At 59.8% G+C, this 49669-nt stretch carries 49 protein-coding genes and 2 pseudogenes (1 of these 51 running past the window's edge); 18 read left to right on the top strand and 33 right to left on the bottom strand.

Annotation, left to right across the window (positions count from 1 at the left end):
• Nucleotides 1-128: 128 nt before the first annotated feature.
• The 17 genes and pseudogenes from DCC24_RS07385 to DCC24_RS07305 form a co-directional block, all read right to left on the bottom strand.
• Nucleotides 129-326: pseudogene (locus DCC24_RS07385) on the bottom strand (DDE-type integrase/transposase/recombinase); the annotation flags it as partial.
• Nucleotides 327-602: 276 nt separating this feature from the next.
• A complete protein-coding gene (locus DCC24_RS07380; protein WP_110099274.1) occupies nucleotides 603-2522 on the bottom strand; it encodes a M13 family metallopeptidase in 1920 nt (639 codons plus the stop codon).
• Complete coding sequence (gene panC, locus DCC24_RS07375; RefSeq protein WP_110099273.1) at nucleotides 2515-3405, bottom strand: pantoate--beta-alanine ligase; 891 nt, start codon at nucleotides 3403-3405, stop codon at nucleotides 2515-2517. The genes DCC24_RS07380 and panC overlap by 8 nt, the downstream gene beginning before the upstream one ends.
• Nucleotides 3406-3443: 38 nt before the next feature.
• Complete coding sequence (locus tag DCC24_RS07370) at nucleotides 3444-4886, bottom strand: APC family permease (protein ID WP_110099272.1); 1443 nt, start codon at nucleotides 4884-4886, stop codon at nucleotides 3444-3446.
• A gap of 98 nt (nucleotides 4887-4984) precedes the next feature.
• A complete protein-coding gene (locus DCC24_RS07365; protein ID WP_110099271.1) occupies nucleotides 4985-5905 on the bottom strand; it encodes a Rossmann-like and DUF2520 domain-containing protein in 921 nt (306 codons plus the stop codon).
• Nucleotides 5902-7416 (bottom strand): PH domain-containing protein, encoded by a 1515-nt coding sequence (locus DCC24_RS07360; protein ID WP_158524628.1) that lies wholly within the window; start codon nucleotides 7414-7416, stop codon nucleotides 5902-5904. The genes DCC24_RS07365 and DCC24_RS07360 overlap by 4 nt, the downstream gene beginning before the upstream one ends.
• Nucleotides 7417-7468: 52 nt before the next feature.
• Complete coding sequence (locus tag DCC24_RS07355; RefSeq protein ID WP_110099269.1) at nucleotides 7469-8236, bottom strand: PH domain-containing protein; 768 nt, start codon at nucleotides 8234-8236, stop codon at nucleotides 7469-7471.
• Nucleotides 8237-8299: 63 nt separating this feature from the next.
• The gene (locus tag DCC24_RS07350) at nucleotides 8300-8806 is read right to left on the bottom strand and encodes a DUF3180 domain-containing protein (RefSeq protein ID WP_110099268.1); all 507 of its coding nucleotides are present in this window, start codon (nucleotides 8804-8806) and stop codon (nucleotides 8300-8302) included.
• On the bottom strand, nucleotides 8803-9285 hold the full coding sequence (folK, locus tag DCC24_RS07345; RefSeq protein WP_110099267.1) for a 2-amino-4-hydroxy-6-hydroxymethyldihydropteridine diphosphokinase: 483 nt from the start codon (nucleotides 9283-9285) through the stop codon (nucleotides 8803-8805). Before folK ends, DCC24_RS07350 begins: the two co-directional genes overlap by 4 nt.
• A complete protein-coding gene (gene folB / locus DCC24_RS07340; RefSeq protein ID WP_110099266.1) occupies nucleotides 9273-9665 on the bottom strand; it encodes a dihydroneopterin aldolase in 393 nt (130 codons plus the stop codon). Before folB ends, folK begins: the two co-directional genes overlap by 13 nt.
• Nucleotides 9662-10570, bottom strand: coding sequence for a dihydropteroate synthase (gene folP / locus DCC24_RS07335; protein WP_110099265.1), 909 nt, complete (start codon nucleotides 10568-10570; stop codon nucleotides 9662-9664). The genes folB and folP overlap by 4 nt, the downstream gene beginning before the upstream one ends.
• A gap of 28 nt (nucleotides 10571-10598) precedes the next feature.
• Nucleotides 10599-11159, bottom strand: coding sequence for a GTP cyclohydrolase I FolE (gene folE / locus DCC24_RS07330; RefSeq protein WP_110099264.1), 561 nt, complete (start codon nucleotides 11157-11159; stop codon nucleotides 10599-10601).
• Nucleotides 11159-13186 (bottom strand): ATP-dependent zinc metalloprotease FtsH, encoded by a 2028-nt coding sequence (gene ftsH, locus DCC24_RS07325; protein ID WP_199446247.1) that lies wholly within the window; start codon nucleotides 13184-13186, stop codon nucleotides 11159-11161. Before ftsH ends, folE begins: the two co-directional genes overlap by 1 nt.
• 130 nt (nucleotides 13187-13316) lie before the next feature.
• Nucleotides 13317-13868 (bottom strand): hypoxanthine phosphoribosyltransferase, encoded by a 552-nt coding sequence (hpt, locus tag DCC24_RS07320; protein ID WP_110099263.1) that lies wholly within the window; start codon nucleotides 13866-13868, stop codon nucleotides 13317-13319.
• A 1-nt stretch (nucleotide 13869) separates the two neighbouring features.
• The gene (gene tilS / locus DCC24_RS07315; RefSeq protein WP_233492022.1) at nucleotides 13870-14961 is read right to left on the bottom strand and encodes a tRNA lysidine(34) synthetase TilS; all 1092 of its coding nucleotides are present in this window, start codon (nucleotides 14959-14961) and stop codon (nucleotides 13870-13872) included.
• Nucleotides 14958-15935, bottom strand: coding sequence for a zinc-dependent metalloprotease (locus DCC24_RS07310; protein ID WP_158524627.1), 978 nt, complete (start codon nucleotides 15933-15935; stop codon nucleotides 14958-14960). The genes tilS and DCC24_RS07310 overlap by 4 nt, the downstream gene beginning before the upstream one ends.
• Nucleotides 15936-15972: 37 nt before the next feature.
• Entirely contained in the window at nucleotides 15973-17358 is a 1386-nt protein-coding gene (locus tag DCC24_RS07305; protein WP_110099261.1) for a D-alanyl-D-alanine carboxypeptidase/D-alanyl-D-alanine-endopeptidase, read from the bottom strand.
• A 103-nt stretch (nucleotides 17359-17461) separates the two neighbouring features.
• On the opposite strand from DCC24_RS07305, the gene DCC24_RS07300 reads away from it, so the two are divergent.
• A complete protein-coding gene (locus DCC24_RS07300; protein WP_110099260.1) occupies nucleotides 17462-17941 on the top strand; it encodes an inorganic diphosphatase in 480 nt (159 codons plus the stop codon).
• A 177-nt stretch (nucleotides 17942-18118) separates the two neighbouring features.
• Nucleotides 18119-18781 carry a hypothetical protein gene (locus DCC24_RS07295; RefSeq protein WP_110099259.1) on the top strand — a complete coding sequence of 221 codons (663 nt, stop codon included), beginning with the start codon at nucleotides 18119-18121 and terminating at the stop codon, nucleotides 18779-18781.
• On the opposite strand, the gene DCC24_RS07290 is transcribed toward DCC24_RS07295, so the two are convergent.
• A complete protein-coding gene (locus tag DCC24_RS07290; RefSeq protein ID WP_233492021.1) occupies nucleotides 18778-19578 on the bottom strand; it encodes an HAD family hydrolase in 801 nt (266 codons plus the stop codon). The two genes, DCC24_RS07295 and DCC24_RS07290, sit on opposite strands and share 4 nt — an antisense overlap.
• Before the next feature lie 77 nt (nucleotides 19579-19655).
• Entirely contained in the window at nucleotides 19656-20939 is a 1284-nt protein-coding gene (serS, locus tag DCC24_RS07285) for a serine--tRNA ligase (RefSeq protein ID WP_110099288.1), read from the bottom strand.
• 65 nt (nucleotides 20940-21004) lie between these two features.
• Here serS and DCC24_RS07280 point away from each other — a divergent pair, with 65 nt between their 5' ends.
• Complete coding sequence (locus tag DCC24_RS07280; RefSeq protein ID WP_158524626.1) at nucleotides 21005-22084, top strand: diacylglycerol kinase family protein; 1080 nt, start codon at nucleotides 21005-21007, stop codon at nucleotides 22082-22084.
• On the opposite strand, the gene pheA is transcribed toward DCC24_RS07280, so the two are convergent.
• The gene (pheA, locus tag DCC24_RS07275) at nucleotides 22064-22984 is read right to left on the bottom strand and encodes a prephenate dehydratase (protein WP_110099257.1); all 921 of its coding nucleotides are present in this window, start codon (nucleotides 22982-22984) and stop codon (nucleotides 22064-22066) included. The genes DCC24_RS07280 and pheA overlap by 21 nt on opposite strands.
• A 6-nt stretch (nucleotides 22985-22990) precedes the next feature.
• Entirely contained in the window at nucleotides 22991-23317 is a 327-nt protein-coding gene (locus tag DCC24_RS07270; protein WP_110099256.1) for a rhodanese-like domain-containing protein, read from the bottom strand.
• 44 nt (nucleotides 23318-23361) lie between these two features.
• Here DCC24_RS07270 and DCC24_RS07265 point away from each other — a divergent pair, with 44 nt between their 5' ends.
• Nucleotides 23362-24744, top strand: coding sequence for an amidase (locus DCC24_RS07265; RefSeq protein ID WP_110099255.1), 1383 nt, complete (start codon nucleotides 23362-23364; stop codon nucleotides 24742-24744).
• On the opposite strand, the gene DCC24_RS07260 is transcribed toward DCC24_RS07265, so the two are convergent.
• Together DCC24_RS07260 and DCC24_RS07255 are read right to left on the bottom strand one after the other, a co-directional pair.
• Nucleotides 24660-25055: a hypothetical protein gene (locus DCC24_RS07260; protein ID WP_110099254.1), complete on the bottom strand. Its 396-nt coding sequence runs from the start codon at nucleotides 25053-25055 to the stop codon at nucleotides 24660-24662. The two genes, DCC24_RS07265 and DCC24_RS07260, sit on opposite strands and share 85 nt — an antisense overlap.
• A gap of 2 nt (nucleotides 25056-25057) precedes the next feature.
• Nucleotides 25058-26452, bottom strand: a complete 1395-nt coding sequence (locus DCC24_RS07255) for an aldehyde dehydrogenase family protein (RefSeq protein ID WP_233492020.1) — start codon at nucleotides 26450-26452, stop codon at nucleotides 25058-25060.
• A 281-nt stretch (nucleotides 26453-26733) separates the two neighbouring features.
• On the opposite strand from DCC24_RS07255, the gene DCC24_RS07250 reads away from it, so the two are divergent.
• The 11 genes from DCC24_RS07250 (at nucleotide 26734) to DCC24_RS07200 (ending at nucleotide 37512) form a co-directional block, all read left to right on the top strand.
• Nucleotides 26734-27912: an ABC transporter substrate-binding protein gene (locus DCC24_RS07250; protein WP_158524625.1), complete on the top strand. Its 1179-nt coding sequence runs from the start codon at nucleotides 26734-26736 to the stop codon at nucleotides 27910-27912.
• Between the two features lie 37 nt (nucleotides 27913-27949).
• Nucleotides 27950-28816, top strand: a complete 867-nt coding sequence (locus tag DCC24_RS07245; RefSeq protein ID WP_110099251.1) for a branched-chain amino acid ABC transporter permease — start codon at nucleotides 27950-27952, stop codon at nucleotides 28814-28816.
• Nucleotides 28813-29832 carry a branched-chain amino acid ABC transporter permease gene (locus DCC24_RS07240; protein WP_110099250.1) on the top strand — a complete coding sequence of 340 codons (1020 nt, stop codon included), beginning with the start codon at nucleotides 28813-28815 and terminating at the stop codon, nucleotides 29830-29832. Before DCC24_RS07245 ends, DCC24_RS07240 begins: the two co-directional genes overlap by 4 nt.
• Nucleotides 29826-30626 carry an ABC transporter ATP-binding protein gene (locus tag DCC24_RS07235; protein ID WP_110099249.1) on the top strand — a complete coding sequence of 267 codons (801 nt, stop codon included), beginning with the start codon at nucleotides 29826-29828 and terminating at the stop codon, nucleotides 30624-30626. The genes DCC24_RS07240 and DCC24_RS07235 overlap by 7 nt, the downstream gene beginning before the upstream one ends.
• 6 nt (nucleotides 30627-30632) lie before the next feature.
• Nucleotides 30633-31340: an ABC transporter ATP-binding protein gene (locus DCC24_RS07230; protein WP_110099248.1), complete on the top strand. Its 708-nt coding sequence runs from the start codon at nucleotides 30633-30635 to the stop codon at nucleotides 31338-31340.
• A gap of 53 nt (nucleotides 31341-31393) precedes the next feature.
• On the top strand, nucleotides 31394-32266 hold the full coding sequence (locus DCC24_RS07225) for a hypothetical protein (RefSeq protein ID WP_146206302.1): 873 nt from the start codon (nucleotides 31394-31396) through the stop codon (nucleotides 32264-32266).
• Nucleotides 32267-32371: 105 nt separating this feature from the next.
• Nucleotides 32372-33376: an NADP-dependent oxidoreductase gene (locus DCC24_RS07220; RefSeq protein ID WP_199446246.1), complete on the top strand. Its 1005-nt coding sequence runs from the start codon at nucleotides 32372-32374 to the stop codon at nucleotides 33374-33376.
• Between the two features lie 24 nt (nucleotides 33377-33400).
• A complete protein-coding gene (locus tag DCC24_RS07215; RefSeq protein WP_110099246.1) occupies nucleotides 33401-34606 on the top strand; it encodes an acetyl-CoA C-acyltransferase in 1206 nt (401 codons plus the stop codon).
• On the top strand, nucleotides 34603-35421 hold the full coding sequence (locus DCC24_RS07210) for an enoyl-CoA hydratase-related protein (RefSeq protein ID WP_110099245.1): 819 nt from the start codon (nucleotides 34603-34605) through the stop codon (nucleotides 35419-35421). Before DCC24_RS07215 ends, DCC24_RS07210 begins: the two co-directional genes overlap by 4 nt.
• Entirely contained in the window at nucleotides 35421-36260 is an 840-nt protein-coding gene (locus tag DCC24_RS07205; protein ID WP_110099244.1) for an SDR family oxidoreductase, read from the top strand. The genes DCC24_RS07210 and DCC24_RS07205 overlap by 1 nt, the downstream gene beginning before the upstream one ends.
• Nucleotides 36261-36282: 22 nt before the next feature.
• Nucleotides 36283-37512 carry an acyl-CoA dehydrogenase family protein gene (locus DCC24_RS07200; RefSeq protein ID WP_110099243.1) on the top strand — a complete coding sequence of 410 codons (1230 nt, stop codon included), beginning with the start codon at nucleotides 36283-36285 and terminating at the stop codon, nucleotides 37510-37512.
• Between the two features lie 147 nt (nucleotides 37513-37659).
• Here the strand turns inward: DCC24_RS07200 and DCC24_RS07195 are convergent, their stop codons facing one another.
• The 4 genes from DCC24_RS07195 to DCC24_RS07180 all read right to left on the bottom strand — a co-directional run bounded on the left by DCC24_RS07195 (nucleotide 37660) and on the right by DCC24_RS07180 (nucleotide 42228).
• Complete coding sequence (locus tag DCC24_RS07195) at nucleotides 37660-38289, bottom strand: TetR/AcrR family transcriptional regulator (protein ID WP_110099242.1); 630 nt, start codon at nucleotides 38287-38289, stop codon at nucleotides 37660-37662.
• 72 nt (nucleotides 38290-38361) lie between these two features.
• Nucleotides 38362-39432, bottom strand: coding sequence for an acyl-CoA dehydrogenase family protein (locus DCC24_RS07190; RefSeq protein ID WP_110099241.1), 1071 nt, complete (start codon nucleotides 39430-39432; stop codon nucleotides 38362-38364).
• Nucleotides 39429-40604 (bottom strand): acyl-CoA dehydrogenase family protein, encoded by a 1176-nt coding sequence (locus DCC24_RS07185; RefSeq protein WP_110099240.1) that lies wholly within the window; start codon nucleotides 40602-40604, stop codon nucleotides 39429-39431. Before DCC24_RS07185 ends, DCC24_RS07190 begins: the two co-directional genes overlap by 4 nt.
• A 73-nt stretch (nucleotides 40605-40677) precedes the next feature.
• Entirely contained in the window at nucleotides 40678-42228 is a 1551-nt protein-coding gene (locus DCC24_RS07180) for a class I adenylate-forming enzyme family protein (protein ID WP_110099239.1), read from the bottom strand.
• A gap of 168 nt (nucleotides 42229-42396) precedes the next feature.
• Here DCC24_RS07180 and DCC24_RS07175 point away from each other — a divergent pair, with 168 nt between their 5' ends.
• Complete coding sequence (locus DCC24_RS07175) at nucleotides 42397-42861, top strand: MaoC family dehydratase (protein ID WP_110099238.1); 465 nt, start codon at nucleotides 42397-42399, stop codon at nucleotides 42859-42861.
• Here DCC24_RS07175 and DCC24_RS07170 read toward each other — a convergent pair.
• From DCC24_RS07170 to DCC24_RS07155, 4 genes are read right to left on the bottom strand one after another with little or no spacing between them, the layout of a single operon-like run.
• A complete protein-coding gene (locus DCC24_RS07170) occupies nucleotides 42849-43514 on the bottom strand; it encodes an HAD family phosphatase (RefSeq protein ID WP_199446245.1) in 666 nt (221 codons plus the stop codon). The genes DCC24_RS07175 and DCC24_RS07170 overlap by 13 nt on opposite strands.
• Nucleotides 43507-44268 (bottom strand): 3-oxoacyl-ACP reductase FabG, encoded by a 762-nt coding sequence (fabG, locus tag DCC24_RS07165; RefSeq protein ID WP_110099236.1) that lies wholly within the window; start codon nucleotides 44266-44268, stop codon nucleotides 43507-43509. Before fabG ends, DCC24_RS07170 begins: the two co-directional genes overlap by 8 nt.
• 54 nt (nucleotides 44269-44322) lie before the next feature.
• Nucleotides 44323-44844 carry a thioesterase family protein gene (locus tag DCC24_RS07160; RefSeq protein WP_110099235.1) on the bottom strand — a complete coding sequence of 174 codons (522 nt, stop codon included), beginning with the start codon at nucleotides 44842-44844 and terminating at the stop codon, nucleotides 44323-44325.
• Nucleotides 44841-45803 (bottom strand): NADPH:quinone oxidoreductase family protein, encoded by a 963-nt coding sequence (locus tag DCC24_RS07155; protein WP_110099234.1) that lies wholly within the window; start codon nucleotides 45801-45803, stop codon nucleotides 44841-44843. The genes DCC24_RS07160 and DCC24_RS07155 overlap by 4 nt, the downstream gene beginning before the upstream one ends.
• A gap of 85 nt (nucleotides 45804-45888) precedes the next feature.
• Between DCC24_RS07155 and DCC24_RS07150 the strand changes: the two genes are divergently transcribed.
• Nucleotides 45889-47117 (top strand): IS3 family transposase gene (locus DCC24_RS07150; RefSeq protein WP_110099233.1). Its coding sequence is split into 2 segments (ribosomal slippage): nucleotides 45889-46168 and nucleotides 46168-47117, totalling 1230 coding nucleotides; the frame shifts between segments, so codons are not numbered across the junction.
• A 1467-nt stretch (nucleotides 47118-48584) separates the two neighbouring features.
• Here DCC24_RS07150 and DCC24_RS12065 read toward each other — a convergent pair.
• Nucleotides 48585-48743 (bottom strand): hypothetical protein, encoded by a 159-nt coding sequence (locus DCC24_RS12065; RefSeq protein ID WP_158524624.1) that lies wholly within the window; start codon nucleotides 48741-48743, stop codon nucleotides 48585-48587.
• Between the two features lie 12 nt (nucleotides 48744-48755).
• Nucleotides 48756-48923 carry a hypothetical protein gene (locus tag DCC24_RS12060; RefSeq protein WP_158524623.1) on the bottom strand — a complete coding sequence of 56 codons (168 nt, stop codon included), beginning with the start codon at nucleotides 48921-48923 and terminating at the stop codon, nucleotides 48756-48758.
• A 213-nt stretch (nucleotides 48924-49136) separates the two neighbouring features.
• On the opposite strand from DCC24_RS12060, the pseudogene DCC24_RS07140 reads away from it, so the two are divergent.
• A pseudogene (locus DCC24_RS07140) lies at nucleotides 49137-49669 on the top strand (transposase); its annotated part runs 71 nt beyond the window's last position; the annotation flags it as partial.

The raw sequence follows: 49669 nt of genomic DNA, 5'->3' as shown, positions 1-49669 counted from the left end.
AAGGCGCCACTGGCCTTCAACTGCGCAACAACATCAGCCCCACCAGGCTGATCAACACGATCATCTGTCATGGTCATCATCATGTCCTCTCATCGATGACTCTGTACACAAACAATCTGACACCCTCACGAACCCCGATCCGCGTGCACCACCTTGGGAATCCCATAGACGCCAAACACGGTTTGCATAAATTCCTCCCCCAGACCAGCAGATTCGCGGGCATGAACGACACAGCCAACAATCATCCGAGAGAAGATATCCAGCATCACATAGGCGTCGTAGTAGATGCCCTTGACTGGGCCCGCCAACTTCGTGATGTCCCAGGTGATATGCCGACATCCGCCTATCTCGTGTTATGCCGAGGTGTGGGCTATGCCGATACCTGTGACAGATCGCCGGATTCATGCGGGTGTTGGGCAGAAACTATCGGCATAATCATTGGACCGTGTTGGACTTGTACTCCATTCATTTTGGAGATAAGGAGAGCCAATCATGGTGGTTATAGGAAAATCGAGCCGAGTACAGGTGTCCGGCCCGATGGAAGCATATGTTGCGGGTTTCGAAGCTGAGCTGAAGAGATTAGGATTCACTCATCTAGAGCACTACCAGATGCTCACGCGCTGGTCTTCGTCCAGCCACATCTGGTCACCGGGTTGCGTGCCGAAGGCACGGTGGAAGCTGTCGAGGTTTTTCGCCACCTGATTGCATCGGAACTCATTGGGTGAGTGGGGGTCGGCGCTGATCCGGGTGATCATCGATTCGGTCCGGGTCAGCTGCCGCCATACGGTGGCCCAGGCGGTGAAGAATTCTCGATCGATCTCTTCGGTGGTCTCACCCAGGTAGAGCTCTAACGCCTGGTGGGCGATCCCCAGTCCGCCCAGGTCGCCGATGTTTTCGCCCAGTGTCAGTTCGCCGTTGACATGGTAGTCGGGGGCTTCCGCGGGGCGTAGCTGGTTGTACTGATCGACCAGCTGGCGGGTGCGATCGTGGAAGGCTTCCCTATCGGCCTCGGTCCACCAGTCGTGCAGTGACCCGTCACCGGCGTAACGGGATCCCTGATCGTCAAATCCGTGGCCGATTTCGTGACCGATCACCGCACCAATGCCACCGAAGTTTTCGGCTGCCGAGGCCTGCGGGTCGAAGAACGGCGGTTGCAGGATGGCGGCGGGAAACACGATGGCGTTTTCCACCGGAGAGTAGTAGGCGTTGACCGTTTGCGGGGTCATGTGCCACTCCTCGGGGTCGGGTCCTTCCTCGATCTTGGCCAGGTCACGATCGAAGTGGAAGGCCGAGGCTGAACGCACCGAGCGCATCAGGTCGTCGTGGAAGACCTCCATGGCCGAGTAATCCTCCCACTTCACCGGGTAGCCGACCATCGGGTTGAACTGCTCAAGTTTTTCCAGAGCCCGCTGGCGAGTTTCGGAGCTCATCCAGTCCAGGGAGCTAATGGAGTTGCGGTAGGCCTTCAGCAGGGTGGCCACCAACTCGTCGATGGCTTCTTTATGACCGGCCGGGAAGTGTTTGGCCACATACAGCTGGGCGACATCTTCACCCACGGCACCGTTGACGAAGGAGACCGCACGCTTCCACCGGGCCTTGACCTCTTGGGTGCCGGCCAGCTTCCGGCCGTAGAAATCGAAGTCTTCATTCACCAGGTCGTCACTCAAATACGGCGCCGAAGAAGAGATGACTTGGAATTGGAGCCACAGTTTCCAGGTGTCCAGTGGCTCATCGTGGAGGAGCTGGTTGATGCCGGTGAGAAAGTCCGGTTGCCAGGCCACCACTTCGGAGAAGTCATCGGCACCCAGGGCGGCCAGATAGGTGTTGGCCAGTCCGAAAACCTCGGTCAGATCCTCCCGGGTGAGCAGGTTGTAACGTTTCACCGCATCGCGCACGGCCACCACATCCCAGTGGTAGCCGGCGATCTTTTTCTCCAGATCGACCACGGCCGCGGCTGCGTCGCCGGTTTGGAGGTTGTCTCCCCCGATTCCGGTCAGGGAGAACATCGCGGCAATGTGGTCCTGATAAGCCTGCAGGATCTCGGCGAATTTCTCATCGCGGTAATAGGACTCATCGGGAAGGCCGATCCCGCCCTGGATCAGGTGGAGCAACATCCGTTGCGGGTCCCCGGCGTCCTGCATCGACCCGGCCGCGATCAGCCCCGAGATGCCCTGGCGCTGCAGCTGGGCCGAGAGGGCCACAAACTCTTCGGGGGTGGAGACGTTTTCGATCTGGCCCAGTTCGCCGGCAATGGGTTCCAGCCCCCGGGCTTCAATGGCGTCGGTATCCATAAACGCCCGGTACAGCGCGGCGATGCGGGCGGTGGGTTGATCGGCGGGGAACCGGGTGGCACTGGTGTCCAGCTCGGCGTCTTTCAGGATCTCGTGCACGGCCTCTTCGGCCTCGTCGCGCAGTTCCATAAAGGCCCCGTAGGCACCCTGGTCGGCAGGGATCTCGTGGGTGTTCAGCCACGCACCATTGACGTGGCGGTAGAGGTCTTGGCGGGCGGATATCTCAGTCACGGGGTCTCCTTTGCGGGGGTTCTAACATCATGTTGTCGATCAAGCGCACCGGTGGCACCCAGGCGGCCACCAGGGCCAGGGCCGGGGTGGCCAGGGGTGCGGAGAGGTCTTCGAGGGGTTGTAGCGTGGCCGGGTCAACGACCTCGAGGTAGTCGAGGGTGACCTGTTCCTCGGCAGCCACTAACTCACGAGCGCGGTCTAGATCCAGGGGGTGACCAGCTTCGGCTTGCTCGCGCAAAAAATTCAGTCCCTGGGAGAGTCCGCGAGCGCGTTGGCGACCGGATTCATCCAGGCGTTGGTTGCGCGAGGACAGCGCCAACCCGGAGGGCGCCCGCACCAGATCCACGGGCACGATCTCGACCGGGATATTTAGTTCCTCGGACATCCGGGTGAGAATCGCTAGTTGTTGGGCGTCTTTGCGACCGAAATAGCTACGGAAGGCGGTGCCGGGCTCGGGGCGGAGGATATTCCACAGTTTGGTCACCACGGTGCAGACGCCGTCGAAGTGTCCCGGTCGGGAGGCACCTTCGAAAATCCGTCCCATCTCTCCGGCTGAGACGCTGACCATCGGTGGCAGGATCGGATACATCTCCTCCACCGACGGCGCAAACATCACATCGGCCCCGTAGCGGGTGACCAGTTCAGCGTCACCGGCTAGATCGCGGGGATAGTTCTGGTAGTCTTCATCCCGGTCAAACTGCAATGGGTTGACGAAGTTCGAGACCACTACCAGCTCGTTCTCGGCCCGGGCGCGTTCGAGCAAGGCTCCGTGGCCATCGTGCAACGCGCCCATAGTGGGCACCAGACCCACCGAGGCCACGCCGGTGATGGCGGCGCGAGCCTGGTCAATAGTCTTCACAACAGTGACACTCACGCCTACCATGCTAGTCGCGATTGAGATCGAGGTGTTCCAGCATGGACCTACCGGCTTGTGCGGTCACGGGCCAAGCTGACCAATTCAGCTTCAGCATTCGGGCCGGGTTTGATCCCTCCGGGTACTCGGACGAAGAAGACGAGACCGATCACCCACCAGATACCGAAGATCAGCCACGGTTGCCAGTCCAGTGCCGAGGGCATGCCAGGCAAGTAGACGGTGAACAGCGCGCCGGTGAGCACGATGGAGGTCCACCCAATGACTTCGCCTTTCCAGCCACGGCCGATGTTCAATGGCCGGTCCATGGTGGGTTCTTTCCTCCTTAAAGCCACGAAAATCACAGATACGAAGAAATAGGCGATGATGATTGAGGGCCCACCCGAGTCGACCAACCAGTTCAGCATGATTTCCCCGAAGAATGGCGCCAGGAGCGACAGTCCGCCAATAAAATACAATGCATTGGCGGGCGTCTGGTACTTCGGGTGCAACTTCCCAAACCACGCCGGCAGCATCCCTGTGCGCGATAGCGAGTACACCAAGCGTGAAGCACCCATCAGCAGCGAATTCCACGAGGTGAGGATTCCGGCGATACCTCCGGCGATCAGAATATTGGCCAGTATCTGGGAATTGAACAGGGTGCCAAAGGCGTCAGCGACGGCGATGTCTGCATGAACAAGATCGTTAACGTTCATGGCTGAGGAGGTGGTCAAGACCACCATGGCATACCACGCCGTTGCCATCAGCACGGAAATCACGACGAGCCAACCGATGCGCCGAGGTGGCACATTAACTTCTTCGGCGGTCTGCGGGATGACATCAAAGCCGATGAAAAGAAATGGCATCGCGATCAGAACTGCAAATATCCCTGCAATTCCAGGCGTAAATAGTGGTTCCATGTTTTCGGCAGATCCACGGGTGACCGACCCGAAGATCATCAGCACGCCCACGGCAATCAGAAAGATCACCGTGAAGTTCTGGGCGATAGAAGCCGGTTTAACTCCTCGCACGTTCAACCAGGTAATGATGATCGCAGCGACAACCCCTAGTAGCGCCCATGATAGATGTACTTTGTCACCGGCGACGTCCCACAAAGGAATCTGAGAGATCTCTGGGATTATATATGCGACGGTCCGGGGAAAGGCGACGGCTTCAAAGGCGACTACGGTCACATATCCTCCGGCAAGCGCCCAGGAAGCGATGAATGCCCAACGTGGACCTAGCGCACGCAAGGCATAATTGTGGATCCCACCGGCTTTAGGCATTGCGCTGGTTAGTTCAGAGTAGACAAGACCTACCACAGCCATAATGGCGCCACCGACCAGCACTGCGATGATGGCGCCCACGGTGCCGGCTTCGTTGATCCAGTCACCGGTCAGCACCACCCACCCGAAGCCGATCATGGCGCCGAAGCCCAGGGCTAACGCGTCAAGATTGGTCAGAGTTTTTGCCAGCGATACATCACCGGTTCGTTGCGAGCCCGATCCGGACATCATGCCTCTTTCAGATAAACAGCCTCCATGCTAATAGTGACCTATATTACACAGTTGCTCGAATATGTGTGACCGCATTCATATATTGAACGTCCTAGCTACCCCAAGATCTGCTGCAGTGCGGTGAAGGTCTCGGTGCTAATGGCCCCACGGGCGTGGGCACGGCGGGCAGTGGCCAGTGACAGTGAACGGTAGCTGGCCAGCACCTCAGCGAGCTCGGGGTGGGCTTCGGCGACGGCGCTCAGGGCGTTCACGTGGTCGGCTACGGTGCCCACGTCACCGCGGGCGACCGGGCCGGTGAGCGCCTGATCGCCAGAGCTCAGCGCATTATCCAGACTGGCGTTCATCAGTTGCCCCAGGACCGCCGAGGTGTCCTCGATGCCGATGGATTCCAGGATCTGGGCGGCTTCGGCGGTGAGGGTCACCAAGTGGTTGGAGGCGTGGGAGAGCGCGGCGTGGTAGGTGGCCCGGTGCTGTTCAGGCACCACCACCGGGGTGCCACCGAGTTCGGTCACCAAGGCTTGGGCAATCGGCAGGGTAATGGGATCGGCGGTGATGCCGAAGGCCGTGCGGTGCAGTCGGGCCAGATCCAGGCTGAGTCCGGTGAAGGTCATCGCCGGGTGGATCGCCATCGGGATCGCGCCCTGGCTTCTGATCGGCTCGAGGACCGCTAAGCCGTGACGGCCGGAGGTGTGGACCATCAGGTGTCCGGTTTGCACGTGGCCGGCGGTGACCAGCCCGGCGACCAGCTCCCCTAGCACGTCGTCGGGGACGGCCAAGAGCACCATTTCGGAACGGCGCAGAATATCGGGAATATCGAGGATGGGAACCTCGGGCAACAGTGATTCGGCGCGGGTTCGGGAGGCGTCGGAGACGGCGTGTACGCCGGTGATGGCATGGCCGAGGTCGCGCAGGGCTGTCCCGAGCACCGCACCGACTTTTCCGGCGCTGATCACCCCGATGCCGAGTCGGCCCGGTGCGCCCGCGCTGATCCCTGAGGCTGGCTCGTCGACGGTCACTGAGCGTTCTCCAGGGTTTTCTCGGCTTGGTCGGTGGCGTTGTCGAACCGTTGCAGTTCGGTGTCATCCATCCACCGGTCGCGGTCGGAGTAGCGTCGGGCGATGGCGGCCACGGATTCTTCGAAGTGGGCCAATTGCACCCCGACGGCCAGGTCCATATGCTTTAGGCCGACATCCACCGGCCCGGAGGCGGTCGGGAAGGAAACGGAGACCAGCGAGCACCACCGGGCGCGGATGCCCTGAGCCAGCGAGATGGACTGGATGCGGTCGTGCGGTAGCAGCGTGAGCGCGCGGTTGAATCGTCCGGAGCGAAGCAACAGCAGGGACGGGGTGATCGCGAAACCGTGCCGACGGAACTGGAAGGGCATCAGCCACCAGGAGCGGCGGGGCGCGTTGATGAAACCGCCACGGTTGCCCTTGGAGTCTTTCAAGCCCGCGATCACGACCTGGTCCATTCGATCAACACCGGGGTCCGGGGCCAGGATGGACAGTACCCGGAACACATCGTCCAGACTGCCGACCGGCAGCACCGTGGATTTGACCGAATCACCCGCGGCTAAACCGTAGCCGGCGATATTGATTTTCAACTCGTACCAGCCAAAGATGCGCCACAGTAGAGGTTGCCGGATCCCGACGGCATGCACACGCCCGGGAGGCACGGTCTGGTTGACGGTCTGGACCAGACCGTAGGTGATCTTCAGGCCGTTGACACCGCGCCACACCGTGTAGCCGTAGTAGGTGATGGCCGGAGCGATGCCACCGACCGCGGCGATAAACACGGACAGTGGCAGCAGACTGATCCCGATGACGGTAATGATCCCCAAGATCGCGGGGTCGGTACCGAAGATCACCAGCGCGACAATCATGGCGAGCGCATAGAGGACCACGACCGCGAGGGGGAAGACCAGCGATGCCATGAGCGACGATCCGAAGAGCCTAACGGTGCTGATCCGTAGCATCGGTACCAGATGTTCGTCGTCCAGCATCGGTGCCACCGGTTGACCGGGGTCTGCTGGTTGTCCGCTAGAGGGCTGTGCGGAAGGACTCGAGCCATGCTGGGCGCCAGAGGCTTTGCGCAGAATTTCAGAACGGAGTTGAGTGGCCTCGTCGTTCTTAATGAATTGCAGGGTCAGAGCCGTGGCATCACCATCGGCAGCCTCCACGGTCAACTCGGCCAGCCCGAAAATCCGCGCCAACAATGGTCGACGAATTTCGACAGCTTGAATGCGGTCGAGCCGCATTCGCCGGCGGGAGACAAAAAGCCACCCCTTGACTCGTTCTACCGCGTCATCGGTAATCCGAAACTTGTGGAACCGCCAGGACAGGTACGGGAAGATGATCAAGGCGGCGATCGCCAGCACGATGATCCCCAGGATGATGAATACACCACCCTCCATGTCGCCAACCGCCTGCAGGAACGTCAACATCTGCAAGCCGAGATTGACGATGATGAAGAAGAAAACCACCAGGATAATCGATCCGGCCGAGGCGATCGGTGTCAACGGGTGCATGCGACACCATGGTGGCTCGGCCCCCGACTGGTGCTGTTGCGACATGGCTACCTCACAATCCAGCCAGGCGGGCCTGGCCACGGGCGGTGAGTTCTTCGCGCAGTCGTTCTGCTTCCTCCAGGGGAACCCCCTCAAGGACGGAGCTCGAGGCCGCGGTGGTCAGGGTCAGGTCGCAAATGTTGAAGTGGCGTTGCAGTGGTCCACTGTTGATGTCCACGTACTGCAGGCGACCGTAGGGGACCGCCATCACCCGACGAATCCATAGTCCGCGCTTGGTCACCACATCGTCCTCACGTTCGGCGTAGCCAATGGCCCGCACCTGACGTGGGATCAGGAAAAACTTGACGATATAGAAGATCAGTACGCCGGCGGGAAGGACCCAGAACAGTGCGAACCAAGACCCGACGTCCTCGAATTCAGCGAGGACAAAGGTCGCCACCACCGCCATGGTCCCGGTAATCGCCAACCAGGCCAGCAGGGAAAAGATCGAGTGGATGTAGCGAACCGTGATCAGCTTGGATGAGACGGGAGTGAAGTCCACCCCGAAATCGAGTTTTTTCTGCCCGGATCGGTCAGCCCGGTCGGGGTCCGAGAATCTCGGTGGTGGGGATTGGGCGAGAACGTGAGCCACCGAGGATTTGGGCGCTTGGGCTACCGGCTGTTTTCGCGCAGGCGCGGGCTGCTGGCGCTGATCGTCGGGCGGGGGCGACGACTGGCCCCCAGGCCGGGGTGGGTACTGTTGGTAGTGTTCGGGCGAGGATGGCGGTGGCGTTTTCGGCCGTTGCGGTGGACGGGGCGGATACTGCTGACGATCAGCCATACTGGTCCGTTCTTTCCGTTCGGTTCTTGTCCGGTGGGTGCTTGCGGTCTAAGGGGGACAACATCAGGGCAGGTTACGACCGGCTTGAGGTAACCCGGGCGACCTCGGCGGAGGATCGGACCGGTCATCCGATTCATCATCGGGCGGAATCTTACACCATTGCTCGACGACGAGGCCGATCACCGTCACCGCTGCACCGGTGACCACCATCATCATGGCATCTACCGTGGTTTGAGAGCCAATACCGGCCGCGGGGATCCGATCGATGAGAATCCCGATGTGCCATCCAGCGATCACCATTCCGGTGTAGGCGGTGGCTTGGGCGAGCACCACAGTTCGGGCCGCTGCCAGCGGATTCATCCGGGCCGCCGGGGGTTTCTTCCGATCGCGCAACACGCGGATCCCGAGCACCATCAATAACGCCGCCACAGCGGTCAGGGTGATCACCGCGGCAATACCCAGCACCGGCACCGGTAGTCGGTAGGCGGTGGTGAGCAGAGTGCCGATCCAGCCGATCGCGGCAGCGATGACCAGGGTCAGCACCAATAGGCCGGGCCGGGTGGTCTTCATAGACGGTGCACCTCATCGGCATCGGTAGCAGCTTGGATCAGCTCGGTGATCGGTGTGCCATCCAGCGTGGCGTCGGGGTCGATCCAGCTCCAGGGCACCAGCACGAATCCGCGTTCGTGCGCGCGCGGGTGCGGTAGCGTCAGCTGAGGATCAGCGCGGTGTTGCTGATCGTAATCGATGACGTCAACGTCCAGGGTCCGTGGGCCCCAACGCACCTCGCGCCGGCGATGGGCGCGCGCTTCCAGATCGTGGCCAAAGGCCAATAACTCCTCGGCACTCAGTGTGGTGGTGATGATGAGGGTTTGGTTGAGAAAGTCGGGTTGTTCCACCGATCCGACCGGTGTGGTGCGCGCCAGTGGTGAGGCCTGCACCGTCAAGATCTGGGGATGGCCCTTCAGAGCCACGACGGCCTCAGCTAGCTGTCGCCGTGGATCGTGGAGGTTAGCCCCGAGCGAGAGCACCGCGGTTACTGGTTCCATGCCCGTCCACGCTCGATAGTGACGCTCACATCGGCAAAATCCGCCGGCACTGGAGCTTGCGGCTTGTGCACCGTGATCTTGACGTGTTCCACCAGTGGCTGTTCTTCCAGCAAGGTGCTGGCAATCTGCACACCGAGCGTTTCGATCAGGTCATAGGCCTGTCCGGAGATCAGTCGCTGGATCGTGGTGGCCACCTCGGCGTAGTCCACCGTGTAGTTGACCTCGTCGTAGGTGGCGGCCACCGACACATCCAGACTCAGCTCGGCGTCGACGATGAAAACCTGTCCGGCCTGTTTTTCAGAGTCCAAAACCCCGTGAAAACCGCGGCCACGCACCCCGGTGAGGGTGATCAGATCGTCGTGGTGTTTGTCTTCGCTCATCGAGCATCCGCCCAGGCGGTGGCGACCTTCACGGCGTCCAGATTAGTGGGCACATCGTGGACCCGCACCGCCCAGATCTTGCGCTGGGCGACCAAGGCCGTCACGGCGGCGGTGGCAATATCGCGCTCATCCACCGGACGTGGTTCGCCGTGGCGGTTAGCCAGTACAGTGCCCAAGAACCGTTTGCGGGAGGCGCCAACCAACACCGGATAACCCAGTTGCTCTATGGCCTCCAGCTGGCCCAAGAGCTCCCAGTTGTGCGCGCCCAGCTTGGCGAAGCCTAAGCCCGGATCGACGATCAGCTGGTCGTGGGAGACCCCGGCGTTGGTGAAGGCCTCGATGATCTGGCCCAACTCGGCCACGACCTCGGCAGTCAGGTCCTCATACTTTGCTGCATCGTCCATGGTGGTGGCATCCCCACGGTTGTGGGTGAGGATGTACTTGGCCCCGGTTTCGGCGATCAGGTGTGGCATCTCGGGATCGAAGTTCAGTCCGGAGACGTCGTTGATGATGATCTCGCCGTAGTCCATGGCCGCCCGCGCGGTGGCGGCGTGGCGAGTATCGACCGAGACCAGCACGCCGGCCTTGATCAGTGCCTCCACAACCGGCAGAATGCGCTGCTGTTCCTCCTCGGCGGAGACCTCTTGGCGCCCCGGCGCGGTGGATTCGCCACCGACGTCAACCAGGTCGGCACCGGCGTAGTGCATGCGCAACCCGTGATCGATCGCCGACTCCACGGAGAAGTGTTCGCCCCCATCGGAGAAGGAATTATCGGTCACGTTCAGAATTCCCATGACCAGGGTGCGGGAGGTGTCCAACTCGGAGAACGTGGCGCGGTGAACCTTGCGCACCACGCTGAGCGGTCCGGTGGAAGGCCCGGTTCCGGGCACGGCTGCCATACTCATGTTCGTCCTTTCAACGGTCTGCCGGTGGTTACTTTCGCAAGATCAAGCTCATGGCTTCGGAGCGAGTGGAAGCATCGCGCAATTGTCCGCGCACCGCTGAGGTGACGGTCATGGCTCCGGGGGATTTTACGCCCCGCATCGACATGCACAAATGCTCTGCTTCTACTACCACAATAGCCCCGCGCGGGTGCAGATGAGTCATCAGCGCTTCAACCAGCTGATCGGTCAGGCGTTCTTGGACCTGCGGGCGCCGGGCGTAAACATTGACCAGCCGGGCCAGCTTGGACAAACCGGTCACTTTGCCCGATTCCGAGGGGATATAACCGATATGGGCCTGACCGTGGAAGGGCAACAGGTGGTGTTCACAGGTGGAGTAGAAGGCGATGTCCTTGACCAGCACCATCTCGTCGTGGACCAGGTCGAAGGTCTTTTCCAGCACCTCGCCAGGTTCTTGGCCCAGTCCTCCGAACATTTCGGCGTAGCTACGTGCCACGCGCGCCGGGGTTTCCCGTAGCCCGTCGCGGTCGGGATCTTCGCCGATAGCTTCTAGGATCTCACGCACGGCGGCTTCAATGCGTGGCAGGTCCATTAGCACCCCTGCGGACTCTCGCCGGGGCTGTCATTCGGCAATCCGTCGCCAGGTTGGACCAACGGGTTGAGGGTATCGGAGTGCCGTTCCGGATCCTCACCGGCTTGTCGAGCGGCCTTCTTTTCGGCCTCAGTCTGGACCGGTGGAATATCGGAGACCGGACGATCTTCATTGAACAGCCACAGCGGACGCGGGTCGCGTTTGCGCACCGGTGCGAAGATTTCGTCCAACTCGGCTCGGTTCAGGGTCTCCCGGCTGAGCAACTGGGACGCTAACTCATCGAGCACGTCCCGGTTTTCGGTCAGAATCCAGTGGGCCTCGGCGTGTGCATTGTCTAATAGGCCACGGACCTCCTCATCAACCACCGAGGCCAGCTCATCGGAGTAATTGCGGTTGGGCTCTTGTTGGGCGTAGGCATCCTGGTTGGCCGAGCCCAGCTTCACAGTCCCGATCTTGGCCGACATGCCGTAGTCGGTGACCATTTTACGCGCGGTTTCGGTGGCCTTCTCAATGTCATTGGAGGCACCGGTGGAGGGGTCGTGGAAAATAATCTCTTCGGCCACCCGTCCACCCATGGCATAGGCCAGCTGGTCGAGTAGCTCGTTGCGGGTGACCGAGTACTTATCTTCTTCCGGGATCACCATGGTGTAGCCCAGCGCTTTTCCGCGCGGAAGGATGGTGACCTTAGTGACCGGGGCTGAGTTGCGCAATCCGGCCGCCACCAGCGCGTGCCCGCCCTCGTGGTAAGCGGTGACTTTGCGCTCGTGTTCTTTCATCAACCGGGTGCGTCGTTGCGGACCGGCCATCACGCGATCGACGGCCTCATCCAACGCGCGGTTGTCGATCAACTGCGCGTTAGAGCGGGCGGTGAGTAGCGCGGCCTCATTGAGCACATTGGCCAGATCCGCACCCGAGAAACCCGGGGTTTTCTGAGCCAGGGTCTTCAAGTCCACGTCGTCGGTCATCGGCTTGCCTTGGGCGTGGACGGTCAGGATCTTCAGCCGGCCTTCCAGATCGGGGGCCTCGATGGGAATCTGACGGTCGAAACGACCCGGACGCAACAACGCCTGGTCCAAGACGTCAGGACGGTTGGTCGCAGCGATCAGGATGACGTTGGTGTTGGCGTCGAAACCGTCCATTTCCACCAGTAGCTGATTCAGGGTCTGTTCGCGTTCGTCATTACCGCCACCGATACCGGCGCCACGGTGACGACCCACCGCATCGATCTCGTCGATAAAGACAATCGCCGGGGCGTGATTCTTGGCCTGTTCGAAGAGATCGCGCACGCGGGAGGCACCGACACCGACGAACATTTCCACGAAGTCCGAACCCGAAATCGAGTAGAACGGCGCTTCGGCCTCGCCGGCCACGGCCTTGGCAACCAGGGTTTTACCGGTCCCGGGAGGACCGTAGAGGAGTACACCCTTCGGAATCTTGGCACCCACCGCCTGGAACTTCGCTGGCTCGGTGAGGAATTCTTTGATCTCGTACAGCTCGTCGACTGCCTCGTCGATACCGGCGACGTCTTTGAAGGTCACCTGTGGCATGTCCTTGTCGACCATCTTGGCCTTGGACTTACCGAACTGCATGATCTTGCCGCCACCACCCTGCATGCGGGAGAGAATGAACCAGAACAACAGGGCAATAATGATGAACGGGATCAAGAAGCCCAACATGGACAGGAACCAGTTATTTTGCACCGGTTCGTCGGTGTAGTCCTCCACGTTGGACTCGGCAATGGTGTCCATGACCGTTTCAGCGCGGTCGGTGGAGTAAAAGAAGTAGACGTCAGTGCCGACGTCCTGACCTTCGTGCTCGTAGTTGTCACGCAGGGTCAGATCCACGCGGTGGTCGTTATCGGAGACTTTGGCTTGCTCTGCTTTATCGTCTTTGAGTAGCTGCACACCTTCGGAGGTATCCAGCTGGGTTTGGGTTCCAGAGGTCAGCACTGGAACCACGATTAACAGCATCAGCACAGCGAGCACGATCCAAATGATCGGGCCCTTGAAAATCTTTTTGACGTTCACTCAGTCTCCTTACCCCCGCGCGCAGAACGCGTACTCGCCCTAGCATATCGGCAACGTCAACTTGGGGTGGAGTTTGGTTGACACGCTTTCGCAACAAGTGGACAGCGACGCCAGGGGAATGACAGTCCCCTTAGGAGTACACGTGCGGAGCCAGCGTAGCCACCAGCTCGAGGTTGCGGTATTTCTCCGCGTAATCGAGCCCGTAGCCGACGACGAATTCATTGGGGATATCGGCGCCGACGTATTTAACGTCGATGTCGACCTTCAATGCATCCGGCTTGCGCAACAACGTGCAGATCTCCACCGACGCAGGGCCACGAGATTCCAGATTGGTGCGCAACCACGACAAGGTCAGCCCCGAGTCGATAATGTCTTCCACGATCAGCACGTGCCGACCCATCAGGTCGGTTTCCAGGTCCTTCAGGATTCGGACCACACCGGAAGATTTGGTGCCCGACCCATAGGAAGACACCGCCATGAAGTCCAGGGTGACGTGGGAGGTCATGGCTCGAGACAGGTCGGCCATCACCATAATCGCGCCCTTAAGTACGCCGACCATCAGCACGTCTTTATCGTGATAGTCCTCGTCGATCTGGGCTGCCAACCGCGCCACGGTGTCGCGCAATTGCTGTTTGTCCAGTAAGACGTGCAGGAGGTCATCCTCGATGTCTTCTACTTTCATCTCAACTCCGTGACGAGGGGACAGTGAACAGTTCTAGTGTGTCATATTCGCCGGGGTTTTGGCCTGGGTTCCGGCGCGCGGCCACCCCGCCTGCCAGCTGAATAGGCCCGGCCGAGGAACCTGGACGCGCCCGGGCTAGCTCCATCACCGCCAGCGTGCGCTCTCGAGACGGCCGTGTGCCGCCCAGTTCGGTGACCGCCTTGCCGATGACCCGGTGCCCCAGCGCGGCGGGAAGGTCTCGGACGGCCTGCAGTTCAAAGCGGATGGTTGCCTTGTGTCTCTGGGCCAGCATTCGGTAGCGCCGGTGTGCCTCAGCGTCCAAATACTCGGCGTCTTCGGCAGCAATGGCTGCGGTGGCCAGGAGCCCGGATCGCACCGTGGGACCCAGCTGTTCCAGCCCGGGTAGCACCTGGTGGCGGATCCGGGCACGTAGGATCCGCGGATCGGTGTTCATCGGATCCTGCCACGGCTCGATTCCTGCCCAGTGACAGATCTGTTCGGTCTCAGCCCGGGAAATCCCTAAGAAAGGGCGCACCACATGCAACGGGTGGTGTAACTCACCATAGGTGGTGGTTTCGGCGATACCGGCCAGCGAGCGCGGACCGGACCCGCGCACCAGGCCCAACAGGACTTGTTCGGCCTGATCATCGGCGGTGTGTCCCAGTGCCACAGCCTGGGCCCCGGTGGTGTGAGCACCCTGGGCAAAGGCTTCCAGGCGCCCCGCCCGAGCGGTGGCTTCCAGTCCCCCGGTTCCGGTTTCCGGCAGATCAAGGGCACGGGTGATCACTGGCTCGAGCCCGAGTCTGGTCGCGATCGTCGCCACCGCGGCAGCGACCTCGGCAGTGCCTGACTGAAGCTGGTGGTCGAGGCTGATCACCCCAAACCGTCGGGTGTGGTCTGCTCTGGTCTGGCACAGCGTCGCGACGACGAGTAAGGCCATGGAGTCGGCCCCACCCGAAACTCCCAGCAGCGTCAGTGACTGGGGACGGGTGAGTCGTTGCAATTGCGCCAGCCCTCGATGCAACGGTTCTGGCCACCGGCGGGCGGGCGGAAACGCGCCGGTCAACTGCGGCCGGGTCTGCCAGTGGTTCACAGGGCCTCAGTGCGGGCAATCCAGGCCGTAGCGTCGTGCAGTTCCGCCTCGGTGGGCATGTAGCGGGCGTCCGTGAATACGCGGTTGAATCCATCCATCCCGATCTGCGCGACCACCGCCTGCACGAATTGTTGACCGTTTCGATATTGCGCGGCTTTCGCGTCCATGCCAATGAGTTTGCGGAACAGGGCACCCAGCGGACCACCGGGCGGTTTGCGGTCGTTGAACCGGCGCCGAATGGTGTGCTTGGTGGGGACCAGACTGGTCGAGACGGCATCCATGACCACATTGGCGTGGCCTTCCAACAACGACATCACACCGTTGACCGTCGACATCTGCGCTTTGATGGCATCTCGGCCATTCAGGGCCTGATCGGGGTCGGTCATCATCACCAGCAATGAGGTGACGGCCTGTTGTAAGTACTCAGCCAGCCAGGGTGCTGCGGCAAATTGCACGCGGTGGGTTTGTTCGTGCAGGCACACCCAGAGGCGGAAGTCCACCGGATCGAGGTCGAGCTCGCCTCGGATCATCGCGGTATTCGGGGCCACCAACGCCAGCCGACCTCCCCCGGCCGGCCCGGGAACGAAGGGGTCATACTGACCCAGAATCCGGGTGGAGAGATAACCCAGCACGGTGCCGAGCTGCACCGAGGCGGTGGCCCGCGAGGCACCGGCAAAGATTCGGGAGGTGTAGAGCGGATTGCGAGCTTGGACGGCTTCGAACCCGGGACGGGTCATCTCCACCAGCCCGGTTGCCGTGGAGCGGGCCCAACCGGGGCGGTCCAACACCAGCACCTGCGAGTCATCCAGACCGCGCGCCACGTCCAACCCGGTGAGCTGTTGCACGGTCTCCACCGAGGCCGTAGCAGCCGCATGTAACCCGGCGACTTCGGCCCGGGCTTGCCGGGGTGAGACGCGCACTCCGGGCCTGGCAGTGGTGCGCGCGGTGGTCGCCGCCAGGTCTACGTCGATCATCTCCATAAGACCATCACAGCACACTCAGCTGAAAGAATCAGCAACCACAACTGGTCAGCGCGGTAGTCAGCTGGTCCAGATCGCTCCGGGCATCCAGGATGCCTCCACCGCCGATGTCTTGCGGCGAGATCAGCACAAAGTACACTGGCCGGCCATCTTGCGTGGTCGTGATTCCCGACAGGGTCACCGAGGCCGCTAGCGTCCCGGTTTTGGCCCGCACGGTGCCCGCGGTGGGCCGCTCGTCCATGCGGGTGGCCAACGTCCCGTCGGATCCGGCCACGGGTAGCCCCTCATCAATCGGGCTCAGTTCCGGGGTGGTCAGGATCGTTTCGACGATCTCCACCAGATCCGAGGCGGTGGTGAGATTATGTGACGACAGCCCGGAGGCATCAGCGATGGTGGTGTTGCTCAGACCGTGTTCGTCGACGGTCTCGGTGATCATCTGTTGGACACCGGTCACGTTGGGTTCAAAACCGCTGGCCATGGCAGCTTGCCGGGCCAAGACTTCCATGATTTGGTTATCGGATTCTTTGATGCCGTAGGCGAGTTGTTCGGCTACGGTGGCCGATTCCGCGCTGGCCAGTTCCTCACCGTCCACGGTCTCGGTGGTCACCGATTGATCGGCCAGGGTGACGGTGAGATCGGAGTCTTCTGGCAGCGCCTCGTCGAGGTGTTGCTGGAAGGTGCTGGCCACAAAACCAGCCGGATCGTGAACGCGATCGGTCCCGGAAGACTTGTGGGCCCGGGCACCGAAGGTGGCAATTGGGGTGACCTGGGAGATATTGCCCGAGGTCACCATGCCCTCTTCTTCCCAATCCGGGTGAAGCTGTTGATAGTCGGCCACCTCGACGGCTACCGTGTACTCCCCAGTGGCTTCTCGTGCCTCCAGAGCAGCCAAGGTGTCCTCGGCGAGGGTTTTCAACCCGGCTCGTCCCGCAACAGCCCGGTCATCCGAGTCCTCCACTCCCATCAGCGCGTCACCGCCGGCGTGGATGGTCAGCTGATGATCCGTAACGCTCACGGTGGTGGTGAAACGGTGTGCGGGGTCCAGGTGATCCAAAATGGCCACACCGCTGATGAGTTTCAGGGACGAGGCCGGCGTTCGGATGTCATCGGCGTGCCGGCTGTAGAGCTCGTCGCCGGTGTAGCCATCCACCACCATCATGGCGATGTCTGCTGAGCCGGTGCCGCCCAGCTGAGATTCCAACGCCTGCGGGTGGATGGCTGAGGTCTCCTCGACCTGTTGGAGATAGTCGGTGAAGGCTACCTCGGCGTGGTTCATCGTCTTTTGTGCGATGGTCAGTTTCGGAGCGCTCAATGCCGGGGTGGGAGTGATCAGGAGCCCGGAGGCCACCGCAACTGTGGTCAGGAAAGCCAACGGGGCCAGCGCGAAACCGCCCAACGCGAAAGATAATTTGGACATGCACGCTCCCCCGTTTTCTGTGGGCAGTAAAGTTTGATAAGCAGGAGATGAACCCGATTCCGGGTCATTGGACCTCTAGTAGTTTATAGGAGAACTCAGCGCCATGAACCACGATGTGACCGTCGAAATCCCCTCCGGTTCCCGGGTGAAATACGAGATCGATCATCAGACCGGTCGAATCCATTTGGACCGGTTGCTGTTCACCTCGATGCAGTACCCGACTCACTACGGCTATTTTGAAAACACCTTGGGCGAGGACGGCGATCCGCTGGACGCGTTGATCTATCTGCCCGATGTGGACTTGGTTCCCGGCGTGGTGGTCGAAGCCCGGCCGATCGGTATGTTCTCGATGACCGATGACGGCGGCGGCGACGATAAACTGTTGTGCGTCGTCGATGATCCACGCTTCGAGCACATTCAGGACATCAATGACGTCAGTGAGTGGCTGAAGTCAGAGATCGAGCACTTCTTCACCCACTACAAAGACCTGGAGCCAGGCAAGTGGGTCAAGGCTGATGGCTGGAAGGGCCGTGACGAAGCAGAGGCAGAATTGAAGGCCTCCATCGAGCGTTACCACGGTTAATCACCTCACGCCGAACGGTTCTTCCGACACAGCTTAAGAAGCCTCCCCCGTCAGAAAAAAAATGTTTATACTCTGGAGTTACCACTTATTGATGGTTTTCCAGAAGGATTTACCTCAATAAAGGTTCCAGCATTTATTTTTTGAACTTCCGGCTCTTAAAACAAGAACGGACCACACATGTACGTTGTATCGATCGCCGACCGACCGCGGGGCTCCGCCTCCTCGCACCTGGATTTGTTGGCTGAACGTGTGCGAAATCACACGCCCGCAGATCAGCCCGAGATGATCGTGATACAGCGAGACTCCGAACGCTTAACCACACTGTTGACCGATACCGACGCTGTGATTGACACGGCCTTGCACGCATTGCGCCTGGGTCAGCTCAGCGTCGGTATCGGGATTGGTCGTCTCGATTCCTCCGATCAAGAACACCTCGCCGGGCCAGGCCTGGATGCCTCCCGGCAGGCACTACTGGCGGCAGCCAAGCAGGGCCAGATCGCCCCGGTGCGAGTCCACGTCGCCCAGCCCAGCCTGAATTTCGACTCAGCTCGGTTTGCCGAGCATGCCCAGTCGGTCTTACAACTATTGGGGCACACCATTTCCCGGCGCTCCGTGGCCGAATGGGCCGTGATTGACATGATGACCCCGGGAATGCGAGGCCAGCAACGCGATGTTGCCGAGGCTCTGGGCATCACGGTGCAGGCTGTCTCGCAGGCGATTAAGCGCTCACTGTTTAAGAGTGAACACCAGGTGCGGGCAGCCATCGCCGCTCACCTAGAGGCCAGCTACGATCACCTCTACGATCACCACGCGCTGGCCGAGCACGGTCACCGGGTTTAGAGTAACGACTCCAAGACCAACGCCAGCCCGTCATCATTGACGTGTTCGGTGACTTCATTCGCGATCCGTTTGACCCGCTCGGGTGCCTGCCCCATGGCCACGCCGCGCTGCGCCCAGGCCAGCATCTCGGTGTCGTTGTACCCATCTCCGACAGCCACCGTCCGATCTTGGTCGATGCCCAGCTTCTCCCGGAGCGCTTCCAGACCGGAGGCTTTGGAGATGCCGGCGGCTGCCACATCCAACCAGGCGTTATAGCCCACCGAGTAGGCCACCGAGGTCAAGCCGATGGACTCGACAGCTTCACCAAATTCTTCGACCGAGGAGTCCTGAGAAAACACGACGAGACGCACCGCGGTGGCCTCACACAGTTCTTGGAAGCTCACGCCTCGGGCGCGGACACCAAAACTAAAGTCTTGGAACCGCTCAGTGGACAGAAACGCACCGGATTCGGTTTCGATCGCGAATTTGGCCGAGGGGATCCGGCGCTTGACTTGTCCCAACACCGGGGCAGGGTCGAACGTCTGCCGGTCAATGACCTGGTAGCCACGGTCAAACTCGGAGCCTAGCTGAAGGGTGACCCCACCGTTGGAGCACACCGAAAATCCGTCCGTGAGTCCAATGTTTTCAATAACCGGCAGAGTCGCGCCAAGAGATCGTCCCGTTGCGATCATCACGTGATGTCCGCGTGCGATCACCGCCTGCGCGGCCTCGCGGACTCGAGGAGACATATGCCCGTCGTGGTCGACCAACGTTCCATCAACATCCAGGCATACCATCTTCGCATCGGATTCGATCATGGATCCAGCTAACCATACCTTTCAAACTGCGGGTAAACAGCTGGAAACCAGCCCCGCCCGAGGGTTCAGGGCGCGGATTAGTCCGCAGCCAGCACCGGCAGTACGTCCAGGCCTAAATAGGGGCGCAACGCTTCGGGAACCGTCACTGAGCCGTCAGCGTTCTGGTGGTTCTCCAGGATGGCGACCAGCCAGCGCGTGGTAGCCAGGGTGCCATTAAGGGTGGCTGCTGTCTGCGTACCGGCCTTATTGCCCTCATCGTCAAACAACCGGTGCCGAACATTGAGTCGCCGGGCCTGATAGGTTGTGCAATTCGAGGTCGAAGTCAGCTCGCGGTAGGTCCCTTGGGTAGGGACCCAGGCTTCACAGTCGAATTTGCGGGCCGCCGAAGTGCCCAAATCGCCGGCAGCGGTATCGATGATGCGGTAGGGCACCTGGATTTTAGCCATCATCTCACGTTCCCAGTCCAGCAGGCGCTGGTGCTCCTCAGCGGCCTGATCCGGGGTGGTGTAAACGAACATTTCCAGTTTGTTGAACTGGTGAACCCGGATAATACCGCGGGTGTCCTTACCGGCGGCCCCGGCTTCGCGACGGTAGCAGGTCGACCATCCGGCGAAACGACGTGGCCCTGCGGACAGATCCAGAATCTCATCCCCGTAGTATCCGGCCAGCGACACTTCGGAGGTACCCACCAGGTAGAGGTCGTCGCGCTCCAACCGGTAAATCTCATCGTCGTGTTCAACGTCGAAACCGGTACCGTTCATGGTTTCGGGACGCACCAGAGTGGGAGTAATAATCGGGGTGAATCCTGCCTGAATCGCCTGGTCCAGTCCCATCTGCATCAGCGCAATTTCCAACCGGGCACCCACGCCGGTCAAGAAGTAGAACCGGGACCCCGAGACCTTGGCTCCCCGTTCCATATCGATCGCACCAATCAGCTCACCGATCTGCAAGTGATCTTTCGGCTCGAAGTCGAACTCGCGCGGGGTACCGACGGTCTCCAGGACCGCGAAGTTCTCTTCACCGCCGGAGGGGATACCCTCGCTAATCAGATTCGGGAAGACCGTGACGAGCCGGTTGAGCTGTTCGTCAGCGTCATTGGCGGCAGCTTCGGCCTGCTTGACCTGGGCTGCTAGTGATTTGACCTCATCGAGTAGGCGTTGCTTTTCCTCCCCGTGAGCGCCGGCGACTTTTTTACCGAACGCTTTTTGTTCAGCCCGCAACGACTCGAACCGTTGCAGAGCGTCTCGACGGTTTTGATCGGCAGCCAGGATGTCATCCACCAGGGATTGCTGGTCACCGCGAGCGCGCTGCGACGCTTTGTACAGATCGGGGTTCTCGGTGAGGTGTTTGACGTCAATCACGCTCACCAGGCTACCGTATTCTCGACGATGACCATGAGCCCTGCTCACCCCGTAGTATGGGCTTTATGCGACCAGCTCAGATCATCACCAGCATTGCCCTGGGCGTTGGGGCCATTGCACCGTTGGGGTGGGCCCTGAAATTGCGCAAGGATCTCCATGAGCGTGAGGAACACATCACCGCCCTCCTGAATCAATTGCAACGGGTGTACGAGCTACCGGAGGTCTCCACGGCGCTGCAAGTGCCCGGCCATATCGGAGTGGTGATGAATCCTCATAAGGAGGAGCTGGTCGAGGTGCTGGCAGCCGTACGTCATGCCGCCTACCTGTTAGGTGTGGAATCGGTCGAGCATTACCCCACCCAAGAAGACGACCCGGGCGTCCAGGCCAGCCGGGACGCCCTGAACGACGGCGCGTCCCTGGTCATCGCGGCCGGCGGTGACGGGACGGTGCGAGCGGTGGCCGAGGCGCTCGTGGACACTGAGGCCGATCTGGGCATTATCCCCGTGGGCACCGGAAACTTGCTGGCCCGGAATCTCAATCTGCCCTATAACGACATCGAACGGTGCGTCGGCCTGGCGTTGCAAGGCACCACTCGCGCGATCGACACGATCGACCTGACCGTGGAACGCACCGACGAATCGGTGCTGACCTCCACCTTCGTGGTGATCGCCGGGGCCGGCATCGACGCTGAGATCATGTCCGATACCCGTGACGGCATCAAACAGGCCGCCGGCTGGCTGGCCTATGGAGAGGCCGGGATGCGTAAGCTCCCGGGCAAACGCAAACCCATCTGGGTCTCGATTGATGATCAACCCGCCCGTCGATCCAAAGTACGCTCGGTGATGATTGCCAACTGTGGCATGCTCCAAGGTGGCATCCGCATGGTGCCACACGCCAGTATCTACGACGGGTTACTCGACGTAATGCTCCTGGCCCCGCGCAACCTATGGGACTGGGCCCGGGTGGCGCTGAACGCGATCTCCAAAAATCACGCGCCCTTGCGCGCCGTGGACACCATGCAGGGTCAAAAATGTGTGATCGAGTTGGCCGAGCCCATGATTTCCCAACAAGACGGCGACGCCACCGGCACCGCGCGCCGGATCACCGCCACGGTCAATCCCGGCTCATTGCGCGTCCGGTGCTAACAGCTGACGCACCCAGGCCTGACCTCGTTGATACGCCTCATCGCTGAAGTGCTCATCGATCTGGTAGTGGCGCCGATCCGCCCGCGGATATGATCCCAAGAATGTGATCTGCGGAAACATCCGGTACAGCGCAGCCAAACTGGCCCCCACGCGCTGATCGGCCAGGTGCCCCTCCAGGTCGATCGAGAAAAAGTACTGGCCCAACCCGGCCCCGGTGGGGCGGGACTCGATCCGGGAGAGGTTGATCCCGCGGGCGGAAAACTGTTCCAGAATCTGCATCAACGCACCCGGACGATCTTGTGGCAGTGGCACCACCAGCGTGGTTTTATCCGATCCGGTGGGCTTTCCCGGGCTACCCGGGCCGGAGACCACCACGAATCGAGTGACTGCACCCGGGGTGTCCTCAATGGCCGAGGCCAACACGTGCAGTCCTAGTTCCTGCGCCAAATGCGGGGCACACACCCCGGCCTGTCCGGGGTGTAGCGCCCGAGCTCCGGCCGCGGTGGACCCGGCCGGCACAAATTCCGCGTGCGGGATGGTCTGCTCAGCCCAGCCCCGCACCTGCGCCCAGGCGTGGGAGTGGGTGGTGACCTCCTGGACTGCTGACAGCTCGCGGGCGTCAGGGCTGACCAGTACGAAGGTGATCGGCACCAACACTTCACGGTAGATCTGCAAGGAACCGGCCGCGATCGAGTCCAGGGTGGCGCTGACCCCGCCCTCCACGGAGTTTTCGATCGGTACGACCGCGGCATCAACCTCGCCGCGGCGCACCATACTCAGGGCACTCATCACCGAACCGGCCGCCACGGCCTGATCGTCGTCGGTGATCACTTGCCGCAACGCGGCCTCGGTAAATGTGCCTTCCGGCCCCAGGAAGGCATAACGCTGTGCTGCGGTCATCGCTGGTTATTTCACCTGCGGTTCGGCATCGCCATCGGCTTCCATCGGCTTACCGGCTTCGAACCACGCGCCGTTACCCCCAGCGACATTGAAGGCCGTGTACCCCTGGGACTCCAGGTATTCGGCCGCCTTCGCCGACCGGCCCCCGGTCCGGCAGATCACGTAATAATCCTCGTCGGGGTCCAGCTGCTCCAAACGGACGGGTAGATCGCCCAGCGGTACGTGGATCGCACCGACCGGTCGCCCCACCTGGAATTCATAGTCCTCGCGCACGTCCAGGATGGTGGCATCATCGGGAACATCGTTGACACTAACGGTTTCGAAAAGACTCATGATCCTAGCCTACTGAGACGGCGGGATTCGTTACAGTAAGAGTCATGAACCATCTTTCCGCCGTGGAACTTCGCGATCAGTTGAGCGCATCAGCCGTCAGCGCCACCGAGGTGACCAAGTACTACCTGGAACAGATTCGCTCCCGCCCCGAACTGGGCGCGTTGAGCCACGTGAATGAAGACCTAGCCCGTGAACGTGCGGCCGCCCTCGACGAGCTACCGGTCGATCACCGCGCCGCCCTGCACGGGATCCCAACTGCCTTCAAGGACCTGGTGCGCGTGGCCGGAATGCCCACCCGGTTTGGCTCCCGGGTCTTTGCCGATGCCGTGTCCGAACCCAGCAATGACCCCTCAGCGGAGCTACTGACCGAAGCTGGCACCGTGCAAGTGGGCAAAACCACCGTCCCGGAGTTCGGGCTCTCGACGTATTCGGAGAACCTGATCGATCCCCCGGCGCGTAACCCTCGCGATATGGAAACCACCCCGACCGGATCCTCTGGCGGGGCCGCCGCTGCGGTGGCTGCCGGACTGTTGCCCCTGGCCCCCGGGACCGACGGCGGTGGTTCGATCCGCATCCCGGCCGCGGCCACCGGACTGGTCGGCCTGAAGCCCGGCCGTGGCACACTCAGCTGCGATGATCAGCGCGAGACGGTTACCAATCTCAGTGTCACCGGCCCGCTGGCACGTACCGCCGCCGATGCGGCACTACTGATGGATGCGTTCATGGATCCCACCTCCGTAGCACCGGGCCGGTACTTGCATGCCGTCCAGCAGGGTGCTGAAGGCCTAGCCCCGATGACGATCGGCGTGACGACCGCCTCCCCCTTCCACCCGGATCTGCAGATCTCCTTGGCCCGAGGCGCGGTCGAAGCCCTGACCCAAGCGGCCAGCATGCTCACCCAAGATCAGCACCTGGTCACCGAGCTGGATCTGATTTACTTTCCGGGCTACCACGAGAACTTCCAGATTGTGTGGACCTCCGGGCTACACCGGGCGCCGATGCCCACCACCGAAGGCCTGGACGATTTGGCCGAGTACTTCTTAACCAGTACCGCCAACCTCAGCGCCGACCAGGTTGCCGAGGCCGAAGGCAACCTGACCCAGTGGGCCCAGGACACCCGGGCTGAACTAGGACAAACCGATATTGTGCTCACCCCGGTGTTGGCCTTCCAGCCACCGAAAATTGGCGCTTTCCGCGAGCTGGACCCGCAGGCCAACTACGACTATCAGTGCCGGTTTACGCCCTATACCTCGATGATCAACGTCATGGGGCTGCCGGCCATTTCTATTCCGGTCACTGACCAGTGGTCTGTCCAGGCCATTGGTCGGCCCGGAACCGAAGCTCAGCTTTTGGCCCTGGCTGCCAGGATGGAGGTGCTCAACCCGAGCAACGCCACCAAGAATAAGCAACCCGACGAGGAACGTTGATCACCCTGGTGGGCTGAGGACCGATCTGCCTCCGTCTCCGAGCCCTGTGTCGGGGTATTGGCAATCACCGGATAATCCCCGGCCAGGGTTTCCTGCGGTGAACCATCACCCCACGGACCGGCCAGTGGTTGCTCCGCGTACGGGTTATCACCGAACGGGCTAGGTGTTTCCGCTATCTCGTCGTGAGCCTCATCCCACCTCGGCAGGCCCCGTTCGGCGGGCTGAGTCGGATCGTCGAGCCATTCGTTCGGCTCGGCGTCATGATCCTCCGGCTCTTCCGGCTGCTGGGAGGGGTACCACGACTTCGCCATGACTACAACACCCGCTTGGTGAGCTGTTTCTTCGCCCACCCGTAAGGCGGGTAGACCGCCTTGAGGGTATCGAGCTGATCGGTCTTGGACACCTCAGCCCGAAAATGCGTGAAGGTATCGAAACCGTATTTGCCGTGATAATTACCGATCCCCGAAGGACCCACACCGCCAAAAGGCAACCCCGGCACCGAGATCTGCAACAACGGTGCATCAAAACCCATCGACCCAGCAATCACCCGCTCTTCAAATTCCCGACGCACCCGAGCCCGATCGGTGAACAGATAGGCCGCCAACGGATGCGGACGCTCACCAATGAATGCCATAGCCTCATCGATATCCTTCACCGTCACAATGGGCAGAATCGGACCGAAGATCTCCTCGGCCATCACCGCGGTGTCCGGTGCAACGCGAGAGATCACCGTCGGCGCCAGATAACGCTCCTCGATCGCATATCCACCACCAGTAATCAGCTCCGCTCCCGCATCGAGAGTCTGCTGTAACATCTCAACCAATCGCTGAGTGTGTTCCGGAGAGATCAAACGACCATAATCCAACGAACTTTCCGGGCTGGACTCATAAAACTCGTCGATAACGTCAGGCAGTTCCGCTTCCAGCTTGTCCCGCATCTGATCACCCACAGCCAGCACATAGTCCGGAGCCACACAAGTTTGACCGGCATTGACGAACTTCCCCCAAGCCAGCCGTTTAGCAATGGTCGCCACCGGACCGTCGGAGACCACCGCCGGAGATTTACCACCCAGCTCCAGAGTCACCGGAGTTAGCTGTTGAGCGGCCGCCTCGTACACGATCCGTCCCACGCGCTCACCACCGGTATAAAAAATATGATCCCATTTCTCTGCCAACAGTGCCTGCACCACCTCGGCGCCACCCTGCACAACCGCTACCGCGGAAGGATCCACGTATTCGGGAATCAACCGGGCCAGCACGTCCGCGGTCGCCGGGGCCTTTTCGGAGGGCTTGAGCACCGCCGTGTTACCGGCCGAGACCGCGGCCACCAAGGGTGCCAACACGAGCTGGACGGGGTAGTTCCAGGGACCAATAATCAGCACCTGTCCCTTGGGTCGCGGTCGAATCGTGCCGGTGGCCGGTTGATACGCCAGCGGCATCCGCACCGATTCTGGCTCCATCCAATCACTGACGTGCAGAATTGCGTGGTCGACCTCATTTTTGATCACCGAAATCTCGGTCACCGTGGATTCAAAGGGCGCTTTGCCCAGATCGTGATACAGGGCTTGTTGCAGCTCCTGAGTGTGGTCGCGCACCAACGCTTTGATGCCTTTGAGCTGATCCAACCGGAACCGTCGACTATAGGCACGGCGAGAAGCAGTCACCTCTCGCATCTGACCCACCAGGGCCTGAACTTCCGAAACCTTCATGGCGCCCATCCTATCCATTAACCCTGTGAGATGACCGGAATCGGTGGAGAAATCGTTGAGTCACAACCGGTCACGACACATCGTCATGATTGTGATTGACATCACAGGAACGCCCTGGGTACGATCTTCTTTAACTTGACATCAAGTTCATGTTTATGACGTCATTCACGCCCGGCGTGACGGACGTCGGCCTCCATCCACTCTCACGAACAGGGTTATCAGCGATGTCGCTCTTCACGAATTCACAAAAGCGTCTTTCTCCTCGTCGGTTCAGTACCAAATTGAAATTCTTTGGTTTCACCGCGGCGAGCGCAATTGCCTTGACCGCATGCGGCGGAGAAGGCGATGGCTCGGAGACCATCGTCATCGGTTACTCGGGCCCGCTGTCCAGCGGTGCGGCGCTGTATGGTGAAAATGTTCAAGCCGGTCTTGAAATGGCTGTTGAGGAACTCAACGAACAAGGTGTCGAAATTGACGGCACCGAATACAGCGTCGAACTGCGCTCTCTGGACGACGAATATTCGCCGGCCACCGCAGCAACCAACGCTCAGCGTCTGGTGGAGCAAGACGGCGCGCCTGTCGTGGTCATTCCGCACGCCGGTGGCATTAACGCCGCCCAGGAGATCAACACCAGCCGTTCCGAGTTTTTGCTCGCTGCCTACAGCTCCGATCCACGGATCACTCAGCAGGACAACGAGCTCACCATGATGATCCCGGTTCCGTTCACGGCCTACGCAGAGCCTTTCACTAAACACTTCATGGATGACGGAGCCGAAACCCTTGGCCTGCTTGCTACCGCCAGTGAATATGGCCAGCAGTGGACCGACATGATCACCGAAACATGGGACGAAAATGGCGGTGAGGTGCTCAGCAACAACAACTTTGACTACGGTTCGGTGACAGACTTCTCCACCAACGTGTCCCAAGCCTTGGCGCAGGATCCGGATGTCCTGCTGGTCGGTGGACCGTCTCAGCCCACCGCGCTGGTGATTGAAGAAGCCCGCGAACAGGGTTATGAGGGCGGATTCCTGGTCATGGACCAAGCGAAGATTGAAGAAATGGAAACGTTCACCGACCCGGAGAATTTGCACAATCTACTCGCTGTCAACCCAACCCGTGAATATGACGAGCCCGGAACGGATGCTCTCGTCGACAAGTTTGCCGAGAAGGTCAACGACGAGCGGCCGATCAATGCCGAAGTCGCCCTGAACTACCAGGCTCTGGGCATCATCGTCACCGCCATGGAAGTCTCCGGTAGCACCGACGATCCGACCGCCATCCGGGAAGCGATCCCCGAAGCCCTTGACCAGGTTGACGATGCGTTCCGCGTTCAGGAATTCCCGTCCGATGTCACCCCTGAAGGAATGTCAGTGGCAGGTACTGGCCACGGCATCTACATCAACGAGGACGGCGAATACGAAAACTTTGAACTGGACTGGTCTGTTTACGACAACCAATAAACCGGCGCCCAGACCATCCCATTGAGCAGGAGCTTATATGGAACTTCTCGTCCAACAGCTATTCAACGGGCTAGCAACCGGTGGCGCCTATTGTTTGGCAGCAATCGGCCTCACGCTCGTCTTCGGTGTCTTGAAGATACCTAACCTGGCCCACGGATCCCTCTACATGTTGGGGGCTTACCTGACCTTCTTCTTCATGACCTCGGTCGGAGTTCACTATGTGCTAGCCATTATTTGCGCAGCAATCGTGATGGGACTCGTCGGCGTGGTCCTGGAGCGCATTGTCTTCCACCCACTCAGAGACTCCCCACATACCCATCACATGATCGCTGCCGCCGGCGCGATGTTCTTCTTCACCGCGCTGGTTCAGCAGGTATGGGGCAACGATTTCCACCGGGTGGATTCCCCACTCACGGGACGCCTGACCATTCTCGAGGCTCAAGTGACCTGGCAACGCATCGTTGTCGTACTGGTCGCGGTGGTCGTGATGATTATTCTGACCTGGTTCATCAAGAAAACCGCCGCGGGCCAATCGATTGAAGCCATCGAGCAAGACCGTATCGGCGCCTCTCTGGTGGGGATCAACCCCAACAGAGTGTCGATGATGACCTTCGCACTGGCCGGTGTGCTGGTCGCCATCGCCGGTGGCCTCATGGCCCCGGTCAGCTCGATCTCTCCCTTCATGGGAGAAACCATCATGGTCAAGGTCTTCGCCATCATTATTCTCGGTGGCCTCGGATCCATCCCTGGCGCCATCATCGGAGGCTTCGGCCTCGGCGTGGCCGAAGCCTTATCCACCACCTACATCTCCGCAGCTGCCGGTGAAGTCATGGCCTTCGTGCTCCTGGTGGTTGTCCTGGCTGTGAAACCCACTGGTCTCTTCTCTCATAAGGGGGCACGATGAAACTGACACTACAAGGAATAGGCATGATCGCCGTGGCGGTCGCATTACTCTTCGCGCCCCTGGCACTCACCGAGAACCAATACCTTCTCCGCGTCCTTACTCAGGCGCTGTGTTATGCCACCGCCGTCTACGGTCTCAACATCATCTTGGGTTATACCGGACAGTTGTCCCTGGCCCAGGCAGGTTTCTTCGCGATCGGCGTGTACACGGTGGCTCTACTGACTGCCGAGCACGATTGGCCCTTCTGGGGAGCATTCTTTGTCGGAATCATCCTCACCACTATTGTTGGGTTTATCGCCGGGCTCGTCGCGTTGCGTACCCGTGAGGCGTATTTCGCGGTCTTTACGATGGCGCTCGGATTGATCATTTACATGGTCTTGTCTCGCTGGACCAGCGTCACCGGCGGCTACGACGGCGTCCGCGGGATCAAGTTCCCAGAGAATATTGGACCCATCGATTTCTCTGAACCGACCGTGTTCTACTTCTTAATGGTGCTCGTCGTGGCATTCTGCATTTACCTGACCTATACGCTGAAAACCTCGAATGTCGGCCGCACGCTCTTGGCTATCCGCACCTCTGAAGATCTGGCCAGCTCGATCGGTATTAACGTTGGGCTCAATAAGCAACTGGCATTCACCGCCTCAGCCGGCCTGGCCGGCACCGCGGGCGGTCTGTTCGCCAGTGCTCAGGGCTTTATCGAGCCCGAGGTAGCCCATATCGACCTAACCTTCGAACTCTTGATGTTCCTGCTCGTGGGTGGCATGGCCACCGTGATGGGGCCGTTGATCGGCACATTGCTCGTCATGGCGCTGTTCGAGCTCTTCCAGGACTTCCAGTCCTACCGTTTCCTCTTCCTCGGCCCGATCATCATCGCGCTGATCATCTTCATGCCGCAAGGACTCATCGGCAAGCTCAATGAACTCATCGCGCGTCGCCGACGGCGCAAGACCACCTCAGCGCCCCAACGATCACAGACGACACAACACACGGAGAAGGAGAGTGTCTCCTCATGCTGATGGAAGTACGTGGCCTAACAAAAACCTTCGGAGGGATCCACGCTGTGGAGGGCGTCGATTTCGAAATCCACGAGGGCGAGATCACCGCGATCATCGGACCGAACGGGGCCGGGAAGTCCACCGTCTTCAATCTGCTGTGTGGATTTCACAAGCCCAGTGGTGGGCAGGTGATGTTCCGGGGAAACGATATTACCGGCAACAAGCCCCATGTGACCTCCAAGGCTGGCATCGCCCGCACATTCCAGACCACGAAACTCTTCGAGCACAACACCATCGTTGAGAATGTGTTGGCGGGATGCGCTGCCCAAACCTCCTCCACATTATTGGGTGCCGTGCTGAGGACACCGCGATTCCGGCGTGAAGAGCGGGAAAGTATGGACAAAACTCTCGAGCTTCTCGACTTCGTGTCCATTTCCGATTACAAGGATGAGATCGCTGGGAATGCTCCGCAAGAAGTTCAAAAGCGAGCAGCCGTCGCGCTGGCTTTAGCGACAAATCCGTCGCTTCTGCTTCTTGACGAGCCTGCCGCCGGCATCACTGAAGAAGAAACCACACGATTCGGTCAGCTGATTCGCAAAATCTCCTCCAGTGGTATCACGGTGGCGCTTGTTGAGCACAAAATGTCGTTGATTATGAGTCTGGCCGACCGAATTCTCGTCTTAGAACGAGGTCGCAGAATTGCCTGGGGTACGCCCGATGACGTGCGCAATGACCCTCAAGTCATCGCAGCCTATCTCGGGACAGATTCGTCGGATATCTCAACCACCGTAAACACACCAAGCACCGAGGGCTAAAACATCATGCTAGAAATCAACAACATTCATGTCGCCTATGATTCGGTCGATGTCTTACACGATGTGAGCCTGAGAGCGGAGCAAGGGCAACTCACCCTGGTCTTAGGGGCGAACGGGTCGGGAAAATCCACCTTGTTCCGGACGATCTCGGGGCTAATCCGCCCCCACACCGGTAGCATCGAATTTCTTGGAGATTCCATTGTCTCGCTGAGTTCGAATCGTATTGTGCGTACCGGGATCGCTCAATCGCCGGAGGGGCGGCATCTGTTCCCGATGCTGTCGGTAATGAAGAACCTTAGTCTGGGCAATTATGTGTTGCGTAGCAAGAAGGCCGAGTACGACGAGCTCCTCGACCGGGTATTCCAGCTCTTTCCCATCCTGAAGGAAAAGAGGAACCAAACGGCCGGTTCTCTCTCCGGTGGTCAGCAACAGATGGTCGCTATTGGCCGGGCTTTGATGTCCAACCCCAAGTTGCTCATTTTGGACGAGCCCTCCATTGGTTTGGCGCCACTGGTCACCGAGCAAGTCTTCGAGGCGGTGACGGAGATTAACAAGTCCGGGACCGGGGTGCTTCTGGCCGAGCAGAACGCCCGATTGGCCTTGAAGATTGCTACCTATGGGTATGTTCTTGCCGAAGGTCGCGTCGTACTGTCAGGTCCTGCCCACGATCTGCGCGACGACCCGGAGGTTCAGAAGGCGTACTTGGGCCTCTGAGCCACCCGTGCCCTCACTCACCGTGACCCCGGCACGGTATAAACTGATGAACTATGGCAAAACGATCAAAAGTAGTGGTCATGATCTTCGCGGTCGCACTATTTTTGGTTGGCATTTTCGTCGCCTACCAGTTCATCCGGGGACTCATTCAACCTTTAGATACCCTGCGTGACCCCTTCCCCGATCAACGCCCCAACCCGGCCCCGATCGAAGATGGAACCCCAGGGCCGATCAATATTTTATTCGTTGCCTCAGCCTCCCGCGACGATACCTCCGAGGCTCTGGAGGAGAACTTGGAGGATCGGGCGCAATCGCTGTTCGTCATCCACCTGACGAATTCTCGTCGTTATGCCCAAGCGGTGGCTTTCCCACCCCAGCTCAAGGTTCCCGACCAGCCCTTCACCCTTGGCGAAGCCCTAGGTGCCACCGGCGAAGTCTCAACGCTGGTGGCATCCATCGAAACTCTTGTGGACGTTCCCATGGACCACGTCGTGTTGCTCGACCTGAACGCCCTGGCACCTCTGGCCGAAATCACCGGCGGATTTCCCGACCCTGACAGCGAGGACGCCGTGCTTGAACCCAAACAGGTCGGCACTTTAATAGACGACAGCATCACCGAGCACGGCATGTCCCCGACACAGACCGAAACGGTGATGACAGGAATGCTCCAGGCCCTGTCCGAATCAGAGGTGCGACGCAATCCCGGAGTCGCCAAAGACGTAGTAGAGCTTATGCAGGAGAACATGGTGGCCGATAACGGCCTGGACTCCTCCGAGCTGCGCACGCTGATGCGTTCCACCTCTGCCTTGGGAAACATCACCTGGTTCCCTTTGGCCACCGGCGATGGGGGTCGGCAGGCCAATGCGCAGAAACTGGTGGAATTACGCGAACGCTTCCGCAACGACACCCTGGCTGAGTGCTCTTAAAACCGCCTCGGAGGTTCCATACTCCGTCCCAGCCCATAGTTGAATCCGACCTCAAGTTCAGGCTAATCTGTGAGATGTAGACCACAACAGAACGGATTCTTAGCTATGTCGATCACCGCGACGTCAGTCTATTTAGCACAGCGCCCCGAGGGGTTGCCTGATGAGTCGACCTGGGAGATTCGCCAGCACGAACTCCCCACCGAGCTCAACGAGTCAGAAATTCTGGTCAAGGTCAATTACCTCTCCTTGGATCCAGCGATGCGTGGCTGGCTGAACGATGTGCGTTCCTATGTTCCCCCCGTACAGATCGGGGAGATCATGCGCGCGTTGGGCACCGGTGAAGTTCTCGAGTCCAATAACCCCAACTTCTCCCCCGGCGATCGTGTCCAGGGTCTGTTCGGCGTCACCGACTACGCTATCTCCGATGGCCGTGGCGTAACAGGCATTGACCTGGATGTGGCCGCTGAACCCACCTGGTTGGGTGCCCTCGGCATGCCGGGAATGACCGGGTACTTCGGTCTGCTCGATGTCGGAGAACTACAGGATGGCGACACCGTGCTGATCTCAGCAGCAGCCGGCGCCGTCGGCTCGGTGGCCGGCCAATTGGCCAAAGCGCGCGGGTGTCGGGTGATCGGTATTGCCGGTGGCGAGGAGAAATGCGCCTGGTTGACAGAAATCGGGTTCGATGAAGCCATCAACTACAAGAACGAAAAAGTTCTGTCCCGACTCAGGGAGGTCGCTCCCGATGGCATCAACGTGTTCTTCGATAATATCGGCGGCACGATCCTGGATGCTGGTCTCGCCAATCTCGCCCGCGGTGCCCGCGTGGTGATCTGTGGCGCCATCTCCACGTATAACGACCCCACTCTCGCCCCGGGACCCAGCCGGTACATGTCGCTGCTGGTCTTCCGTGCACGTATGCAGGGCTTCGTGGTCTTTGACTACCGTGATCGCTACCCCGAGGCGGTCGAAGCGATTGCGGCCCACATCTCCAATGGTTCCCTGGTTGCCCGCGAAACCGTCGTCGGCGGTGGCGTACGGGGCTTCCCCGAAGCTTTGTTGGGCCTATTCCAGGGCGTCAACACCGGAAAACTCGTTCTCGAAATCTAATTCTGCGCAGAAAGGCAACACATCATGACAGAAGCGGTTATTGTTTCCACCGCCAGGACTCCTATTGGTCGAGCCTATAAGGGTGCATTCAACGACACCCAGGGCCAGGAACTTGCCGGCCACGCGATCGCGGAGGCGGTCAAGCGTGCCGGCATTTCACCCGAAGAGATTGACGATGTCGTCTTCGGTTGCGCGCTCCAGCAAGGCTCCACCGGCAACAACATCGCCCGCCAGGCTGCTCTGCGCGCCGGCCTGCCGAACACGGTAGCCGGCATGAGCGTGGACCGGCAGTGCGCCTCCGGCCTGATGGCCATTGCCACCGCAGCCAAGGAAATCATCGTCGATGGATTCGACGTGGCCGTCGGTGGTGGCGTGGAGTCCATCTCATTGGTCCAGAACCAGCAGATGAATACCTACCGTGCCGAGGACCCGTGGCTGGTCGACAACGTGCCCGATACGTACATGCCCATGCTACACACTGCGGAGGTGGTGGCTGAACGCTACGGCGTAACCCGTGCCCAGCAGGATGAGTACGCACTGAGTTCCCAGGAGCGCACCGCCGCCGCCCAGGCGGCCGGTCGCCTCGATGACGAAATCGTCCCGCTACCCTCGACCAAATTGGTCCTCAATAAAGAGACCGGCGAAACCTCTACCGAAGAGGTTGAGCTCACCAAGGATGAGGGTAACCGTCCGTCCACCACACTCGAGACCCTGCAGGGTCTGAATCCGGTGCTACCCGATGGCACTGTCACCCAGCACTCCACCATTACCGCCGGTAACGCCTCGCAACTGTCCGACGGCGCCTCCGCCTCGGTACTGGTCAGCGATAAGGTCGCTAAAGAACGTGGCCTGACTCCCTTGGGCACCTACCGTGGCATCGCCGTGGCCGGTTGCAAGCCTGATGAAATGGGTATTGGCCCGGTCTTCGCGATCCCGAAGTTGCTCAAACAGCACAACCTGGATCTCAACGACATTGGCCTGTGGGAACTGAACGAAGCCTTCGCTTCTCAGGCCGTGTACTGTCGGGACAAGCTGGGCATCGACCCCGAGAAATACAACGTCAACGGTGGCGGTATCTCTATTGGTCACCCCTACGGCATGACGGGGGCTCGTCTGGTCGGTCACGCTCTGTTGGAAGGTCGCCGTCGCGGTGTGCAGTACGTCGTGGTGACCATGTGTATCGGTGGTGGCATGGGTGCTGCTGGACTGTTCGAGGTGAACAACGCATGAGTCAAGAAGTACTGACCGACATTCGCGACGGAGTCGGCATCATCACCCTGAACCGACCGGAACGTCGCAACGCCCTGAACCACGCTATGCTCACGGGGCTGGCCGATGCCCTGGAGGCCTTCGCAACCGACGATAGCGTCGGCGCGGTGGTGCTGACGGGCGCCGGTGGTGCCTTCTGCTCCGGTGGCGATGTGCAAGGTTTCGCTGAGCAGGGTGGTGAAGGTGGTGGAGCCACCGAGATCGACGACGAGGCAGCTCAAGCCCAGTTGGAAGCCCAGCGCACCACCACCGGCCGGATCTACTCGTTCCCGAAACCGGTCGTGGCCAGCCTGCCCGGTGCCTTTGCCGGGGCCGGTGCTGGTCTCGCGTTGGCCGCCGATCTGCGAATCGGTAGCGAAAAGACGGTGTTTGCCACCGCGTTCGCCAACGTGGGACTCGGTGGCGACTTCGGTGTGGCGTGGTTGCTCAACCAGCTGGTGGGTCCAGCCAAGGCTCGCGAGTACCTTTTCCTGTCTCCGAAGTTGCGTGGTCAACAGTGCTATGAGGCAGGTCTGATCAACCAGATCGTAGCTCACGAGGTCATCGATGAGTCTGCGATCGCCATCGCCTCGCAACTGGCCTCCAGCTCATCGCCGGCACTGCATGCGATCAAGCAGAACCTGCTGGATGCTCCCACCGTGTCCTTGGATGAAGCCATGCAGGCTGAGGTCTACCGGCACAAAGCCACCGGCCTGACCGCAGAGCACCAACGCGCGGTAGAAGCTTTCGTCACTAAGCAAGCACCGGAATTCAGCACGGGCTGGGTGATGGACTAATGACCACCCCGTTCACCGATCAGGTGGCGATCGTCACCGGCGCGGGTGGCGGCATTGGAGCCGCCCTCGCCCAGGCGTTGTTGGACGCCGGCGCCCGGGTGTTGCTCACCGATCTAGACCAAACCAAGCTCGATGCTCAAGCCGAGGCACTGGCGAGTACCTACCACGACCGTTTTGTCACGGTCGCCGGCAACGCCGCCTCACTGGAGGACATTCGAGGCTTCCGCCGTACCGCACACGAAACCTTCGAGGTCGAAGCCATCGACCTTTATGTTGCCAACGCCGGCATCGCTGGCGCTGCTGGCCTGGAAGTCAGCGACGAGGACTGGAATAAGACCATCGAGATCAATGTGATGGCCCACGTCCGGGCAGCGCAGGTCTTCATCCCCGACTGGATCGAGCGTGGGAGCGGTTATTTCCTCTCCACTGCCTCGGCGGCCGGTCTGCTGACTCAGATCGGTTCGGCCGTGTATGCGGTCACCAAGCACGCAGCGGTGTCATTTGCGGAGTGGCTGTCGATCACCTACGGACATCAGGGGATCGACGTCTCCTGCCTCTGTCCGCTGGGGGTCAATACCGACCTGCTGATGGACTTGGCCTCCGCCGATGATGCCTCCCGGGCTGCTCACCAATCGGTGACCGCCAGCGCCGAAGTGCTCAGCCCCGAGCAGGTTGCCGAGCATACCCTGGTTGCCCTCGAGCGGAAGGACTTCTTGATCCTGCCGCACGAACAGCTCAAGACCTACATCTCACGCAAAAACAGCGACTACCCACGCTGGATGGAAGGGATGCGCCGGTACCAGGACACCCTCCTTGCAGAAACCACATCAGACTCATAACACCCCACAACAGGAGAACGTCATGGATTTCAGTTTCTCAGATCGTTGTCAGGATTACCGGCAACGACTCCTCGACTTTATGGACGAACACATCTACCCAGCCGAGCCGGTCTTCGAACAACAGATGCACGAATCCGGGGATGACAACTTCCACCCACCGATCATGGAAGAGCTCAAGGCCGAAGCCAAATCCCGCGGCCTGTGGAACCTGTTCCACCCCCACGCCAATGAAGAGTGGGGTAGCCCGGGCCTGTCGAACCTCGACTACGCTCCCCTGGCCGAGATCATGGGCCGTAGCCCGGGCCTGGCTCCCGAGGCCACCAACTGCAATGCTCCCGATACCGGAAACATGGAAGTTCTGGAGCTGTTCGGAACAGAGGAGCACCGCGAGCGCTGGCTCAAACCGCTGCTGGCTGGCGAGATCGCTTCAGCCTTCTGCATGACCGAGCCCGAGGTGGCCAGCTCCGATGCCACTAATATCCAGCTGCGGATGGAACGCAACGGTGATCACTACATCCTCAACGGCCGTAAGTGGTTCGCATCCAACGCCCTGCACCCGCTATGTCGTGTGCTGATCGTGATGGGCAAGACCGACCCTGAGGCTGATACGCACCGCCAACAGTCGATGATGGTGGTTCCCATCGACGCACCGGGTGTCACCGTAGTCCGCGGTCTGCCGGTGTTCGGCTACATGGATCGTGAGGGTCACGCAGAAGTGACCTTCGAAAACGTCAAGGTTCCCGTGACCGACCTGCTGGCCGGAGAAGGCGACGGCTTCAAGATCAGCCAGGCCCGCTTGGGTCCGGGACGCATCCATCACTGTATGCGCACCATCGGTGCCGCCGAGCGTGCCCTAGATCTGATGATCACTCGTGCCCAGAGTCGCGAAACCTTCGGTCAGCCACTTTCCGAGCGGGCCAACATCCAGGACTGGATTGCCGAGTCTCGCATTGAGATCGAAATGAACCGGTTGCTGGTGCTCAAGGCCGCTTGGCTGATGGACACCGTGGGTAACCGTGAGGCGCGCACCGAGATTGCCGCGATCAAGGTGGCCGCCCCGAACATGGCCTTGAAGGTCATCGACCGGGCGATTCAGGTCCATGGTGGTGGCGGTGTCACCAATGACTTCCCACTGGCCGAGTTCTGGGCCGCTCAGCGCACCCTGCGGTTGGCCGATGGCCCTGATGAGGTCCACAAGCGCACCATTGCTCGCATGGAACTCAAGCGTCTACGCGACACCGTAGCGAAGTAATACCTGCAGACAGTCGAGGCCAGAATCAGATCCCGCACCGTGCTGGGATTCTGGTTCTGGCCTCTTGGTTTAACGACATGGGTGCCCTCGATCAGCGCAGACACCAGGGCACCAGAAAAAAGAACGATTCAGAGAGAAAAGAAAAACTTAGTCCTGATCGATGCTGGCGTGATCGATGCTGAGCGCGCCACACCACATGCGAGTGGTGGTCGCCACCAGCTCATCGATGGTGTAGTTCGTAGCGTTCAGAGCAAAGTTGAAGTATGCCAGGCGGGAGACCATCCCAGACAACGCACGAGAGGCAAGAATGGGATCTAGGTTGGCATCAGCAAGTCCGCGTCGCTGTAACTCTTCGATCGAATGGGCATTGCGTTCAATAAAACGCATGCCCCGCTCGTAGCGAAGCTTCATAAAATTCGGATCAACCTGGGCAACTTCTTCCATTAGTCCCATAAGCTTTGCGTTGGACTGGTAAGACTCGAAATAATGGCGGTTGCTGGCTTCAATAACCTCGGCCGGATCGGCACCTTCGGTATCTCCCACCGAGAGGTGCAACATCTCGTTCTTGGCCGTTTCCATCAGAGCCTCGAAGATTTCTTCTTTCGAGGTGAAATACGTATAAAAAGTCCCGGTCGAACAACCGGCTTCGACGGTGATATCGGTCAGCCGTGCATCCAAATAGCCGTCACGTTCGAACACCACCCGCGCTGCCCGCAACAGCGCTGCCCGAGTCTTTTCACCGCGTGCAGTACGTGGCTTTAACGTTGACTCTGGCATCGGTGGCTCCTTGGACTGGGGATGGTGTTCGAACGATGTAGACTTGTGCGACTCTACAACAGGTGCCGCACGCTACAGAGTGATATCGACCAACGGCGCGAGGTCTTCGCGGTGGGTACCGGGGGTGCCCAAGCCCAGCTGGTCGGCTTTGGCCCGCTTCAAAAGCAGGTGAATCGGGAACTCCCAGGTCATCCCATTACCACCGTGGAGTTGCACGGCTTCCTCAGCAGCCTTGACCGCCACATCCGCGTTATAGGATGCCGCCACCGCGGTCGCGATGGGCAGATCCTGATCGGCATCGTTCAGCACTCCGGCTGCGTAGCGAGCCGCGGCCTGTGCGGAGGTCACCTGCAGATACAGATCGGCCAGCCGGTGTTTGATGGCCTGGAAGGAACCGATCGGGCGAGCGAATTGGATACGGGTCTTCACGTATTCGACCGTGGTGGTCAAGCACTGATAGGCCACACCGTACTGTTCACTGGCCAGTAGCGCCGTGGCACTGCGCAATCCGAAGTCCACCGCCGCCACGGCCTGGTCGCCACTGGCCAGCACGGTACCTTCTCCAAAACCAGACACGGTCGCCAGGGGCCGGGACATATCCAGGCTGGTCACCGGTTCAACGGTGGCCTGCTCAGCTTCGATGAGGTGCAGGTTGACACCATCGGCCGAAGCCAAGGGCACCAACAGCAAATCCGCACCCCAGGCACCGGCTACCGGGGTAACCGAGCTACCCGCCTCAACGGCAGACCAGTGTCCAGCACGAGCGCTGAACGGTAGCACCAGCGCAGCGGTCTTTTCGCCACTGGCCAGCTGTTCCAACGCGTCACCAGCCTCGAGGTGGTTCAACACCTGGGTGGCCAACACCGAGGAGGTCAAAAACGGCACCGGTGCCACAGCACCACCGAGTTCTTCCAGCACGGTGGCCGCTTCACGTGGTCCGCCACCAAATCCGCCGTGGTCCTCGCTGATCAACAGACCGGCCAAGCCAATCTCACCGGCCAGAGCGTCCCACAGTGCAGTGTGCCAGGGCTGGGGGTTGTCGTAGAGATCGGCGACATCAGCCGAGCTCAAGTGTCGCGACAGTGCATCTTTGACCGCATCGCGCAGGTCGGTTTCATCTTCGGTATACAGCAAATTGGTCATCGTGGCACATCCTTGAAGGGAATTCCTTTATCGGGGCGAGCTTCTTGGGGCAGACCGAGTACGCGCTCAGCTACCACATTGCGCATGATTTCTGAGGAACCGCCTTCGATCGAGTTCCCCTTGGCACGCAGGTAGCGGAATCCGGCATCGCGACCCAAGAAATCTGCCTTCGTGGGACGACGCAGCTCCCAATCCTCATAGACCAGGCCTGCATCCGGATCGAGCTCGAGGGCCACACCGGTGACCGCCTGAGCCTGAGTGGCAAAGGCCAACTTCAGCGCCGAAGATTCTGGTCCGGGCTGACCAACTTCCAGTTGTTGGCGCACTCGCTCACCCACCAGCCGGGTGACTTCGGTTTCCACCCACCAGTGCAAAATCTCTTGTTGTGCAGCGGGGGTCCGTAGTTGCGGGTTCTCCCGCCATTGACGAGCCAACAGCCCAATCTGACCGGCTTCACGATCGGCCCCAGCACCAATGGCAACACGCTCATTATTCAGCGTGGCATTGGCGACCCGCCAGCCTTCGCCGGTCTCACCAACACGGTCTGCATCAGGAATCTTCACATCCTGCAGGAAGACCTCGTTGAACTCGGCTTCACCGGTGATCTGGCGTAAGGGGCGGACCTCGACTCCCGGGTCTGACATATCAACCAGGAAGTAGGTCATGCCGGCGTGCTTGGGTACCTCAATGTCAGTACGGGCTACCAGAATCGCCCGCTGAGCCTGGTGGGCCACCGAGGTCCAGACCTTCTGACCGTTGACCGTCCAGGTATCTCCATCCAACACCGCGCGGGTAGACACCGCGGCCAAGTCAGAGCCGGCACCGGGCTCGGAGAAGAGCTGGCACCAGATTTCTTCGCTGGTGTAGAGCGGGCGCAGGTACTTGTTCTGCTGCTCTTCGGTACCCTTAGCGATCAGGGTCGGAGCGACCATACCCAGACCAATGCCGTTACCGTTGGTATCTGGGCCAGGTGCGCCGGCTCCTGCCAGGCGAGCATTGACGAAGTCGTTGTACTCGCGCGGTAGGCCCAGGCCACCGTGTCCCTCAGGGAAATGCACCCAGGCGAGACCGGCATCAAAGCGGGCTCCGAGGAATTCTTGAACATTGGAGGTATCGTGTTCGGCCAGGAGGCGATCTATCCTCTCGGATAGCAGCTGGACGGGATCAGTCACGAGACACTCTCCCTTCTTTCTCTATGTTGTGTGTATCCGTTGGGGGTCTATATTGCGGTCATCTAGAGATGGTCTAGGACCGTTGCGGGGCGCTGGAGACTCGCACGCCCTGGTCACGGAGCTCATCCCGGTCGATGGCGCGTTTCAGGATTTTGCCGGTCGCCCCCTTGGGCAGCGACTCCACGAAATGATAGATCCGCGGAATCTTGTAGTGCGCCAAATACTCGCCCAGCCATTCCTTCAATGCGGGCGCATCGGGGGTCGCATCGGGGCGCAAGGTAATCACCGCGGCAATTTCTTCACCCAGATGCTCGTCGGGCACCCCGGCTACGGCGACTTCCACCACATCCGGATGGGTGTAGAGCACTTCTTCAACCTCGCGCGGGTAGACGTTGTAGCCACCCCGAATGATCAAATCCTTTTTCCGGTCCACAATGAAGACATAGCCATCTTCATCAATCCGTCCCAGGTCACCGGTGCGGAACCAGCGACCGGTGAAGGTCGCGGCGGTGGCCTCGGGACGGCCCCAGTATTCTTTCATCACAACCGGGCCATCGAGCGCGATCTCACCGATCTCATTCACGCCCAGCTCTTGGCCATTATCGTCCAAGATGGTGACGTCGACGCCTTCCACCGGCAGACCGATACTGCCTTCTTTGCGGGTCGCATGGGGCCGGTTTCCGATGCCGTACCCGGTGGTTTCGGTCAGACCGTAGCCTTCAATAACATCTCCGCCGAAGGCTTGATAGAACTTCTTAGCCACCTGGATGGGCAGAGCAGCTCCACCGGAGGTCACCTTCTGCATGTTCGAAAAGTCCTCGGGGCGGTAGGGATTCGGTACGTGCAACATCGCGTTCCACATGGTCGGCACCCCGGATGCTGAAGTGAGTTGGTGCTTGACCATCATCTCCATCATCCCGTGCGGGGTGAACGGGCGAAGTAGCGATAAGCTTGCCCCGCCATGAAAGACGGTGTGCATCACCGCTACTTGTGCAAACACATGGAACATCGGCAACCCCGTGCCCAGACTGTCCGAGGAGCCCAACTCGTTGGTGGTTGCGGCCATGCGACCGCAGGCCATGATGTTGTTGTGCGTCAGCACCGCACCTTTCGGACGTCCGGTGGTCCCGGAGGTGTACAGAATAGCCATCGGGGTTCCATCGGCGAGATCGGCGGGATCAGCCAGGGAGTCGGCGACCAGATCGTCAAAAACCCCAGGCTCCAGGAGCCAGGTGGAGACATCTGTGGCCTCGGCAGCTTTCTCGAGTTGTTCGAAACCTTTGCCGTCTTCCTTCCACCCCAAGGCCAACACAGGTTCTGAGTCCTCGATGAAGTACTGCAGTTCGCGAGCGGTGCAGGCTGCGTTGACGGTCACCGCGATAGCGCCCAGCGCAGCCAAGGCGTGATAGGCCAGCACGAACTCCGCTGAGGTGGGTACCACGAAAAGAACCCGATCCCCCGGTTGGATGCCACGGCGCTGAAATTCCGGGATCACACCGCTGATGTTGCGAGCGAGCCGGTCATACGACCAGATACGTTCGGCCTCATCGACCCCTTCACGCAAGGCGTTGGCTTCAGGTTGTTGCTGGGCGTGATTCCAGATGATGTCTACCAAATTGGTCATGGCGGTCCTTCTCCACATTAAGATGTGATCTACCTCTCATACAGCTTATATCGAACTTGAGATCAGATTCAAGACAACTGCGCAAGAGAAAAATGATCCATTGAATCCGAGTTCAGGTTCACTTAACATGAAGGTGATATAGCTCACCTACGAGAAGGAGATATCACGATGGTAGAAGTCACCACCGTCAGCTCGATCGCCGAACTGAAAGAACTCCAGGGCAAGGAACTGGGCCCTACGGAGTGGTACACGGTTGATCAGGATAAAGTCAACGCTTTCGCCGATGCCACCGAGGATCATCAGTGGATCCACGTCGATGTCGAACGCGCCAAGGCCAGCCCGTTGGGTGGCACCATTGTTCACGGGCTGTTCACGCTGTCGCTAGGCCCGTATTTTTCTGAGCAGCTGATTCAGCTGGAGGGCTTTACCCACACCTTGAACTACGGATATAACAAGGTCCGTTTCCCCCATCCCCTGCCGGTGGGGACCCGAATTCGCGTGACCTCGACAATTTCTTCAGTGGAAGAAGTCGGCGAGGGTTCAGCCCAGGTCACCACCGTGCAGGTGTATGAGGCCGAAGGTATTGAAAAGCCGGTTTGTGTTGCCGAGGCCTTGGGACGCTACACAGAGTAATTACTCAGCAAGTCGCTCAGCTGAGCGCGGGTGCTGGTGGCATCGGTATGGCGGATGGCTCCCATCCCCAACCGGGTCGCTGCATCGAGATTATGCTGAAGATCGTCAATCATCACCGTCTGCTCAGGAGCTACCTCGAGCTTCTGGCAGGCGGTGAGGTATGCCACGCGTGAGGGCTTGCGTGCACCAATGACTCCGGAGATGGTGACCGCATCGAACATGGACTCCAGATCAAAGCCAGCATAGGTATTGTCGCCAAACGAGTTCGACAATAAGCCGGTAGGGATACCGGCTTGACGAATTTCTGCCACGAGATCGATGGTTTCCCGGTCCGGGTGGAGGTAAGACTGAATCTCCTCAATGGTCCCGCGATCAGGCACCTGCAGTCCGTGCTCCGCCAGTTCCTCGTGGTAGCCCTGTTCGAATTCGGTCGCGGAGATGCGACCTTCTTCGTGGGCACCGAGCAACTTGGCAGAGGCGGATCCTTTGGTACCCAGGATCTTCAATGGCAGGTCACGGTTACCGTACTTGTCTCCGAACGCTTGGAATCCTGCCAGCAACGAGGTGGTCAGCACTCCGCCGAAGTCAAACATCACGGCAGAGTACTGACCAGAGCTGGCACCATCAGATGGTGTCGGCCGCTGATTAGTCAAAGGGACCGCCACCTGCATAAATAACCTGACCGTTCACGTAGCCAGCGCCTTCGGAAATCAGGAAGGAGGCCAGGTGGGCAACGTCGTCGGGCTTACCGCTGCGGGCAACCGGGATCTGCGCAACGGTTTTTTCAATAAATTCGTCGAAGCTGATACCAATGCGTTCGGCCGTGGCAGCGGTCATATCCGATTCGATAAAACCGGGGGCAATTGCATTGGTGGTGACACCGAATTTACCCAGCTCGATCGCCAGGGTCTTGGTAAAGCCCTGCAGACCAGCCTTGGCAGCGGAGTAGTTGGCCTGACCACGACTGCCTAAGGCTGAAACACTGGAGAGATTCACGATACGACCGAAGCCAGCCTCCGTCATATACTTCTGGGTTTCGCGCGACATCAGGAAGGCACCGCGCAAGTGCACACCCATCACGGCATCCCAGTCGTCCACGGTCATCTTGAACAGCAGGTTGTCGCGGATGATGCCGGCGTTGTTGACCAGCACGGTCGGGGCGCCGAGCTCATCGGCAACCTTGGCAACAGCGGCCTTGACCGAGTCTTCATCGGAGACATCAGCGCCGACGGCCAGGGCCTGGCCACCGGCGGAGGTGATGGCATCGACGGTCTTCTGGGACTGCTCTTCGGCCAGATCCAGCACCGCAACTTTCAGGCCATCAGAGGCCAGACGCTGGGCGATGGCTGCACCGATGCCGCGACCGGCACCGGTAACGATGGCAACGCGTGGTTCAGTAGTGGACATGGGGTACTCCTTCAAATCGAGTTGGAATCGTGGAAAATCAGGGGGTCCGGGGGGCTAACGGAGCTTCAGGCTACCGGAATCCGGAGCCAGCCAGCTGAGCTGACGATCGTGGGCCAGTCGCTGGTCGAGTTTGTCACCGAGCTCGTCATTCCAGGCGGTCGAACGCCGCGTGGACATATCGACGTGAATATCGGCGAATTCGGCCATCGAAGCCACGTCGCCGGTGGTGAGGTTCGCAGCAATGGCCACACCGCGCAAGAGTTTCGCGTTGCGGTCCACCAGGCGCACATAGCCACCGAGTTTGGCACCGATCTGAATTTCATGGGCGAAGGTCACGTGCTGTTCCAGCGTAAAGGTGCTGCGTCCATGGGTCTGGATGTAGTCGGGGGTGATGCCCATGGACATCAGACCGTAGTGCAGGGTGTGCATCAAGAACTCGTAGTGCCCCAAGACGTTGACGTGATCGTTGTAGTCACGCCACCGTTCGGGGGCGGTCACAGAATAAACCTGCTCGAGCTCTCCCAGCTCATCGAGAGTGGGAATGTAGATGCGCTGGGAGGATGCCTCGGTGCTCATGCGCGCAGGACCACCTTTCCGGTCGCGGTGCGCGTTTCCAGAACTTGTAGGGCTTTGCTGGCCTCAGCGAGATCAAAGACCGGGCCGAGCGGTGGCACCAGACGACCGGCGGCCAGGTGCTCTTCCATATCGGCGAACTGCTCGGCAATAAAGCCGGGCTTGTTCAGCCCAAAGGCACCCCAGCCGACACCGACCACCGAAATATTGTTCAGCAGCAGGCGGTTGACCTTGACCTCGGGGATGGAACCGGCGGTAAAGCCGATAACCAATAGTCGACCCTCCGGCTTCAGGGCGCGCAACGAGTCGGTGAAGCGGTCACCTCCAACCGGGTCCACCACAATGTCCACAGAAGACCGGCCGAGTTCCTCGAGGAAATTCTCGGAGTTCACCACACGGTCGGCGCCGGCCGCGCGGGCGATCTCGGCCTTCTCTTCGGTGGAGGTCACGCCAATCACCTCGCGAGCGCCGAAAGCTTTGGCGATCTGAATCGCGGAGGTACCGATACCGCCGGCGGCACCGTGAACGAGGACGGTGTCCTCGGAGCTCATCGCCCCGCGACGGCGGAGCGCGAACTGGCAGGTGCAGTAGTTGAACAAAAAGGCTGCCCCCTGCTCAAAGCTGATGTTGTCCGGGAGTTTGAAGGTCAGGTCAGCCCGGGCGGTGACTTTCTCGGCGAACCCACCGAGCAAGCACAGCGCTGCCACGCGGTCTCCGGGAACCAGTCCGGTGGACTCGGGGGCGTCGAGGACTTCGCCGGAGACTTCGGCTCCGGGGATGAACGGCAAATCAGGCTTCATCTGGTACTGCCCGCGCGTTTGAAGCAGTTCCGGAAAGGCCACCCCGGCGGCCTTGACCTGGATCAGTACTTCCTTATCGGGGTTAGTGACAACGGGGTCATCGACCTCGTTAAATTCGATGGCTTCGGGTCCTTCTAGTTGTGTGATCTGTATCGCACGCATACACCAAACATAGATGAACTTGAGTCCAGATTCAATAATGAACCGTCCTGGGTTTTGTTCCGTCCTAAAATGAGAGGATAGAACTATGCCAACCAAATACCCGCAGTCGTTTAAAGATCGTGCCACGCGCATGGTGTTTGATCGGCTCGAAGATGAAGACGCGCCGAGCCGGTATGTGGTGATTCGTGAAACCGCGCCCAAGCTCAGTATCGCGACACAGACGTTGCGTCGTTGGGTGGTACAAGCTGAAGTGGATACCGGTCAGAAGTCAGGGGTGTCCACGGATGCCCAAGCGCAAATCCGGAAGCTGAAGCGGGAGAACGCGGAGCTGTGCTGGGCTAATGAGATCCTCAAGACGGCGTCAGCTTTTTTCGCAGCGGAGCTCGACCGCCCCACGACGAGATGATTGCTTACATTGACATGTTCAGGGATCGTTTCGGGGTCGAGTCCATCTGTCGTGTTTTGGGTGCGACAGACCGTGGGTTCATCACCTCAGGTGGCTATCGGGCGGCGAAAGCCCGTCCTGCCAGTGATCGTTCGCGTCGGGATGCAGCCCTGATCCCAGTGGTCAAAGAGCTGCACCAGGCTAATTATGGGGTTTATGGGGTGGGCAAAATGTGGCATGCCATGAGACGTGCTGGCTGGGACGTGGGCCGTGACGAAGTGGCTCGGCTGATGTGCCTGGCGGGACTCAGCGGTGTGGTGCGAGGACGAAAACCCCACACCACCATCGCTGCGAAGGTCCCGGATCAGCGGCCAGATTTGGTCAACCGGGACTTTGGCGTCACAGCACCCAACCGGCTGTGGGTCGCGGATATAACCTATGTGCGCACCACCAGCGGGTTTTGCTACACCGTGTTTGTCACGGATGCCTTCAGTCGTAAGATCGTGGGTTGGTCGACCCGCACGACGATGCGTACTGATGCGCTACCGTTGGAAGCGTTAGAGCACGCGCTGCTCAGTGCTAAGGACCAAGCCCTGGATGGGTTAGTCCATCACAGCGATCGTGGCTTGCAATATGTCAGCATTCGCTATACCGAACATCTTGCCAAGGCTGGTCTGACGGCATCGGTTGGGACCGCTGGAGATGCTTACGATAATGCATTGGGTAAGACGGTTAATGGCTTGTATAAGACCGAGTTGATTTATGCTCGGCCCGCTTGGCCGTCAGCTACTGAGGTGGAATTCGAAACGATGAACTGGGTCCACTGGTGGAATACCACCCGATTGCATGAAGCCTTGAACTACCAGACCCCGACCGACGTCGAAGCCAGCTATTATATGACCCAGGCACAAGCCCTAAGCCCCGTATAGAAAACGGAACAAAACCCAGGGCGCTTCACCCCTTATAGTCATAGACCTCTGCGCATTGTGAAGCTGAGCGTGAAGTGTTGAAAAAGACCGTGTCTGGGCTTTCCGAGGTAGATAGGGCGGTATCTGTTACTCCTGCCGGCTCCCGCAATGTCGCGCTAGCTCGAACCTTGATAGCCGCAGGGCAGTTGTCTGTCTTGTTATTCACAAATTGGGATACACTCTTTGTTCCGACTGACGGCGGGTCCTTTGGTCCATCTTGTCATGGGGAAAGCAGAGCAGAAGCATACTGCTTAATGTACGATGAACTTGGCCTAGTGTTTCCCTCAGTGGTGTTGTTAGTAAGCTTAGTGGTCGTGCTGAGCGGGGTCTTTCCCAGGTATACGGGGATTCTCCATGCATGGGTTACGTTATCGATCTCTCCAGCAATTAGTTTGCCTGACGGCGGGAAGCAGTCTCTCAGATTGTTGTTGTCATCCTTGCAGTAGTCCTGTTGTCTGATGGTCGTTTGAATCATTGGCATGCCACAACTTCCAGTGGGTCTCCGTTGCTTCCGGTGACATGGGCTGCGAGTCACCTGCTGCGCTTTCAGCTAATCTGGGTGTACTTGAATGTTGCTATATCGAAAACGTCGGTGCCTGAGTGGAAGGATGGGACTGCTGCATATTTCATTACGTTGGATCCTATGTTTGGTACACCGGGTCCGTTCGGTCCAATCTTTGACTGGTTAGTCAATATTCCTGTTTTTTCCCTGCTGATGACGTGGGGGCTATATTGATCGAGGTTACAATAGCGTTGCTCTTGCTCGGCCCCGTCCGGTGGCGTCCCGTTGCGTTCTGGTTGGCCGTCTTGCTTCATGGAATATTTATCGCCATGATTAGATTGTGGTCGTTCGCTTTTGTGATGATCGGAGCTGTGCTTGCGGCAACGGGGCCTACGGTGAAACTGCAAGATTGTGCCTTATGGAATCACTTTGATGTGCGGGAATCTCGCTCACTGTCGAATGCCGAAGAGGTGCGAGGATGAATCGCATACGCGTGAACGTGAAGACACACTGGATGAATGGCTGGTTCATGAGAATGTTTGCTTCACCGGTGCTGTGCGTGAATGGTAAGCAGATTCCAGCGAATTTCAGTGCACCGACTGTGGTATCTGTCGAAGAACCTGTCGTACGTATTGGCGCAGGTATCCGCTATTTCTCTCGTGGACCGGTATTAGGGTGTGAGCCTGAGCTCTGTCGTGTGGATGATTCGTCGGGTGTCGTGAACCTGGTATTCAAGAACGGCGTGTGGAACCATTCCCCATTTAGGATCGTGTCCGTGCAGTGATGTGCGGGGGTAAGGGGCTCGTGTTGCTCAATCCGCATCGGGAGTGTCTGCCTCGCGATGGCGGGCGCGAGTAGTCAAGAGCTCGGCGACGGCTGGTCCGGCGGCCAGGCCCGCGATTGCATCGATGAGGGTGTGGCTGGGGTCATTTGTGCCGAGCGACGGGGGTACGGATACAAGCGGGGAACCGGTCATCACATTCGGCGCGAACGCTGATCCAGGCAGCGTTGAAGATGACGGCATTGGCAGCCAATTCCCATCGCCGGCCGCGGTCGGCGCGTTCGACCAGTTCCCAGTAGCTCACGCCGTGCTTCTTTCAGTACCACGTGATGGCCTGTGCGCCGGTGGCAGCGGCGCGAATCGGCAGGGCTGAGAAGCATCCGGCACCTCCGGTGGCCAGGAGGAGGACGGTAACGAAGTAGACGTAGGTGGCAACCTGCCTACCGACGACATCCGTGGAGCATAATGGTCGCTTCGCGTTCATCGTCGAACGACGGGGCGTTGAAGACGGCGATAGTGTCGGCGTGGAGTGGGAAAGGTCTGGCGGGTGTGCACGGTGATTCCTTCCACGAGGTCTGTCGGGTGTGGGTGGTGTCATCGAGCGTCTGGACCGTTGTCGAGGAAGAATAGTGACTCGCCTGCATCGCCTTCGTCCTGGCACTGACTCTGACCCCATCGCTGGCCGGGCTCGAACGGCTGTTGCGACGGGCTGACCGGACTGCCAGAGGCAATCGAAGCGACCTGGCTGGACTCGTTCGTCCAGACCTGTGTCGTACCCCTTGAGCCGGGCTGCGAACAGGTTCGTTGCCTACGGCGATCGCAAGGCCGTATCACGGGCATTTAAGGCCCTCTACACCACAAGCAACGAGGATACCGCAAGGCTGCGTTTGGATGATGTCGCAGCCTCTGAGCTCGGCCAGAAATACCCGTTAGCGGTCAAGACGTGGACGAACGCCTGGGAGCGGTTCGTGCCATTTCTGGCATTCCCGCCGGCACTGCGCCGGGTGATCTATGCAACGAATACGATCGAGTCGCTGAACTATCAGCTGGGCAAAGTCACGAAGAACCGCACGCAGTTCCCCAGTGACGAGGCCGTGGTCAAACTGCTCTAGCTAGCGCTCTGCACGATCGAGGACAAACGCGCCCGCGAACGAGCCAAGGAACGCGGCAAACCCGCCGGCAGACTCGTGCAAGAACAAGTCACCACGAACTGGAAACAAGCCCTCGCCC

The organism is Auritidibacter sp. NML100628 (genome assembly GCF_003185985.1).
GTDB lineage: Bacteria > Actinomycetota > Actinomycetes > Actinomycetales > Micrococcaceae > Auritidibacter > Auritidibacter ignavus.
Note: the sequence above shows the minus strand (reverse complement) of the source record. Positions and strands in the feature narration are given on the sequence as shown.

Bases quoted from the DNA above. Each gene is read 5' to 3' on its own strand.
- DCC24_RS07195 (WP_110099242.1), bottom strand. From the start codon at position 38,289: ATGCCAGAGTCAACGTTAAAGCCACGTACTGCACGCGGTGAAAAGACT.
- DCC24_RS07310 (WP_158524627.1), bottom strand. From the start codon at position 15,935: ATGATCGACGTAGACCTGGCGGCGACCACCGCGCGCACCACTGCCAGG.
- folE (WP_110099264.1), bottom strand. From the start codon at position 11,159: ATGGACCTGCCACGCATTGAAGCCGCCGTGCGTGAGATCCTAGAAGCT.
- DCC24_RS07220 (WP_199446246.1), top strand. From the start codon at position 32,372: ATGTCGATCACCGCGACGTCAGTCTATTTAGCACAGCGCCCCGAGGGG.
- DCC24_RS07260 (WP_110099254.1), bottom strand. From the start codon at position 25,055: ATGGCGAAGTCGTGGTACCCCTCCCAGCAGCCGGAAGAGCCGGAGGAT.
- DCC24_RS07200 (WP_110099243.1), top strand. From the start codon at position 36,283: ATGGATTTCAGTTTCTCAGATCGTTGTCAGGATTACCGGCAACGACTC.
- DCC24_RS07235 (WP_110099249.1), top strand. From the start codon at position 29,826: ATGCTGATGGAAGTACGTGGCCTAACAAAAACCTTCGGAGGGATCCAC.
- DCC24_RS07240 (WP_110099250.1), top strand. From the start codon at position 28,813: ATGAAACTGACACTACAAGGAATAGGCATGATCGCCGTGGCGGTCGCA.
- DCC24_RS07175 (WP_110099238.1), top strand. From the start codon at position 42,397: ATGGTAGAAGTCACCACCGTCAGCTCGATCGCCGAACTGAAAGAACTC.
- DCC24_RS07350 (WP_110099268.1), bottom strand. From the start codon at position 8,806: ATGAAGACCACCCGGCCCGGCCTATTGGTGCTGACCCTGGTCATCGCT.
- DCC24_RS07255 (WP_233492020.1), bottom strand. From the start codon at position 26,452: ATGAAGGTTTCGGAAGTTCAGGCCCTGGTGGGTCAGATGCGAGAGGTG.
- DCC24_RS07205 (WP_110099244.1), top strand. From the start codon at position 35,421: ATGACCACCCCGTTCACCGATCAGGTGGCGATCGTCACCGGCGCGGGT.
- DCC24_RS07265 (WP_110099255.1), top strand. From the start codon at position 23,362: ATGAACCATCTTTCCGCCGTGGAACTTCGCGATCAGTTGAGCGCATCA.
- DCC24_RS07360 (WP_158524628.1), bottom strand. From the start codon at position 7,416: ATGCACCCGTTGACACCGATCGCCTCGGCCGGATCGATTATCCTGGTG.
- hpt (WP_110099263.1), bottom strand. From the start codon at position 13,868: ATGAAAGTAGAAGACATCGAGGATGACCTCCTGCACGTCTTACTGGAC.
- DCC24_RS07155 (WP_110099234.1), bottom strand. From the start codon at position 45,803: ATGCGTGCGATACAGATCACACAACTAGAAGGACCCGAAGCCATCGAA.
- DCC24_RS07215 (WP_110099246.1), top strand. From the start codon at position 33,401: ATGACAGAAGCGGTTATTGTTTCCACCGCCAGGACTCCTATTGGTCGA.
- pheA (WP_110099257.1), bottom strand. From the start codon at position 22,984: ATGACCGCAGCACAGCGTTATGCCTTCCTGGGGCCGGAAGGCACATTT.
- folP (WP_110099265.1), bottom strand. From the start codon at position 10,570: ATGAGTATGGCAGCCGTGCCCGGAACCGGGCCTTCCACCGGACCGCTC.
- DCC24_RS07300 (WP_110099260.1), top strand. From the start codon at position 17,462: ATGAACCACGATGTGACCGTCGAAATCCCCTCCGGTTCCCGGGTGAAA.
- DCC24_RS07280 (WP_158524626.1), top strand. From the start codon at position 21,005: ATGCGACCAGCTCAGATCATCACCAGCATTGCCCTGGGCGTTGGGGCC.
- DCC24_RS07225 (WP_146206302.1), top strand. From the start codon at position 31,394: ATGGCAAAACGATCAAAAGTAGTGGTCATGATCTTCGCGGTCGCACTA.
- DCC24_RS07370 (WP_110099272.1), bottom strand. From the start codon at position 4,886: ATGTCCGGATCGGGCTCGCAACGAACCGGTGATGTATCGCTGGCAAAA.
- DCC24_RS07210 (WP_110099245.1), top strand. From the start codon at position 34,603: ATGAGTCAAGAAGTACTGACCGACATTCGCGACGGAGTCGGCATCATC.
- folK (WP_110099267.1), bottom strand. From the start codon at position 9,285: ATGGAACCAGTAACCGCGGTGCTCTCGCTCGGGGCTAACCTCCACGAT.
- DCC24_RS07180 (WP_110099239.1), bottom strand. From the start codon at position 42,228: ATGACCAATTTGGTAGACATCATCTGGAATCACGCCCAGCAACAACCT.
- DCC24_RS07190 (WP_110099241.1), bottom strand. From the start codon at position 39,432: ATGACCAATTTGCTGTATACCGAAGATGAAACCGACCTGCGCGATGCG.
- DCC24_RS12060 (WP_158524623.1), bottom strand. From the start codon at position 48,923: ATGAACGCGAAGCGACCATTATGCTCCACGGATGTCGTCGGTAGGCAG.
- DCC24_RS07290 (WP_233492021.1), bottom strand. From the start codon at position 19,578: ATGATCGAATCCGATGCGAAGATGGTATGCCTGGATGTTGATGGAACG.
- DCC24_RS07305 (WP_110099261.1), bottom strand. From the start codon at position 17,358: ATGTCCAAATTATCTTTCGCGTTGGGCGGTTTCGCGCTGGCCCCGTTG.
- DCC24_RS07270 (WP_110099256.1), bottom strand. From the start codon at position 23,317: ATGAGTCTTTTCGAAACCGTTAGTGTCAACGATGTTCCCGATGATGCC.
- panC (WP_110099273.1), bottom strand. From the start codon at position 3,405: ATGGTAGGCGTGAGTGTCACTGTTGTGAAGACTATTGACCAGGCTCGC.
- DCC24_RS07230 (WP_110099248.1), top strand. From the start codon at position 30,633: ATGCTAGAAATCAACAACATTCATGTCGCCTATGATTCGGTCGATGTC.
- DCC24_RS07245 (WP_110099251.1), top strand. From the start codon at position 27,950: ATGGAACTTCTCGTCCAACAGCTATTCAACGGGCTAGCAACCGGTGGC.
- DCC24_RS07355 (WP_110099269.1), bottom strand. From the start codon at position 8,236: ATGGCTGATCGTCAGCAGTATCCGCCCCGTCCACCGCAACGGCCGAAA.
- DCC24_RS07295 (WP_110099259.1), top strand. From the start codon at position 18,119: ATGTACGTTGTATCGATCGCCGACCGACCGCGGGGCTCCGCCTCCTCG.
- folB (WP_110099266.1), bottom strand. From the start codon at position 9,665: ATGAGCGAAGACAAACACCACGACGATCTGATCACCCTCACCGGGGTG.
- fabG (WP_110099236.1), bottom strand. From the start codon at position 44,268: ATGTCCACTACTGAACCACGCGTTGCCATCGTTACCGGTGCCGGTCGC.
- DCC24_RS07160 (WP_110099235.1), bottom strand. From the start codon at position 44,844: ATGAGCACCGAGGCATCCTCCCAGCGCATCTACATTCCCACTCTCGAT.